Below are 45,817 nucleotides of genomic sequence, written 5' to 3'. Positions count from 1 at the left end.
ATCCAGCGCGGTGTTCGGGTTGGCCACGACAATGCCGTCGGCCTGCGCCCACATCGGTTGCCAGAACATGACGTTCGCCAGCAGGAACGCCAGCCCGCGCTTGGGCATGCCCAGAAACGACTCACGGTTTTTTACGGCCGCAGAAGGCTGGCCTGCAAGGAAGGCGAACTGACGAACATCCATGTCGATGGTCTCGAAGAATTTGAATTAGATGAAAAAGTCGAGGCGGAAATAGATCGGCGCTTCGCGCTCGGTCAGCACGTCCGGGCGCTCGAGGGAGTGCGCAAAGGTCAGGCTGGCGGCCACATGTTGACCACGGGCGAACAGTTCCAGCGAGTTGCTCGACATGCGTCCGTGCTGATCACCGTTGTAACGGTCGCCGCGAATCACGCCCTGGTCGTAACCGAGGCTGGTGCCGTATTCAGCGAACACCGGACGCAGCCATTCGACGTTGATCGGACGGCTCCAGCGCAGATCGTTGCGCCAGTAGCCGCCGCTGTCGCCGGACAACGATTGATCCTTGTAGCCACGGATCGACGACAGCCCGCCGAGGCTGGTGCGTTGTGAACTGAACAGCACGTCTTCGCTGCGCTGGCCAGTCATCAGGCTACTGAAGGTGAAGGATTCGCCCCACACTTTGAACGGTTGCAGGTAGCTCAGGGTCGCGGTGTATTTGCGGTAGCGTGCGTCGGGCTCGCCGGGGCCCGGATCGTGGCTGCCCTGCGCGTCGAACGCGCCGATGCCTTCCTGCATGCCGGCGTCGAAGTTGACGAAGGCGCTGCCGATGCGGCGACCGTGGTTGAAGCCGAACTGCGCTTCGCTGATGCGGTTGCTGCTCAGCTTGAGCTTGCTGTCTTCGATGTAGTTGTTGGTGCGCAGGTAGGACAGCCCGGCGCTGAGCGAAGTCTTGCTCACCGAGTCGCGATGGATCACTCGCTCGGCGCGCAATTGATGGTTTTCGCTGTCGCCGGTCTGCTTGAAGTTGTAGCCGTTGGCGGCGATCTGCGAGCGGTAGTCGCTCTGGCTGTAGGTGTAGCTGAAGTTCCACCAGCCCCACGGCAGGTTGTAATTGAGCATGGCGTTGCTGGAGGTGTGCTGGTGATCGGTCATTGCATCGTGACCGCCGCGCAGGCTCAACTGATCGGCCAGGCCCAGCGGGCTGTCCCAATCGAAAGTGGTGCCCCACTGCTGTTCACCGGTGCTGCGCTGGCCGTCGTTGCTGCGCGACAGTCCGGCACGCCATGGCTTCTGCGGCGTATTGGTGACCAGCACCTCACTGCCGCCAACGTTCTTGCCCGGCGCCAGTTCCATCTTGGCCTGATTGGACGGCAGGCGATTGAGCTGATCGACCATCTGCTCGATCTCGCGCAGGTTGACCAGTTCGCCGGACTTGCCGGGAAAGGCCATCGCCAGTTCACGCTCCGAAAGCTTGCTGTTCTCGGCGCCTTTCATGCCTTCCAGTTTGCCCTCGACCACCAGCACTTTCAGGTGCCCGCCAGACAGATCCTGCTGCGGCAGGTAGGCGCGGCTGGTGACCAAGCCTTTCTCGATGTAATGGTCGGTGATGACTTTCAGCAGCTCGTTGAGTTGCGGCACCCCGAGGCACTGGTCGATGTAGGGCTTGAGCAAGCGGGTTTTGTCGCTGTCGGACAGACTGTCGGCGCCCTTGAGCTCGATGTCCTTGATCGGGAAACAGCGGGTGTCGGTGGGCGCCGCTGGTTGCGCCGGACCGGCCTCTTTGCCGGGCAGATTTTTCAGGTCTTCAAGACGCCGCTGCTGCTCTTCGAGCAAGCGATTCTGGCGATCGCGGATCAGGTCGGTTTCACCGGGAGTGGGTGCAGCGAAGGCAATCTGAAGTGGAGACAGGCACAGCAAAGCTGCGCACAACCTCGCCGCGAGGGCGGGTGGGTACATGTTCGATCCCTCGATACGGAATGACATCAAAATAGTGGCGCGATATTAGATGGCCATCATTTTGACGTCAAACAATCGTTTCAACCTTTTGTCGGGTTTGTATCAAGGAATTAACAAAGGAAGCAGGAGCCGCTAAGCCATGAAAAAAGGGGCGCATCCATTGGCCAGAATGGATGCACCCCTTTCTTGCGCAGACCGACTCAACCGCGAATACGGTGCTCGGTGAACTCGTAGTCTTCCTGGCAATCGCCCGAAGGGTCCTTCGCCACACTGACGTAATGCACCGTGTCGGCATCGATCAGTTTGTAGGTATAGATATCGGGCAGCGGCACGCCGGCGGTGCGCAACTCGTTCTTGCCATTGGCCGCCTTCCAGATACCGTGTTCGGTCTGGATCGGCTGGGTCTGCTGGGCATCCCGGAAGAAAGTAATGTTGAAGGTGCCGTCAGGCTTGAAGTTGTTTTTCCAGGACAGGAACTGGCACTTGCCGTTTTCCGACCGCACACCTTTCCATGAACCGATCAGGGATGGATCGTTGCCCGGTTTGTTGGCGGCACAGCCACCCAGTGTTGCAGCCAGGACGATGAGTGCCAGGCAGAGATTGCGTTTCACTTGGTATTTCCTTTCTTCAACTGAATTCGATGCATCGCGTATGCAAGATCAACCTGCTACAGGAATGCGCTGCGGGGGTTGGGTAACGTCGTAGACGTGTTGCTCGCAGAGATCACCGGAGAACTGGAATTCCACCTGGTACACCTTGCCCTGCTGCGGAGTGAAGGTGTTTTTCAGCGGCCCACAGGTATAAATGCCGGCGGTCACCCGGCTGCTCGAATACCCTGACACCTCAAACGGCTTGCCGGCATCGGCCTGTGCTTCCAGTTGCGGAAAGCGTTTGACCGTGGCGCTGTTGGCCACTTCGTTGAGTTTGGCGATCCAGCCGAACACCTTGCCACGACCGGAATCCACAACGGTGCCGAGCACTTCCATGCGGCGGTCGGGATCATCGGCGCGGCGAATGGAAAACTCCACCGGATAGGTGCCCCCAGATGATTTCATGATGACCTTGGCGTGCTGGGCGTCCACCACCACTTGGTCCTGATGCAACTGGATGCCGTCTTTCAGCAGGCTGGGGGAAGAGTTACGCACATTGGAATGGCAGCCTGGCAGCGCGAGCAGCAGGGTCAACATCACGAGCACACGTTTATTCACGCGGAAATCTCTATTGAACAAGCAGGACGGGGAATGACATCAAAACAACGCCGCGATATTAGATGGCCATCATTTTGACGTCAAACCTATGTTGCGCTCGCCTGTCAGTGTTCAACGTCTGTCTCCGTCGCCACCTCATGCGGTGCAAGCAAGCGGCCATCAGCCGACATCAATTGCAGTTTGCGAATTGGCTGACGATCCTTTGCATCAACCATCACCGAACCCGGCTCACCCGGCGCATACAGGTGCTCCCCGCCCCACTGCGACAGCGCAACGATCACCGTCTGCAAGGCCGTGCCGCGTTCGGTCAGCACGTATTCCTTATAGGCACCGCCATCGGCGGCCGGCACCGTTTGCAGGATCCCCTGCTCGACCAAGGCCTTGAGCCGGGCGCTGAGCATGTTCTTGGCGATGTCCAGATTCTTCTGAAAATCACTGAAGCGGCGGATGCCCTCCAGCGCATCGCGGATGATCAGCAGCGACCACCAGTCACCGATCAAATCCAGCGTACGGGCGACCGGGCAGGCGTTGCCGTGCAGGCTTTTGCGCTTCACAGGGTGTTTCTCCATCAAATCCAGCGTGTGGTTGCATCTTACAACTGTGGCGCTGGAAAAGAACCACGCCACCCGCCATGGCAATTGAGCACTTGCGTACAAGTGACAGCCGCGATTTGCGCCGATAGTGATGGGCGGCCATTGCGGCATCCGGCCTTCCGAACGATCGCCCACAGCAAGGAGTTCCCATGAGCACATTCACTACCGATGACGGCACACAGATCTATTTCAAGGACTGGGGCAGCGGCAAACCCGTGTTGTTCAGCCATGGCTGGCCGCTGGATGCCGACATGTGGGAATACCAGATGGAATACCTGAGCAGTCGCGGCTACCGCACGATTGCCTTCGACCGCCGTGGTTTCGGGCGCTCCGATCAACCGTGGACCGGCTACGACTACGACACCTTTGCCGATGACATCGCGCAACTGATCAACCACCTCGACCTGCGCGATGTCACGCTGGTGGGCTTCTCCATGGGTGGCGGCGACGTCAGCCGTTACATCGCCCGCCACGGCAGCGAGCGCGTTGCCGGGCTGGTACTGCTCGGTGCGGTGACGCCGCTGTTCGGCAAGAAGGCCGACTACCCGCAGGGCGTCGACACCTCGGTGTTCGACGGGATCAAGGCCGGTCTGCTCAAGGATCGCGCGCAATTCATCGCTGATTTCGCCGCGCCGTTCTACGGCACCAATCAGGGCCAGAAAGTCTCCGACGGCGTGCTCACGCAAACCCTGAACGTCGCCCTGCTCGCCTCGCTGAAAGGCACCGTGGATTGCGTTACCGCGTTCTCCGAAACCGACTTCCGTCCGGACATGGCGAAGATCGACGTACCAACCTTGGTGATCCACGGCGACGGCGATCAGATCGTGCCGTTCGAAACCACCGGCAAACAGGCGGCGGCGCTGATCAAGGGCGCCGAACTGAAAGTCTACGCCGGCGCGCCCCATGGTTTTGCCGTGACCCACGCCCAGGCGCTGAACGAAGACCTGCTGGGCTTTCTGAACCGCTAAAACGTCGCGCTGACCGAGTATTCACCCGGTCAGCGCACATTGCGATACAGCATCAGCCGCGCGCTCTCGTGCAGGCCCCGCGTCAGTTCCACCAGGCGCTGGAATTCCTCGGGGTTTTGCCCGGCGACGTTATCCAGCGGGGTCTTCGACGCCAGGTCATGCAGGGTCGGCGAGCTGCCGTCATGCTGCATTTGCAGGAGGAAATTCTTGGTCACCCCGCCAATCAACGGGAACGTCCCCTCGCGCAGCACCAGCGGCACTACGCGCTCACCTTCCGGCGCCGGTTGCTGGAAATCGCGGCCCATTGCGCCATTGCGGAACGGCACGCCGGCCATCCCGGCCACCGTCGGCAGCAGATCCGTCAGCCCCACCGCCTCCTCGATGACCTTCGGCGCAAGCATGCCCGGGGCGTGAATCAGCATCGGCACATGATTGCTTTCCAGGCCCAGTTGCTCGAACGCCGGCGGCATGTGCGGGATCTGGCTGATACGCGTGTTGTGGTCGCCGAAGAACACAAAAATCGTGTTGTCGTAATAGCCGCCAGCCTTGGCCAATTCCATCAATTTGCCGATATTGAAATCCAGCAGGCCCACCGCGTTGTACTGCTCGACGCTGCGCGAACCGGCGGCCTGCACCTGCTCCAGCGACAGGTTGCTGACCTCGAAACCGTCGTTGTCCTTGGGGATGGTGAATGGCCGATGGTTGCCCGAGGTTTGCACGTAGGCGAAGAACGGTCGGTCCTTCGGCAAGTCGCGCAGGATGCGGTCGCTCTCCTTGAACAGATCCAGATCGGAAATGCCCCACACGTCCACCAGCGGCGAACGCCAGTCACTTTCCTGATACAGGCGCACGCCGTCGATGCTCTGTTGGATCAGCGCATTGATATTGGCCCAGCCGGCGTTGCCGCCGATCATGTAGAGCTTCTGGTAATCGGTGAACGCGTTGATCAGCGTGTGCTGACGGGTGATCAGCGGATGACGGGTGGCTGTCTCGCGGCGCGTCACGTCGGGAACGCCGGTGATGCTCGCCCACACGGTTTTCGCAGTGCCGGTGACTGGCACATAGAAGTGTTTGAAGAACCAGCTTTGGGCCGCCAATTGATCGAGGTTTGGCGTCGGGTTCAACGGATTGCCGTAGGCGCCAACGGCGCTGGTGCCCAGCGATTCGAGCATGACGAACATCACGTTCGGCGTGCCCGGCAGCCGATACGGCTGCACGCCTTGCTGACGCTCGAAGTTGAGCGATTGCGGATCCGGTCGATCCACGCCCAGATAACGGGCAATCAGCGGATAGTGCTCGCGCACCTGCGCCTCATCGAATTGCGCCTGCCCGGTTTTCAGCGTGTCGTACAGGAACAGCACCGGGTTCAGACCGACCGCGGCGATCTGCGCGTTACCGGAAAAGAACGCATCGCTCCAGCGCAGCGGCACCGGGTTTTCCAGGTTGAGATTGTCGACCCGACCGAGCAACGCCAGCAGGACCGCAACCACGCCCAGCCCGGTGCCGAATGCCAGCGACGGACGCCGGATAACCTCGGGTTCACGGGCCAGCGTCAGCCGTTCCAGCTGCAAAAGTCCGTAGAACCAGACGCCCAGCACCGCCAGCCAGCCGAGGGCAATCCACAGCACCGGGTAGGTTTCCCAGACCATCTGCTGCGAAATCTGCGCATCCTCCAGATAACGCAGCACCGTGGCGTTGATCCGCACGCCGAGGTAGGCGTAATGACCGAAATCGATGATGTACAGAAGGCCGATAACGCCGAGCGCCAGCAGCCAGTAAATCCGCGCGACCCAGCGCAACCACGGCAACCGCGTGAGGTTCCAGCGCGGCACCCAGGCCAGCAGCGCCAATGGCAGGATCAGCAACACGGCGAGGCGCAGGTCGAAGCGCAAACCGATACCGAGGGTTTCGCGCAGCGCCGGGTTGTCGACGAACTCGCTGGGCGCGATCCCGGAAAACCCCAGCACGAACACCAGCCGGAGCACGGCAAACAACAAAAACGCCAAACCTGCCGCGCCCACGCCATAGCGCAGGCGTCGCGATTGCAACCAGCCCATCATTGACCTCAGTGTCGTTGGTTCAAATAGAAGATGTCGCGCCGGCCGGTGCGGCTCGCAGCAGACGCCTGACCTCACGGATGCACAGCGCTGCAGCGGCGATCAGGCAGTAACCCAGCAGCAGCGGATCGATCAGGTAATCCCAATAGTTTTCCGAGGCCTTGAGACGCAAGGCGAACGCCAGCGTGCCCAGCGCAAGCATCGACACTGCCAGCGTATTGCGCAGCCACAACAGCGCCAGTGCCAGCAGGCCGATACAGACGATCATCGGCCGTGGGTTGAAGCCCCAACGGTACGGATCGAAATACGTCAGGCCCATCGTCGCCGGGTACAGCAGCGCGGCCAGCACGGTGAACAGCACCAGCACCTGCACCCGTGCCGGCAATGTCTGCCGCTCGACCACGCCCAGTCGGACCAGACTGGCCCAGCCGAGCAACACCAGCGTGGTGATCGCCAGATCATCGGTGAAGCTACGCACGTACGCCGCCAAAGGCAGTTCGTTGATTGGCACGAAGCTGACCAGCGCCAGCAGCGGCAACAGCCACGGGCGCCAGCGTCGCGTGCATTGCAACGAGCCGAGCAGGACAAAACCCAGCAGGATGAATGTCAAATGGGCTTGCCAGAGCAACAGCATCACAGGCGCTCCTCGAGCCACGCTTCATTGAAGCTGACATGTTTGATGAAGGTGTTATTCCACGAATACACCAGGTGATAGAGGCCATCGCTGCCGCGACTGAAGTACGGATACTCGTACTCGAAATCACAGCCCTGCGGCTTGCACACCCGGTAATCCAGATTGCTCAGAAAGCGTTGCTCCAGCGGCAAGCGCCGGGCACCACTGGAAGCGCGAAAGCCTTCGCCGATGATCGCCTTGTAGGCTTCGGGGGCGAACGGCTGGCCGAGCGGATCGGGCGACTGATCGAGTTCGATCACGTTGCGCCAGTGGTTCAGATTGGCATCGGTGCCATACAGGCTGAGCTTGAAGCGCCCGTCCTGCAGATCATTGAGCGCCACCAGCAGACCGTTGTCGCCGGTGCCGACTGCCGCGAGCGATGAATTGGGGTTGGCCGGTTCCAGCGGATACGGCTCGCTCCACGTCTGCCCGGCGTCCTCGGTGCGGCTGGCCAGCACTCGATGATGCGTGTCGCCGGCATAACGCAGCATGGCCACGGCACGTTTTCCGTCCAGCGGCACAATGGTCGGCTGCAACGAATGTTTGCCACGGCTGATGCGGAATTTATCGATCACCGCGCCGTCTGCGCTCAGGTACAGGTACTCGGCGAATTTGCCCATGAACTCGTGATACACCGGCAAACCGATCGAGCCGTCGGCATGGAACACCGGCGCGGCGCGCACCAGCGTACTGATGTTGAAAAACGGTGAAGTGATCAGCTGTCGCGGCGCCGACCAGTTGCGCCCGACATCATCCGAGACCATCACGTTGATCGCACTGGTGGCCCAGCCGCCCACGGATACCGAGACATAAAACATCCACAACCGTTGATCCGGCGCGAGGGCGATCACCGGATTGCCCAGTTTGCGGATGTAGCGGCGGGTGCCGTCGCGGGTCGATTCGCGGGTGGCCAACACCTGCTCGGCGCCCCACTCCGCGCTGTCGGCGTCATAGCGGGCGGTACGGATCTGCACGTCGGCGGCGCCTTCGCGGGAACCGGCGAACCACACCGCCATCAGGTCGCCGCCCGGCAGCGCGGTCACCGACGACGAGTGCACGAAATCATTCAGTTGCGAGGAGACGAAGCGACTGCTGTACAGCGGCTCCGGTGCCTGCAGCGAAGCATCGACGGGCGGCGCGGCCACGGCAAATGGCGCCAGCACATGAGCCGGATGACTGCGCCAGGCACCAAAGAAAACCAGGCTCACGGCCAGTCCGCCGAGGATAAGTTTCAAGCGATCGGGAAGCGCACGCATAGTGGACTCACGGCAAAAACAGGATGGAGGGCAATTGGCAAAACATCCCTGTCAGCGCGGCGGATCGTCCGGCAAGCGCCGTCGGCGTCCGGTGAGCATCGACAACGGCAAGTTGTCGCGCAGCAGAAAACTTTCGAACAGCGCGGCGGCGATGTGCAGGCAGACCAGCACCAGCAAGATGTCGGTAGCGGTTTCGTGCACCTGCAACGGCCAGTCGGCGCCCCACAAGGCATCGACCTCTTCCATGGCCCAGCCGCTCAAACCGGCGATGAACATCGCCAGCAACATCAACAGCATCACCAGCGCCCCCATCGGCGAATGCCCAAGACGATGCTCGGGCCGACCGGCAATCAACGAGCGCGCATGGGCGAACAGTCGCGTCGGCGTCGGCCAGAAATCCGCCCAGCGCGCACTGCGCGGCCCGACGAAGCCCCATACCAGCCGCACCAGCAGCCAGCCCATGGCGTAATAGCCGAGCCAGACGTGCCAGGCGTCACCGGCTTCATTGAAGAAGTAATTGGCGACGAAGACGCCCGCGATGGACAGATGAAACAGCCGCACCACGGGGTCCCACAGGCGCACGGACGTGCTCGGCATCAGCCCTTGATCTCGGTTTTCACCGCTTTGCCGCTGACCGGGTCGTGGTAGATCTCGACCTTGCGCTTGTCCTTGTCGAAACCGTAGATCTCGTAGCAGTTGCCGTCGGTGACCTTGAACTTGCTGATCTCGTAGCCCTGAGCCTTGAGCTGCTCCTGAAAGGCTTTCTGGTCTTGCCATTGCGAGCGTTCGGCGGTGGTGCATTGCGGGCCGGCGACGGCCAACGGACTGGCAACGATGAGGGACAACAGCAGAAGTTTGCGCATGGAAACACTCTCGCTCGATGAGGAAGGCCTCACTGTGCAAAAGCAACCTTAGTCGAAGCTTAGTTGGCAACGAGTCGTTACATCTTTCCCGTCGGGTCAGCTGCCACAGCTGGCTGCACAGCGGCATGATGCCGCCGGTCAACCGCCGTGTTTCCTCAAGAGAATCCGTTATGCGCCTACTGCTGGTCGAAGATGATCGCGCCCTCGGTCAAGGCATTCGCGTTGCCCTCGGCAGCGAAGGCTACACCCTCGACTGGTTGCAGGATGGGGTCAGCGCCCTGCACGCCCTGCGCAGTGAGAGCTTCGACTTGCTGCTGCTCGACCTCGGCCTGCCACGGCTCGACGGCCTCGCGCTGTTGCAACGCTTGCGTGGTGAACAACAGGACTTGCCGGTGCTGATCCTCACCGCCCGCGACGGCACTGCCGAACGCATTGCCGGACTGGATGCCGGCGCCGACGACTACCTGATCAAACCGTTCGACGTCGATGAACTGAAAGCGCGGATTCGCGCATTGCTGCGCCGCAGTCAGGGCCGTGCGCAACCGGTACTTGAACATGCCGGCGTGTGCCTTGATCCGGTCACGCAGCAGGTCACCTGGCACGGCACCGACGTGGTGGTGACGCCGATGGAATATCAACTGCTGCACCAACTGATGGCCCGCCCGGGCAAGGTCGTCACCCGCGAGCGCCTGTCGCGAGCGCTCTATGGCTGGCAGGATCGGGTCGAGAGCAACACCCTCGAAGTGCTGATCCATAACCTGCGCAAAAAACTCTCGAGCGAGTTGATCCGCACCGTGCGCGGTGTCGGCTATGTGATGGAGCTCAAACCATGATTTCCATACGCGCGCGGATTCTGGTGCCGGTGCTGATTCTGGTATTGATCGGCGACCTGCTGATCAGTTGGCTGGTGCTGCGCGACAGTCACCATGAAATCGAAGAAGTCTACGATGCCCAACTGGCGCAAAGCGCGCGCCTGCTGCAAGGCGTGCTGGCCCAGCGCGCGCCCGGCGACAACGACTGGAGCCGGCTCTATCAGGCCTTCGATGAAGCGATGAGCCGGGTCGGCGACGGCGAGGCCGCGCACCCTTACGAAACCCGTCTGACCTTTCAGGTGTGGCGCAGCGACGGCCAATTGCTGGTGCGCTCGGCCGAAGCGCCGGAGCTTGCCGCACCGCCCACCACCCTCGGCTCGCATGACCTGATAGAGAACGGCCGCGACTGGTGTGCGTTCCTGCTCAAGGATCCGCAACAAGGGCTGCTGATCTGGGTCGGCGAGCGCGACGACATCCGCCAGGATCTGATCGAGCGCATCGTCGGCCACACCGTCTGGCCGAGCCTGATTGGCGTACCGCTACTGGCTGCGTTGATCTGGCTGACCATCGGCTGGGGCCTGCAACCGTTGCGCGCCATGGCGCAGAGCATTCGCGGCCGTGACACCGAAACCCTGAAACCGCTGCACCTCAGCCCCCTGCCCCACGATCTGGAACCAATGCAGACCGCGCTCAATCGCCTGTTGCAGCAGATCGACAATCTGCTGGCGCGTGAGCGGCGCTTCATTGCCGACGCCGCGCACGAGTTGCGCACGCCGCTGGCGATCCTGCGGATCCACGCGCAAAACGCGCAACTGGCGGCGAACCCGCAACAACGCGAAGAGGCGCTGGAATATCTGCTCAGCGCGGTGGATCGGGCGACGCGTATCGCCAGTCAATTGTTGACCATGGCGCGCATCGAACCGCACCTGGCCAATCCCGAAACCCGCAGCGTGGAACTGACCGAACTGGTGCGCGAAGAGCTCGCCGAACTGGCACCGCTGGCCCTGGAAAAAGACGTCGAACTGATCCTCGACAGCGACCACCACTGCCCGGTCGACACCGACCCGGTGGCCCTCGCCATCGCCTTGCAGAACCTGGTGACCAACGCCCTGAACTTCGCCCCGCCGGGCAGCGAGGTACGGGTTCAGGTGCAACCGCAGGCGGGCGGCGCGGTGTACATCAGCGTCGAGGACAGCGGGCCCGGGATCAACGAGCAGGAATACGCGCGGCTGTTCGAGCGTTTCTACAGCCACGGCCACGGCAATGGCGCCGGACTGGGGCTGGCGATCGTGCAGATGATCGTCAGCAAGATCGGCAGCACGTTGCAGCTGTACAACCGACCGCAGGGCGGGTTGTGTGCGGAGTTGCGGATCAATGAGCTCTCGAGTCAATAACATCGCCCGAACCCTGCACAAGCATTGTGGCGAGGGAGCTTGCTCCCGCTGGACTGCGCAGCAGGCCTTCTGCTGTTCGGCAAAGAAAGGGCCGCTGCGCGACCCGGCGGGACGGTGCGACGATTCGACAAGTTCCCTCGCCACAGAGTCTGGTGTTGATCGATCGCCTCAATGCTTTTGACAAAATTTTCATGTTTGCCCCCATAAGATCCGCAGCCTCGTTGGGGAGTAGCCTGTTTCCGAGTCCCTCGGAAGCGTTCGTATCAACATTCTCGGCAACCTGCCGTGGTACGAACACCTTTTGGTTGGTGAGACCGACGACACATCCATGCCTGAAGTCGGGCGTGTGGTTGTGTCGTTGACTCATAGCCCGACTGGAAGTGTGCCCCCGTGAATCCTGTTTCCCTCATATTTCTCGCTCTGGCCATGTCCACGGACGCGTTCGCCGCAGCCATCGGCAAAGGCTCCAGCCTGCACAAACCCCGTCTGACCGAAGCGCTGCGCACCGGTCTGATCTTCGGCGTGATCGAGGCCATCACCCCGATCATCGGCTGGCTGATCGGCCAGGCTGCCACCCGCTGGGTCGCCGAATGGGACCACTGGATCGCCTTCACCCTGCTGCTGATCCTTGGCCTGCACATGATCTATAACGGCCTGAAGCACGAAGACGAGGAAGAAGAAAAACCCGGCCAGCATTCGTTCCTGATTCTCGCGGTTACCGCGTTCGCCACCAGCATTGACGCCCTCGCAGTCGGCGTCGGCCTGGCGTTTGTCGACGTGAATATCTGGGTGGCGGCAGCGGCCATCGGCGTGGCAACCATGACCATGGTGACCATCGGCGTGATGCTTGGCCGAGTGCTCGGAGCGGTCGTCGGCAAGCGTGCGGAAATCGTCGGTGGCGTGGTGCTGATGATCGTCGGCGCGACCATTCTGTACGAGCACTTGTCAGCCTGATTCAGGCCCGGATCAGCGCCGCCAGTGTCATCGCGTTGCCCAACGCGGCGCCACTGGCGGTGTTGTCGAAGATGCACCAGACGCTGGCGCCTTCAGCAGCGCAGAGCTGCATATTCTGCGCAAGCTGCTGCAGATAAGGCAACTCGTAAGCACTGTGATAAATCCGTGGTGCGCCATGCAGTCGCCAATAGCGCACACCCGCCCAGCGGTGCGCCGAACCGTCGGTACTGATCCGCGACGGATCGACCACGACCTGGGAAATCCGATACGCCTGCAACATCGGCGCCGCCACCACCCACGACTCATGCCGTGGCTCAAGCACCACGTCACCGGCGAAGCGTTGGCACAACGCCACGAAAAACGCCTCTGCGCGTGCCGGCTCAAAGGCCAGCGACGGCGGCAGTTGCACCAGCAAACACCCCAGCCTATCGGCCAGGCCTTCGCACTGCCCGAGAAACTCATCCAGCGCTTGCTCACAGTTTTGCAGACGCAACTCATGAGTAATCTGCTTTGGCACCTTCACCGAAAAACGAAAACCCGGCGGCACCGAATCCGCCCAGCGCGCATAGGTCTGACGCCGATGCGGGCGATAGAACGAGCTGTTGATTTCCACGCAGTCGAACCGCGCGGCATAACGCTGCAGATGCGTGCCCTCGGCCGGAAACTGCGGCCAATACTCACGCCCCAGACTCCAGCCCGCGCAACCGATGAACATCAAAAAAGCCCCTTCGCCGCTTCACGCATGAAAATCTCCACGGTCTCGTTCACAGATTTCAGGCACAACGGAATACCTGTGGGAGCCGGCTTGCCAGCGAAGGCGTCGATACATCCACAATCGCTGTGCCTGACACAACGCTTTCGCGAGCAAGCTCGCTCCCACAGGGTTCAGCGGCGCTCACAGATTTGGAGCGCGACGAAATACCTGTGGGAGCTGGCTTGCCAGCTAAGGCATCGATACATCCACAAACGCTGTGCCTGACACAACGCTTTCGCGAGCAAGCTCGCTCCCACAGGGTTCTGCGGCGCTCACAGATTTGGAGCGCGACGAAATACCTGTGGGAGCTGGCTTGCCAGCGAAGGTGTCGATACATCCACAAACGCTGCGCCTGACACAACGCTTTCGCGAGCAAGCCCGCTCCCACAGGGTTCAGCGGCGCTCACAGATTTGGAGCACGACGAAATACCTGTGGGAGCTGGCTTGCCAGCGAAGGTGTCGATACATCCACAAACGCTGCGCCTGACACAACGCTTTCGCGAGCAAGCCCGCTCCCACAGGGTTCAGCGGCGCTCACAGATTTGGAGCACGACGAAATACCTGTGGGAGCTGGCTTGCCAGCTAAGGCATCGATACATCCACAAACGCTGTGCCTGACACAACGCCTTCGCGAGCAAGCTCGCTCCCACAGGGTTCTGCGGCGCTCACAGATTTGGAGCACGACGAAATACCTGTGGGAGCTGGCTTGCCAGCGAAGGCGTCGACACATCCACAATCGCTGTGCCTGACACACCGCTTTCGCGAGCAAGCCCGCTCCCACAGGGTTCTGCGGCGCTCACAGATTTGGAGCACGACGAAATACCTGTGGGAGCTGGCTTGCCAGCGAAGGCGTCGATACATCCACAAACGCTGTGCCTGACACAACGCTTTCGCGAGCAAGCTCGCTCCCACAGGGTTCTGCGGCGCTCACAGATTTGGAGCGCGACGAAATACCTGTGGGAGCTGGCTTGCCAGCGAAGGCGTCGATACATCCACAATCGCTGTGCCTGACACAACGCTTTCGCGAGCAAGCTCGCTCCCACAGGTTTCAGCGGCGCTCACAGATTTGGAGCGCGACGAAGCGCCTACACGATTATTTTTTGCCGGGGAGGACGCTGGCCAGTACTTGCTTGGCGGCTTGCACGATCACGCCCGCCTCGTCCGGGTCGCCTTTGAGCAAGGTCGTGGCAAATTTCTTCGCCTGTTCGAGCTTGATGTGCGGCGGCAATGGCGGCACGTTGGGGTCGGTCTTGAACTCGATCAGCACCGGTACGTCCGAGGCCAGTGCCTGCTCCCAGGCGGCGGCGACGTCTTCTTCGCGGTCGACGAAAATTCCTTTCAGGCCGATGGAAATGGCAAACAGGTGATACGGCACGTCGGGAATGCTTTGCGAGGCTTCAAACTTCGGATCGCCCTCCATCACCCGCTGCTCCCAGGTGACCTGATTCAGATCCTCGTTGTTGAACACCGCACAGATCCACTTCGGACTGTCCCACTGGCGCCAGTATTTGGCGACGGTGATCAGCTCCGCCATGTTGTTCATCTGCATCGCGCCGTCACCCACCAGCGCAATCACCGCGCGCTCGGGATGGGCGAACTTGGCGGCGATCGCGTACGGCACGGCAGCGCCCATCGAGGCCAGGCCACCGGACAACGAACATTGCATGCCGCGACGAATTTTCAGGTCACGGGCGTACCAGTTGGCACAGGAACCCGAGTCGCTGGTGATGATCGCCTGATCCGGCAGACGCGGTGACAGCTCGTACACCACCCGTTGTGGATTGATCGGATCGGCTTTGGACATCGCGCGTTTTTCCAGGGTCTTTTCCCAGGTGCTGCGCCAGCCTTCGATTTTCTTGCGCCACTTGTGCGAAGTTTTCTGTTCGAGCAACGGCAGCAGTGCAGCAAGGGTTTCGGCGGAGTCGCCGACCAGATTGACCTCCATCGGATAACGCAGGCTGAGCATGTCTGGCTGCAGATCGATCTGCACGCCACGCGCCTGACCTTCCTTGGGCAGGAACTCGGCATAGGGGAAACCCGAGCCAATCATCAGCAAGGTGTCGCACTCGTGCATCATCTTGTAGCTCGGTTCGGTGCCCAGCAGGCCGATGCTACCGGTGACCCACGGCAAATCGTCCGGCAGCGCAGCCTTGCCGAGTAACGCCTTGGCGACGCCAGCACCGAGTTTTTCCGCGATGGCGATCACTTCATCCGTCGCCTGCAACGCGCCGGCGCCGACCAGAATCGCGACTTTTTCGCCACTGTTCAAAACGTCGGCGGCGCGTTGCAGATCGGCCTCGTAGGGCAGCACTTTCGGCTTGGTGTAACCGACGCCGGAATGCGCGGTGCCGTGTGCCCGCGCCGGTGGCTCATACTCAAGATCCTGCAGATCATTGGGCAGGATGATCGCCGTCACCCGCCGCTCGCCAACCGCCGTGCGCACGGCGCGATCAAGCAAATGCCGCACTTGCGACGGTGCCGAGGCCTGCTGTACAAAAGCCCCGGCCACATCCTTGAACATCGAGACCAGGTCCAGCTCCTGCTGGTAATGACTGCCGAGCGCCGTCCGAGCCTGCTGGCCGACAATCGCCAGCACCGGTTGATGATCCATGCGTGCGTCGTATAAGCCGGTGATCAGGTGCGAGGCACCCGGTCCCGAAGTGGCGATGCACACACCCAACTCGCCCGTGAACTTGGCGTGGGCCGAGGCCATGAAAGCGGCCATTTCTTCGTGCCGCGCCTGAACGAATTCGATCTTGCCATTGGCTCGGGCGAGCGCGCCGAACACGCCATTGATGCCGTCCCCCGGATAACCAAAAATCCGCGTGACGCCCCATTGGCTGAGCCGCTCAACCAGAAAATCTCCCACTGTCGTCGTCATCTCGTTCCTCGCCTGTCACCGATGCATGAAGCCTGCCCGGCGAGATATCCGCCGGGCGGTACATGGGTCTGGACAGTCGGGTCGCCCGCGAAGTTTCGATTGTTTTTACCCGACGGCGTTGCCGAGCCGATCCCTGCAGGAGCTGCCGCAGGCTGCGATCTTTTGCTGTTGTTTTTGAAGATCAAAGATCGGGGCTCATCAACGATGCGGATGCACCGTCATCGCCACCAGTTTGATCACGATCGGCCGCACCACGAGGATGCAAAGGAAAGCCACCGGCATCGCCAGCTTGTAGGCGTGCAGCGCATTACTCAGGTAGTCGTTATCAATCCCGGAGTTGGCCGCAGTGATCACCAGCGACATCAGGAACGCCATGATCGTCGCCATGTACAACGCAAACACATACGGCGTCGCCCGTGCAGAAAGCTTGCGTCGACCGAGATACAAGGCATCGGTAGTGGTTCTTTGATTCATATGGCTTTTCCATCCATTGACAGGGAGCCGGCACCTTAGCAAAGCCCCCTGCCCTCAACTAGACGGCCCGCCACAGGTACTTTATAAAGCACAACTTACGAATCAAACCCACGCGGCGGGACACGGATGAATCTGTTGGCGGCGATTGCCAGTTTTATCAAAGTGGTCGAAGCAGGCTCCATCGTCGGCGCCGCCAAGACCCTGGGCGTCAGTGCGGCCGCGGTCAGCCAGACCCTCAATCGCTTGGAAACGCACCTCGGCGTTCGCCTGCTGCAACGCACCACCCGCAGCATGGCCCTCACCGAAAATGGTGCGCTGTATTACGAAAAGGTCCGACGCATCGCGGCTGATCTGGAGTCGGCGCAAAGTGCAATCGTCGGCGATGAAAGCGAACTGCAAGGGCGTTTGAGCATCGCCTCCACCAGCGCGTTCGGCCGCCACGTCCTGGCGCCGTTACTCGCCAGTTTCGCCGCGCTGCATCCGCGCCTGCTGGTCGAGCTGTCGACCACCAACGGCAAGATCAATCACATCCAGGACGGCATCGACCTGAGCCTGCGGATCAAGCCGCAACTGGAAGACGGCATCGTCGCGCGCCGGATTGTTTCCCTGCCGTTCATCTTCTGCGCCGCTCCCGCCTACCTTGCGCGCGCCGGGGTGCCGCAATCACCGCAAGAGCTGCAACACCACGCCTGCCTCGCGTTTCGCTATCCACTGGATGGACGCTTTCTGCGCTGGGGCCTCATCCGCGACGGCCAACGCTACGACGCCCCGATCAACGCCACCGCCATCAGCGACGACATCGATGCCTTGGCGCAAATGGCAGTCAACGGCGCAGGTGTCACGCGCCTGGCCGAATTCGTCGCTGCGCCCTATCTCGAGAGCGGTCAACTGGTGCAACTGTTCGAAGATCTCCCGGGTGAAACCCACGGGCATGTCGAACCGATGGACATCTATGCATGCGTGCAGGAACGAGCAGCGATGACGCCGAAGGTTAGAGCCTTCATGGATTATTTGACGGAGCACTTGAATAGGCGCTGGCCAGTGCAAGCTGGTTGATCCACAGCGGCTCTTGCACTTTCAAGGCTGCAGATCACCCCCGAGCCATTGGCTGCACGCACTCATCTGCTGGGTAATCCACACGCGAAAAAGCATGGCATTGGCGCTCTGTTCGAAGGGTCGCGGTGACAGCAGGCAATAACTCGAACCGTCGCGAACGAAGCCGAACGGCGCGATCAACTGGCCGGATTTGAGTTCGTCCTGCACCATCAGAAACGACGCCATACCGACGCCCAGCCCGGCCAACGCGGCCTGAATGCACAGGTAGAAATGCTCGTAATCGACCCGACTGACACCCGACGCATTCATGCCAACCAGTCGCACCCAGTTGTCCCACGCCTGCGGGCGGGTCTTGCTGTGCAGCAGGCAGGCGCCGCGCAAATGATCGCCGTCAGGACGACTGGACGGCACGCAGACCGGGCCGATCCACTCCTCGCAAATGGTCACGCCGTGCACGGTCTCGTCCCAATGGAAATCATCGCGGCGGATCGCCAGATCCACGCCTGAACGAGCGAAGTCGATCGGCCCGCCGGCCGTCAGCAATTGCACCTGCAACTGTGGATGCGCGCTGTGAAAGTCGGGCAAACGCGGGATCAACCACTTCATGGCGATGGTTGGCTCGCAGGACACCACCAGCACATCGTCGTGGACTTCACGCTGCAGGCGATAAACCGTGCTCTGCAACTGTTCGAACATCGGCGCGGTGACATTGAACAGCAGGCGCCCGGCATGGTTGAGAAAGATCGCGCGGTTGCGCCGTTCGAACAGCTCGACGCCGATCGCCTCCTCCAGCAAGCGCACCTGGCGGCCGACCGCGCCGTGGGTGACGTGCAGCAGCTCGGCGGCCTTGACGAAACTCTGGGTCTGGGCGGCGGTGTTGAAGAAGCGAAAGGCAGCCAGCGGAGGCAGGTTCATATAGACGATGATTTCTCACAGATTTTCGCGACTATAAATCGTTTTTTTTGCCAAAGACACTTCTCCATCATGTCGCCGCTCAGGGCCTGTTAATTCCATCCACGCTGTTGGCGGCGATGCTGCAGGCGCTGTATCTGTGAATTCAAGTAGCGCAAATAACGCGATGGAGCGTATGGATGAATGAATTGTTTCTGGTAATCGCCATCACTGTTCTGGCGGTGATCAGCCCCGGCCCGGACTTTGCCATGGTCACTCGCAACAGTTATGCCTACGGGCGGCGCAGTGGTTTGCTGGCTGCGCTGGGCATCGCCTGTGGCGTGCAGGTTCATGTGTTCTACACGGTGTTCGGGGTGGCGCTGATCATCACTCAGTCACCAATGTTGTTCTGGATGATGAAGCTGCTGGGTGCCGGCTACCTGGTCTATCTGGGCATCAAGTCCTTTACCAATAAATCTGTTCTGACATTTGCCGATGCGAGCGCTTCGGCACCCCGTGCCTGGAAGGTGTACTGCTCAGGTTTTCTGACCAATGCACTGAATCCGAAAACCATGTTGTTCGTGGTAGCGGCGTACAGTCAGGTGGTGGAGCCAGGCAGTTCGCTGACGTTGAACTTCGCCTATGGCCTGTTCATGTCGGTCATTCATTGGCTGTGGTTCAGCCTGGTCGCGCTGTTTTTCTCCACAGAACGGTTACGCCGGCGCCTGCTGGAAAAACAGCGGCTCCTCGACAAGCTCATCGGGATCGCGTTGATGGGTCTGGCGGCGTGTTTGATCATTCCGGGGGTTGCGCAGTCTTGAGCTAGAGCGTTTATGCTGTCTGGTCTGATACCCGTCAGGTCATTCTCGGCAAGTTCACCATGAGGCCCATTTCATGAGTAAAGCGCCCTACGTACCGCCCAAAGTCTGGAAACACGAAGCCCCGTCCGGCGGCCATTTCGCCAGCATCAACCGCCCGATTGCCGGGCCGACGCATGAAAAGACCCTGCCCGTGGGCAAACACCCGCTGCAGTTGTATTCACTGGCGACGCCCAATGGCGTCAAGGTGACCATCCTGCTGGAAGAATTGCTCGCACTGGGGCACACCGAGGCCGAGTACGACGCGTGGCTGATCCGCATCAACGAGGGCGATCAGTTCTCCAGCGGTTTTGTCGAGATCAATCCGAACTCGAAGATTCCGGCGCTGCTCGACCACAGCGTACAGCCGCCGATTCGGGTATTCGAATCCGGTTCGATCCTGCTGTATCTGGCAGAGAAATTCGGCGCCTTCCTGCCGAAAGATCCCGCCGGCCGCACGGAAACCCTGAACTGGCTGTTCTGGCAGATGGGCGCCGCACCTTATCTGGGCGGCGGTTTCGGGCACTTCTACGCGTATGCGCCGGAGAAGCTCGAATACCCGATCAACCGCTTCACCATGGAGGCCAAGCGTCAGCTCGACGTGCTCGACCGACGCCTCAAGGAAAGCCGCTACCTGGCCGGCGACAGCTACACCATCGCCGACATCGCGGTCTGGCCGTGGTACGGCCAACTGGTGCGCAACAACGTGTATGCGGCCGCCGAATTTCTAGCGGCCCACGAATACACCCACGTGCAGCGCTGGGCAGAAGAAATCGCCGAGCGCCCGGCAGTCAAGCGTGGCCAGCGGGTCAATCGCACCTGGGGTGACGAGGCGAGCCAGGTTGCGGAGCGACATCAGGCCAGCGATCTAGACTGACGCCACATACCCACAAAGATTTGTGTTGGACATGGGCATCCGCAATCACCAGCAAACTTTGTGGGATCTGTGCTGGACAGGGACATCCCGGTTCACAGCAACCTTTGTGGGAGCGGGCTTGCTCGCGAAGGCGCCAAGTCAGTCAACACTGACATAACAGACCTACCGCTTTCGCGAGTAAGCTCGCTCCCTCAGGGAATTCGGGTTGGACATGAGGATTTGTGAACCTCAGCAATTACATTGAGACCACACCACCACTGTCGTCAAAGGATCTGCAATGCCCCCTGGAAAACGTGAACTGGCGCGGATCGAGCGGCGCTTGATTGCCACGCTCACCGACGCATGTGAAGCCGCAAAAGCTGAAATCCAGGGCTTCACCTGGCTGACTCACACCGCTGACCTGAACGCATTGGCGGCGACCCTGAATGTCATTTGGGTGTTCGACACCGAAGCCGACAAAAACCTCGCCCTGACTGACGCCAAGGCACGCCTCTTCGAACTGACGGCCACTGCGCTGAGGGAAGCCGATATCGACCTGTCCCCTTCAGAGCGCAACGTGCGTTTCGACTCCGAGGAGGCGTGCCAGCGTAATCACGGTGGCAACTGGCGTGAGCGTCTGGCGCAAAATACGCGAGGGCAACGGTGACACCCTGCTTTCGATCAGGTTGGCTATCATCGCTCGCAGCAGGCTTCTCTCAGAGACAGTGAAACCATGGAACAGCCCAGACCAGATCCAGATTCCGATTGGGTAGTGCGCAGCACTCAACCGGGGCGGATAGAACGTATCGAAGCCCGGTTTGGCGGCCATGGCTACCACCCACATCGGCACGATACTTACTCGATCGGTCGCACACTCTCTGGCGTGCAAAGCTTTCACTACAAGGGCAGCCTGCGCCACGGCTTACCGGGAAATACCTTGCTCCTGCATCCTGATGAACTGCACGATGGCATGGCCGGGACCGAAGCGGGGTTTCGCTATCGAATGGCCTATATCGATCCGGCTTTGATTCAGCAGGTGTTGAAGGGTGAACCGCTACCCTTCATCGCCGGCGGTCTGTCCAGCGACCCACGCCTGTATCGCGCCAGCGAAGCGTTCGTCCAGGCGATGGATTACTCACTTGATCCGCTGGAAGAACAGGACGCCCTGTTTGATCTGGCAATGGCCCTGCGCACCGTGGCCGGCAAACCTCGCGGGCGCAAACTGCTCGATTACCCGGCAGCCGAGCGCGCAAGGGAATTCATCATGGCTCACCTGCACCAGAGCATTACGCTGGAAATGCTGGAGCGCGCCAGCGGCCGTGAAAGATGGAGCCTCTCTCGGGACTTCAGAGTGCTGTTTGGCACCAGCCCCTATCGCTTCGTGACCCTGCGTCGCCTGGATATATTGCGCACGTTGCTGCTTGACCGATTCTCGCTGGTGGATGCCGCACTGGCTGCGGGTTTTCACGACCAAAGTCATATGACCCGGCACTTCACCCGCACTTATGGGGTATCTCCGTCGCGTTGGCTGGAACGCGTCCTGGGGCAAAGGCAACTTGCAGGATCGTACAAGCATCGCCAATAGCGCCTTCGCTAGGCTGACGACTTCTATCTGATAGAGGATTTGTCATGCCACATACCAGCAAAGTACCAGCACTGCACGCCATCAATCTGGCGCAGAAATCCGCGCTGATCGATCAGCAGTGGAGCCCCCGTGTGGTCGCCGAAATGAATGACTACCAGTTCAAAGTGGTTCGCATCGAAGGTGAATTCATCTGGCACTCCCACCCGGAAACCGATGAGGCCTTTATTGTGATCGAGGGCACGCTGCGGATCGACCTGCCCCATGGCCGCGTATACGTCGAACCGGGTGAGCTGTACGTCGTGCCGTGCGGGATCGAACATCGGACGGCAGCGGAAGGAGAAGCGCGCCTGATGATGATCGAGCCTCGGGGGGTGCGTAACACCGGGCACGAAGGTGGCGAGCGCACGGCTGACAACGACGTCTGGATCTGAGCAGGAGGCGCCGTCAATCTGCGATTTGACGGCGCCTTTTTTGAGTGGCGGGCCGTTGGTTGGCCGCTGATCGACGGGCGATTTTGTACTGGGTTTACTGAGCGAGCACCGCCTCAGACCACCTCCTCGTCAACCGGCAACGAAGCCAGCATTTCAGCGCGGCACACCTCAAGAATCTCGTCAGCCAGCGCGGAATCATCCGGACAGGCACGCGACAGCACAATCGCGCCGACAGCCCGCGACAGCAGGTCGATCATTTTCTTTCTCCCCTCGCCCACCACGGCGTCCGGCCCGGTTGGATATTTGTCTCCGAGGGTCTGCAGGGTGCGCTCGATCCCTTCGGCAAACGTCGTTTTCACCTCATCCGATTGACGCGCCGCGTCGCCACACAGCGCGGCCATGGTGCAACCGCTGCCACGTCCATCGCGATGTTCTCTCGTCACATAGACATCGATGAAGCCTGGCACGTCGAGCGCTTCGGCACCTGCCAGCGACTTGGCAAGACTGCAGGACGCGGCTTCAGCCATCAGGTCGGCCTTGGAGCCGAAATGCTTGTAAAAACCACCGTGGGTGAAACCGGCAGCCGCCATGAGATCCGCCACACCGACGCCGTCAAAGCCACGCTCACGGAACAGCTCGGAAGCGGTCTCGACGATGTGTTCTCGATTGGCCTGCGCCTGGGCCTTGGTCACTCGCACGTGCAGTACCTCGTGTTCATTGGGAATGATTGTGCCAATCATACATAGATGCTGGTCATAATCAAAACCGTTGACAGTTTAGATTTCGATCATCATCCTAATTGCACGCACACCGATCTCCACCAACGGGCACGGAAGAAATACCAGATGAGCAACCAGACTCTGTTCACCCCTTACACACTTGGCGACCTGACGCTGTCGAACCGCGTCGTCCTCGCACCGCTGACTCGCAACCGTGCAGGCGCAGGCTTCGTACCCAGCGAGTTCGCCGCCACCTATTACAGCCAACGGGCCAGCGCAGGCTTGCTGATCAGTGAAGCCACGCAGATTTCCCGACAAGGTCAGGGCTATCAGGACACCCCGGGAATCTACACGCCAGCACAGATCGACGGCTGGCGCCAGGTGACCGATGCAGTCCATGCCAAGGGCGGAAAAATCTTCCTGCAACTGTGGCATGTCGGCCGCGTGTCGCAGGTTGATCTGCAAGAAAACGGCGCCGCCCCCGTGGCCCCTTCTGCGCTACGCGCCGCCACCAAAGTGTTCGTCAACAATCGCTTTGAAGATGTCTCGGCGCCGCGCGCGCTGGAGACCAGTGAACTGCCGGGGATCGTCTCGGATTTTCGCCAGGCTGCGGCAAACGCGATTGCCGCCGGGTTTGATGGTGTGGAAATTCATGGCGCGAACGGCTATTTGCTCGATCAATTCCTCAGGGACAGCGCCAATCTGCGAACCGACGCCTATGGCGGCTCGATTGAAAACCGGGCGCGTCTGTTGCTTGAAGTGACGGCGGCCGTCGTTGATGAAATCGGCGCCAATCGCACCGGTGTGCGCCTGTCTCCGGTGTCGCCGGCCAACGGCGTCTCCAGCAGCGATCCGCAGGCGCAATTCGATTACGTCGCCGAGCAACTCGATGCCCTCGGCGTGGTTTATCTGCACGTGGTCGAAGGCGCGACCGGTGGCCCGCGCGACGTGGCGCCCTTCGACTTCGGCGCACTGCGCCAGCGCTTCAAAAACACCTACATCGCCAACAACGGCTATGACTTGGACCTGGCGACTTCGCAGCTCGCCGAAGACCACGCCGACCTGATCGCCTTCGGTCGTCCGTTCATTGGCAACCCGGATCTGGTGGAGCGCCTCAAGCAGGGCGCGCCATTGTCCGCGTTCGATCCCGCCACCCTCTATGGCGGCGGTGCGGCAGGCTACATCGACTACCCGACGCTGGCTGAATCAAGCGTCAGCGCCAACTGAGCGCGTTCTGTTTCTCACACCCTGAAAGAGAGATCCCCCATGAGCACTCGCCCTACTGTTCTGATCACTGGCGCCTCCACCGGCATTGGCGCGGTCTACGCCGAGCGCTTCGCGCAACGCGGCCATGATCTGGTTCTGGTCGCCCGCGACCAGGCACGCCTGGACGCACTTGCAGCTCGTTTGCGCAGCGAACACGATGTCACCGTCGATGTGATCCCGGCGGACCTGACCCAACTCGCTGATCTGAGCACCGTTGAAAACCGCCTGCGCGACGACGCCCGTATCGGCATCCTCGTCAATAACGCCGGCGCCGCCCTCTCCGGTAACTTCATCGACCAAAGCACCGACAGCGTTGCGCAACTGGTCGCCCTCAACACCACCGCACTGGTGCGCCTGGCCAGCGCCATCGCTCCACGTCTGGTCAAGGCCGGTGACGGCGCGATCATCAACATCGGTTCGGTGGTGGGTCTGGCGCCGGAGTTCGGCATGACCGTCTACGGTGCGACCAAGGCCTTCGTCCTGTTCCTGTCCCAGGGACTGAGCCTGGAACTGTCACCTCAGGGCGTCTACGTGCAAGCCGTACTCCCCGCCGCCACCCGTACGGAGATCTGGGATCGCTCCGGCATCGACATCAACACCTTGAGCGACATCATGGAAGTGGGCGATCTGGTGGATGCCGCTCTGGTCGGCTTCGATCGTCGCGAACCGGTGACCATCCCGCCGCTGCACGAAGCGCAACGCTGGGATGATCTGCAAGGCGCCCGTCAGGGCCTGATCGGGCAAATCCGTCAGTCTGCGGTTGCCCAGCGCTACCTGGACCCACAGTGATTGTCTGGTAGCGAACACGCGCGGCGGATTCGATACATACGCAAGTCACTGCATCGAATCCGGCCCGCGATCCGGAGCAGAAATGAATCAAACCCTGGCAAATAACCACACTGGCGTGTCGACGCCATTCAGCAACGCGGCGAACCAGTCGATCACGGTCAACGGCGTGCGCTTCGCTTACCGCGACATCGGCCCCGCGATCGGCGTGCCGCTGGTGCTGTTCAACCATTGGGGCGCCGTGCTGGACAACTTCGATCCCGCGATCATTGATGGCCTGGCACGAACCCGACGCGTCATTACCACTGACTATCGCGGTATTGGCGGCTCTGGTGGAACCGCGCCACTGACTGTCGGTGAAATGGCAGACGATGCCATTCAGTTGATCCGGGCGCTGGGCTTGGAAACCGTTGATGTACTGGGATTCTCGCTCGGCGGCTTCGTTGCTCAGGACATCGCCCTGAAGGCGCCTGATCGGGTGCGTCGCTTGATTCTGACCGGTACCGGTCCGGCCGGTGGCGACGGCATCGACAGAGTCGGTGCGGTCACCTGGCCATTGATCCTCAAAGGCTTGCTGACCTTGCGCGATCCCAAGGTCTACCTGTTCTTCACCTCGACAGCCAATGGCCGTCGATCTGCGTCGCAGTATCTGCAACGCCTGAAAGCACGCAAAAACAATCGCGACAAAGGCCCGACACCGAGCGCTTTTCTGCGCCAGTTGAAAGCGATCACCGCGTGGGGCCAACAGCCGCCGCAAGACCTCGGACGCTTGCGCATACCCACGCTTATCGTTAACGGCGACAGCGACATCATGGTGCCCAGCGTCAACTCGATGGCGCTGGCCAAGCGTATTCCCAACGCACAACTGGTGATTTATGAGGATGCCGGCCACGGCGGGATTTTCCAGCACTGCGTTGATTTTGTCGCCAAGGCCCAGGCATTCCTCGACGCCTGACGACACGGCGCAGCAACACCGCAACGCGCCAGCTACCCTCCTCACAACCGCCAAGAGCCGCACTACGATGAAAGCATTTCTGATTGATCGCTATGGAAACAAGCCTGGGCGCATTGGCGAAGCGCCTGCCCCTGTGGTGGGTGCCCGTGATGTCTTGATCGAGGTACACGCCAGCAGCGTCAATGTGCTGGATTCGAAGATCAGCAGTGGCGAGTTCAAGCTGATTCTGCCCTATGCATTACCGCTGATACTGGGCAATGATCTGGCGGGTGTGGTGGTTGAGGTTGGCTCACAGGTGACGCAGTTCAAACCGGGAGACGAGGTTTACACTCGCCCGCCGGAAACGCGGATCGGAACGTTCGCCGAATGGATCGCCGTGGACGAAAACGCGGTCGCCCGAAAACCTGCCAATACCAGCATGGCACAAGCCGCGTCCCTGCCTTTGGTCGCGTTGACGGCGTGGCAAGTACTGATCGAAACCGCACAACTGAAAAAGGGTCAGAAAGTACTGATTCACGCGGGATCCGGTGGGGTTGGCAGCATTGCCATCCAGTTGGCCAGACACCTCGGCGCCTTCGTCGCCACGACCACCAGCACCGCGAACGTCGAATGGGTCAAGGCACTGGGGGCCGATCTGGTCATCGACTACAAACAGCAAGACTTCGAAAGCGTCCTGCACGACTACGACGTGGTGTTGAACAGCCTTGGCCCGGACGTTTTGCAAAAATCACTCAAGGTCCTGAAGCCCGGCGGCCAGCTCATTTCCATCTCGGGCCCGCCCACTGCACAGTTCGCCCAAGAACAAGGCTTGTCCTGGCCATTGCAACAGGTCATGCGCCTGTTGAGCTTCGGTATCCGGCGCAAGGCGCGCAAGCAGGCGGTCAACTACACGTTCGTCTTCATGCGGGCCAATGGTGCACAACTGCAAAAAATCGCCACGCTGGTCGAGGAGGCAATCATCCGACCGGTGATTGACCGCAGCTTCTCGTTTGCCTCGACGGCAGAGGCGTTGAAGTACGTCGAGCAGGGGCGCGCCAAGGGCAAGGTCGTCGTTACGCTCAAATGACAACGTGCCCCCCGGCGGCCGGCTGAACTCGTCAGCCGGCCGCGTTCGACTCGACCAGATGAACTTCAGTCGCACTGCGACCGGCGCACCAGGCGAGCACCGACGCAATCACCAACACCGCCGCGCTCAGCTCGAAGGTGGCTTTATAACCGCTCAGATCAAACGCCAGGCCACCGACGATGGCCCCTCCGGCGATGGCCAGTTGCACGATGGCCACGAGCAAGCCTCCGCCGGCTTCGGCATCCTCCGGCAGCGTCTGCGCCAGCCATGTCCACCAGCCCACGGGGGCCGCCGTGGCGACCAGCCCCCAGAGTCCGAGCAGCAACGCAGTCAGCAACGGCGAAGCACCGAAGTTGACCAGCGCCAATGCAATGACCGCCATTATCAGCGGGATAACTGTCAGCGTGCGGTACAGGCCGGTGCCGAGGAATCTTTCGATCACAAAGGTCCCGATAAAACCGGCAAGCCCCAGCCCCAGCAGCATCAAGGACAGGGTTGCAACGCTGACCCCGGTGACCCCCTCCAGAAAGGGCCGCAGGTAGGTGAACAGCATGAACTGCCCCATGAAAAATACGCTGACGGCGACCATTCCCAAGGCGACCGGCCATTGCTTCATCAGCCGCAGGGCGTTGCCGCTACCGGCCTGACGCTCAAGCTTGAAGGACGGCAGACTGATCAGCAGCCACACGGCCGCCAGCGCGGCGACCGGAACCACACAGAAGAACGCGCCGCGCCAGCCTATCAACGCGCCGAGGAAACTCCCCGCCGGAGCGGCGATTACCGTCGCCAGCGCGTTTCCGCCGTTGACGATCGCCAGTGCCCGGGACACTTGGTCAGGCGGCACCAGACGCATCGCGGTTGCCGCCGACAACGACCAGAAACCGCCAATGGCGATGCCGATCAGGGCCCGCCCGAACATGAACGACGGATAGCCCGGCGCGAATGCGACCACCGTCCCCGAGACGATCATCAGCAAGGTCAGACCCAGCAACAGCTTCTTGCGCTCGACGCGAGCAGCGACCGCTGCAATCAACAGGCTGGTCATCAGGGCGAATGCACCGGACACGGAAATCCCCTGCCCGGCCTGGCCCTCGGTGATGTGCAGTTCGGCGGCAATCGGCGTCAGCAAACTGACCGGCATGAACTCTGAAGCGACCAGCGCGAAGGCGGCCAACGACATGGCCAGCACGGCGCTCCAGCCGCGTTGTTCTGTAGAAAGAGAAGTCATGGGAACTACCTGTATTGCGAGAGGCGTCCGGGCGATTGCCCGGACCCACTGTTTTTCACGGTGCGAGGATCGCGTTGTCGAATCGCGGCTCTCCTGTAATGGTTTGACACATTCTCCCGGTCGATTCACCTCTGCCCTAGTGCATTCCTCTTGAATGCTTGCCTGATCCTCTGAGGATGCAGGGTGGTGTATAGGAATCGCCTGTGCAGCGGATTAGAGTTCGTACAACAGGAGTTGCCCGACATGATCCCTACCCCGCTGCGCCACCAATCACCTTTGGCGTTGAACATTGACTCGCGCGTGAGCGTAGCGGGCGACTTCGCCACGTCGATAGCCGGCCTGTCGCTGTTTCGTCGCGATCAGCCGGCGCCACCGACCGTGTGCATGATCGAGCCGAGCCTGATTCTGGTGGGCCGTGGGGAAAAGCGTTTGTGGGTCGGCGGTGAAGGTTACCGCTACGACCCTTCGCGGTTTCTGGTCACCTCGCTGGATCTGCCCGCCAATTCCGAAGTGATGCTCGCCAGCCCCGAACAGCCCTGTGTCGGGCTGGTGCTGAGACTGGATGTCGGCATGCTCGCCGAGATCCTCAGCAAAGGTGGCTTGCCTGCGAAACGGCAGCCGTCGATGAACACCGGCGCTGGCATTGGCAACCTGTCGTGCGCGCTGGAAGGCGCGCTCGAACGCCTGCTGGCATTGCTCGACGAGCCTGAGGCGATCCCGGTGTTGGCGCCGCTGGTGCTGCGGGAAATCCACTATCGGCTGCTCCATACCGATCAAGGCGCGCGGCTGCGGCAGATCACGGCCGTCGATGGCCAGGGTTATCGCATCGCCAAAGCCATCGACTGGCTCAAGGTCAACTACACCGAGGCGCTGCGCATCGATGAACTGGCGGCGCGGGTGCAGATGAGCGCACCGACCTTTCACCATCACTTCCGCCAACTCACCGGCATGAGCCCGCTGCAGTACCAGAAGTGGCTGCGACTGAACGAGGCGCGCCGGCTGATGTTGATGGAGCGTCTGGACGTTTCGCGAGCGGCATTTGCGGTCGGTTATGAAAGTCCCTCGCAGTTCAGCCGCGAATACGCACGCCTGTACGGCACCGCACCCAGTCGGGACATCGCGCTGCTGCGTGGCGAGCCCTTCGCCGCAGAAACGCTGGGCAACGCGGCCAGTTGAACAAAGAACACGCTTTACCGGTGAGGTGCCACGCAGCGTTTCACCGCTTATAAAAATGCACGTCAACCGATGATCGAGCGGGTGAACCATGGAACTACGAATCAACCAGAAAACCTATCAGGTCGATGCCGACGCCGATACGCCCCTGCTGTGGGTGATCCGCGATGATCTGGGCATGACCGGCACCAAGTACGGCTGTGGACTGGCGCAGTGCGGGGCCTGTTCCGTGCTGGTGGACGGCAACGTGGTGCGCTCGTGCGTCACGCCGGTGGCGGGCGTGGTCGGCCGCGAGGTCACCACCATTGAGGCGATCGAGGCCGATGATGTCGGTAAACGGGTGGTCTCGACCTGGGTTGATCTGCAGGTCGCCCAGTGTGGCTACTGCCAGTCCGGGCAGGTGATGGCGGCCACGGCGCTGCTCAAGCAAAACCCCAAGCCAAGTGACGCGCAGATCGAGGCGGCGATGGTCAACCTGTGCCGCTGCGGCACGTACAACGCCATTCATGCCGCCGTGCATGAGCTGGCCGGCAAGGGAGATGCCTGATGAACGTGCGTATCGATCCGTCCCAGGAAGCATCAGCACTGGCTCTGCATGAACCGATCAATGTGTCGCGCAGACGTTTTCTGACCGGCACCGCCGTCGGCGCACTGGTGCTCGGTTTCGGCCTGCCGCTGGGCACGACTCGCGTGCAAGCGGCAGTGGCGGCCGCGACTGCCGAGCGTGGCACGCAGGTACCGGCGTTTCTGGAAATTCGCCCGGACAACCGCGTGCGCCTGCTCTGCCCGTTCATGGAAGGCGGACAAGGTACGTTCACCGCGATGGCGCAGATCGTCGGTGAAGAACTGGATGCCGACCCGTCGACATTCCTGGTCGAAGCCGCGCCGCCCGGCGAAGCCTATGTGGTGATGGAAAACGGTATGCGCATCACCGGCGGCAGCATGTCGGTGCGCATGAGTTACCCGGTGATGCGCCGCCTCGGCGCCCTCGCCCGCGCCATGCTGCTGCAGGCCGGTGCGCAGAAACTTGGGGTGCCGGTGGGTGAACTGAGCACCGAACCCGGCAAAGTCGTGCACGCCAAGTCCGGGCGTTCGGTGGCCTACGGCGAACTGGCCGAGCACGCCATGGATCTGCCGGTGCCCGATCCGGCCTCGGTGCAGCTGCGTGATCCGAGCCAGTTCCGCTGGATCGGCAAACCGGTGAAGCGCGTCGATGCCTACGACAAGTCCACGGGCAAGGCGCTGTACAGCATCGACCTGAAGGTCGACGACATGCTGCATGCTGCCGTTCAACATGCCCCGCGTTTGGGCATGACCGTGGGTAACCTGCGCAACGAAGAGCAGGTCAAGGCAATGAAAGGCGTGCATTCCGTGCATCGCCTGCCGGGGGCCGTGGCGGTGGTCGCCGAGCGCTGGTGGCACGCCAAACGTGCAGTGGAAGCGATTCAGGTCGACTGGCAGGAACCCACGGCCGACAGCAAAGTACGGCCGATGCCCGCAGATTTTTCCAGTGATGCCTGGCTCAAGCGCCTGGCTGAAGACAAAGGCCCGGCCAGGGATGATGAAAATGAGGGCGACGTGGCTGCAGCTCTGGCGAACGCCAAAACGCGGATTGACGCCACTTACAACAACCAGTACCTGAACCACGGTCAGTTGGAGCCGCCGTCGGCGCTGGCCCGATTCAATCCCGACGGTTCGCTGGAAGTCTGGCTGCCGAATCAGGCGCCGGACATGTTCCGTGCCGACATCGCCAAACGCACCGGGCTGGATCCGTCGCGCATCACCTTGCATTCGCCATTGCTCGGGGGCTTCTTCGGTCGGCATTTCCTCTACGACGCCGCCAGTCCCTACCCTCAGGCGATCGAGTTATCGAAAGCGGTTGGTCGCCCGGTCAAACTGATCTGGAGCCGCGAAGAAGAGTTCCTGCGCGATGTGCTGCGTCCGGTGGCAGCGGTGAATTTCCGTGCGGCGCTGGATAATGACGGCTGGCCGCTGGCGATCGAAGCAATCAGTGCCACCGAAGGCCCGACCGAGGCGCTGGCCGGCAAACAGGGTGAAAAACTCGACCCGACGGCACTTGAAGGCTTGTCGGGCAAGTCCTATGCAATCCCCAACAAGCGCATCGCGCAGATCTACGCCAAAGGCCCGGCGATGCTCGGTTACTGGCGTTCGGTGGGCAATTCGCTCAACGACTTCTTCTACGAATCGTTCCTTGACGAACTGGCCGACAAGGGTGGCAAGGACCCGTTCGAATTGCGCCTGCATCTGCTGCGCGACAACCCACGACTGACCACGCTGCTGCAAGCCGTGGGCGAGCTGTCGGGTGGCTGGAAGCGTGGGCCGTTCACCGCGGCGGACGGCAGCAAACGTGCGCGAGGCGTGGCGATGGCTTCGCCGTTCGGTACCCAGACGGCGGTGATCGCCGAGGTCTCCATCGAGCACGGTCAGGTCAAGGTGCACGACATCTGGCAGGCGATCGACCCCGGTAGCATCGTCAATCCGGCGATTGTCGAAGCACAGGTCAATGGCGCGGTGGCGCTGGGCCTGTCGCAGACCCTGGTGGAGGAAGCCGTGTGGATTGATGGCAAACCGCGCGCGCGCAACTACGACCTGTATCCGATCCTGCCGCCTGCGCGGATGGCCCGGGTCCACGTGCGTGTTGTCGAGAGCGGGGAAAAAATGGGCGGCATCGGCGAACCACCGTTGCCCGCTGTCGCGCCCGCCGTCGCCAATGCGGTGGCAACGCTGACCGGGCAACGGGTGCGCAGCCTGCCCATGAGCCGCCACACCTTCACTTGATCAGCGCCGGAGCGTCCATGAACAACAGCCGATTCGCAAGAACCGCAGGCTGGCTGGCAGTGCCGTGCCTGGTCGCGGCAGGCCTGCTGGCCTGGTATGTCACCCGCGAGCCTGTCTCGCGCCTTGAAAACACCCAAACTGCCGTGGCCGATATCGACCCGGCGCTGGTCGCGCGTGGCGAATACGTCGCCCGACTCAGCGACTGCGTGGCGTGCCACAGCGTGCCGGGCGGTGCGCCGTTCGCTGGCGGCCTGGAAATGGCCACACCACTGGGCGCGATCCACGCGACCAACATCACCCCGGAGCCGGAAACCGGCATCGGCCGCTACAGCCTGGCGGACTTCGACCGTGCGGTGCGCCACGGCGTGGCACCCGACAGCCGCCGTCTGTATCCGGCGATGCCCTACCCGTCCTACGCCAAGCTCAGTGACGACGACGTGCGGGCGCTGTACGCGTTTTTCATGAAAGGCGTGGCACCGGTCAAGCAGGCGAATATCCCGAGTGCGATTCCTTTTCCGTTGAACCTGCGCTGGCCGATTGCGTTGTGGAACGGTGTGTTTGCCGATACCGAACCTTACGTGGCCAAACCGTCGCAGGATGCCGTGTGGAATCGCGGCGCTTATCTCGTTCAAGGCGCAGGACACTGCGGCAGTTGCCATACGCCGCGCGGTCTGGCGTTCAACGAGAAGGCACTGGATGAATCCGCCACGCCGTACCTCGCTGGCGCCTTGCTCGATGGCTGGTACGCGCCGAGCCTGCGTAATGATCACAACACCGGCCTGGGCCGCTGGAGCGAACCGGAAATCGTGCAGTTCCTCAAGACCGGGCGCAACAAACACGCGGTGGTTTACGGCTCGATGACCGAGGCGTTCAACAACTCCACGCAGTTCATGAGCGATGACGATCTGACCGCGATTGCCCGTTATCTCAAGTCATTGCCGGGGGATCCTCAGCGCGACGGCCAGCCATGGCAGTACCAAACGGTTTCGGCGACGGAACGTCTGGACGCGCCCGGTGCCCATACCTACGTCACGCGCTGTGCTTCGTGCCACGGTTTGGACGGCAAGGGCCAGTCGGAATGGATGCCGCCGCTGGCCGGCGCCACGTCGGCACTGGCCAAGGAAAGCGCCTCGGCGATCAACATCACCCTCAACGGTTCGCAACGGGTGGTGGCCGCCGGAGTACCGGACGCCTATCGCATGCCGGCATTCCGTGAACAGTTGTCGGATCAACAGATCGCCGAAGTGCTGACCTTCATGCGCAGCACCTGGGGCAATCAGGGCAGTGCCGTTGAAGCGCAGGCCGTCAACAAGCTGCGTGAACGTACGGATCCGGCCAGCAGCAGCCCGATCATCCTGCAAATGCGTTAGAGGAACGTTTGATGGAAAGCATCGACTTGCTGGTCCTGCGCACCGCGCGGGACTGGCTCGCCGCCGGCGAGCAAGTGTTGCTCGCCACGGTGGCGCGCACATGGGGCTCTTCGCCGCGCCCGACAGGGTCGATGATGGCCTTGCGTAACGACGGTCGCGTGATCGGCAGCGTGTCCGGCGGCTGCATCGAGGACGACCTGATCCATCGCTACACCACCGCGCATGGCGGCAGCGGCCTCAAGGACAGTGCGCCCGAGGTGGTGCGCTACGGCGTCAGCGCCGACGAGGCGCATCGTTTCGGTTTGCCCTGTGGCGGCACGCTTGAGCTGATTCTGGAGTTCAACCCGTCCTGGCAGGTGCTCGACGAACTGCTGGTGCAACTGGATGCCGGGCAACTGGTACGCCGCTGCCTGGCACTGGATAACGGTCGCGTCACGCTGGAAACCACGGCAACTCCTGAGCAATTCAGTTTCGACGGCCACCGGATGCTCAATACCCTCGGGCCGGGGTATCGGCTGCTGATGATCGGCGCCGGCGCGCTGGCCGAATATCTGGCGACCATGGCCCTGTTCAACGGCTTCAAGGTCGCGGTTTGCGACCCACGTGCCGAATACATCGAAACCTGGGCGGTGAACGGTGTGGAGCGGATCATCGGCATGCCGGATGACGTGGTGCGCGACTTCGCGGTTGATCTGCGCACCTGCATCGTCGCCTTGAGCCATGATCCGCGACTCGACGATCTGGCGCTGCTCGAAGCTCTTCACAGCCCGGCGTTTTACATCGGCGCCATCGGTTCGCGGCGCAATAGCCAACTGCGCCGCGAACGTCTGATCGAGCATTTCGGTGAGACCCAGGCGTCACTCGAGCGCCTGCACGGGCCAATCGGCATCTACATTGGCAGCAAGACACCGGCGGAAATCGCGGTCAGCGTGATGGCCGAGATCCTGGCCGCGAAGAATGGCGCCAATTTGCCGAAGGCGTTTTCGATTGCCAGAGCCAAGGCGCAACAGGGTCTGGCGCAATCGCATTGAGCCCCGTTGCTTGGCCCTGTGCCTATATCAGGCGACTTTGATCACCACTTTGCCAAACGCGCCCTTCGCCAGATGCTCGTACGCCTCGCGCGCTTTCTCGAACGGATACACCTGATCGATCACCGGGCGAATCTTGTGCTGGTTGAGGAGGACGTTCATCCGGTCGAAGGATGAGCGCGGTGCCACGGCGATACCGCGAATGGTGGTCTGGCGGAAAATCAGCGGCATCAGATTGAGTGCAACGGTCTGCCCGGTCAAAAAACCGATCTGTGCAATGCGCCCGGAAGCCTTGGTCGCTGCAACCGACTGATTGATGCCGTTGCCACCGGCCACGTCGAGCAGCAGATCCACGCCTTTGCCGTCAGTCAGCCGCAACACTTCATCGGCCCAGTTCGGTGTCGTTCTGTAGTTCACGCCCGCGACCGCTCCCAGTTCCTTCACGGCTTGCAGATTGTGCTCGCTACTCGATGTGGCGATCACTTTGGCGCCCAGCGCCGTGGCGATCTGCACGGCAAAAATCGACACCCCGCCCGTGCCTTGAACCAGCACGGTCTGGCCGGGCTGGATCTGTCCAAAGTCGACCAGTGAGTACCACGCCGTGAGCGCAGCGATCGGCAGCGTCGCCGCCTCTTCGTCGCTCATGTTGTCCGGCGCGGCAACGGCGCTGTCTTCATGGATGATCATGTATTCGGCCAATCCGCCGGGCAACGGCGAACCAAAGCAGTAGTCCGGTTCATTCGGCCCCGGCTCGCCATCCAGCCAGCGGGAATACAGATGCGAGTTGACCCGATCGCCGACCTTGAAGCGGCTGACGCCGTCACCCACCGCGACCACGGTGCCCGCTGCGTCGCTCACCGGAATCAACGGTTTGGGCACCATGTGCGGCTCGTAGATGCCGTCAACAATCGCCTTGTCGCGAAAATTGAGGGACACGGCGCCGACCTTTACCAGCAATTCGCCGGACTGTGGCTGCGGGGTCGCTGTCTCTTCCAGGTGCAGATTGTCGAGGCCGAAATCTTTCAGTAACCAGGCTTTCATTGCGAATCTCCAAAAACGGATCAATGGCTGCAAACCACCAAGGGTTTGCCTGGGCACATCTTTCGCTGTTGGCCTCGCGCAATAAATACGCAAAAAGGCACATGATTATTCTATCCTCAAGCAACAATTGAATTCCGTCAGGTCCCGATCATGGAATTGCTGCAATCGATGCGACTGTTCGCTCGGCTTGCCGAGCTCGGCAGCTTCACCAAAGCCGCCGAATCGCTGGACATCGGGCGCCCCCAGGTCACCCGTTACATCCAGGAGCTGGAAACATCCCTGGGTGTGCGTCTGTTTCAGCGCACCACCAGAAAAGTCGCGCTCACCACCGAAGGCCAACTGTTCTATGAGCGAGTGCAGGAAATTCTCGCGGATATCTCGGCCGCCACTTCGATGTTCGACCGCAGCGGAGCAACGCTCGAAGGCCGGCTTCGGGTCGATATCCCGACCGCGTTCGCGCAACTGGACTTCATCAAAAACCTGAAAGCCTTCACCAGCGCCTTCCCCGGGATCGACATGGTGCTGGGCGTGACTGATCGGGCGGTCGACCTGATCGGTGAAGGTATCGACTGCGCGTTACGAATTGGCGAGTTACCGGACTCGACCTTGATCGCTCGCCCGATCGCCATGGCGACCATGGTCACGTGCGCAGCCCCCGAGTATCTGCAGGAACACGGCGAACCGCGGACACTCGACGATCTGAATGCCCATCGCGGGGTGAATTTTCTTTCCGGCCAAAACAACAGGACATTGCCCTGGCACTTCTCGGTCAAAGGCAAAGACCGCGCGTTCATCAGCAACGCCGGCATCACCGTCACCGAGTCGAATGCCTACGTGCAGTGCGGCGTAGCGGGCTTTGGAATCATTCAGGCGCCAGGCATCACCGTGGCCGAATATCTGGCCAGCGGCACCCTGGTGGAAATCCTCAGCGCCTATCGGCCCACCCCGCGCCCGGTATCACTGCTGTACCCCAGCCGCACGCACCTGGCTGCGCAAGTTCAGGTATTTGTCGAATGGCTGCAGCAGCACTTTGTGCAGATCTATCCTGACTGGCTGGAACAATAACGATCAACAGCGCCGTTCGCGGCTTGCGCGTAATCAAGGAGCACCGCACGACATGGAACAAATCACTTACCGCACCGCGACGGGCGCAGACGCGTTGAGCATGTGTGAGCTGGGGCAATTGCTTAACGACGTGCATCACACTGCCCGCCCCGACATCTATGCCCCGCCCACCGCGGATTTTTCCCGCGACCTGCCCCACTGGTCAGGCCTTTTCGAAAAACCCGGTCACGTTGTGTTCATCGCCCATGTCGACGATCAACCTGCGGCGTTTATCACGGCCAGCCTGTCGGCCAGTTCAGGGCCGTTGATGCAACCGCAGAATGTCGTTCGCATCGGCTCGGTGTGTGTCGCCGAACAGTTTTCGGGACAAGGCCTCGGCCGTGGGCTGATGAATCTGGTGAAAAACTGGGCGATCGAACAGGATGCCCAGGATCTGCGGTTGACCGTCTGGCCATTCAATCGCCGTGCCGCGCGGATGTATGCGGAGTTCGGCTTTGAGACTCGGGCTGTCGAAATGGGCATGCGTTTGTAGCGGTTTGCCCTCGTCCAGACTTTTCCGGGACTGCGCGCAGCGATCTGGAAATCACGGCTTTCGCCAACCGGCTGGCAAACGTGTTCAGCGCCTGCGTGATGACGCTGAATCAACCTTCAACGTGAGGCGGCTGCACGGGTGAACTGCTGCTCCGTCACCACGCTGCCCCACTGACTGCCCGGCTCTTCCATGGTCAATTCGAACCCGGCCGCTTCGTACAGTCGGCGCGCGGCGTCGAGGCCCTTGAAGGTCCAGAGCTGAATCGCGTCAAACCCCCGCTGATCGCAAAACTCCACCGCCGCGCTCAGCAGTTGCCGGCCGACGCCACTGCCGCGGCAGCCGTCGTCGAGGATGAACCAGCGCAAATGCGCCTGATTGCTGCCCAGATCCTGGCCGTCGATTGCGATCGAGCCAACGATGCGCTCATCAAGCGTCGCCACCCAGATCTGGTTGCAGGGCTGATCGAGGCGCCCGACAAACTCCGCCACTCCACTGGCGACGCGGCTTTCAAAGATCGCGCCGAAACCGGAATGTCGCGAATAATAATCCGCATGCATTTGCGCCACGCGGCCGATCAGGCCGGGGCGATAGCCGGCGCTGATGTGCAGATTCGGCGCGAGCGGCCGGTCAGCACCCAGGCGGATGGTCTTGAGCGCATGCGCGTAGGTTGAAAGGCCCTGCGCCACGCTCTGTTGCTGCGACGGATTGAGCGTGTCCAGTGCCTTGCTGACCTGGGCCTGGCCGTAGGCATGAATGTCGGCGACGGTCTGCCGGCCCTGCGCCGTCAGGTGCAGATGCTTGACCCGGGCGTCCTCGGCGGCGCGCTCTTCGATCTCCCCGGCCTTGATCAGTTTGCCGACCATACGGCTGACACTGGACTTTTCAAGGCCAAGGCTTTGCGCCAGTTGCGCAGCGCTGACGCCGTCCCCGGCTTCGATTTCCAGCAATGCGTGCACGCCGGAGGCGGAATAGTCGGTCGCCGCCAGTGTGGCGCGCATGAAGCCCAACTCCCGCACCATCGTGCGTGACGCCGTGCGGATATCTTCGATCAAGGCTGGAGGAATAGTCATGACAAGCCACCACTGAGAACATAGTTGTACGATACAACCATATTCCGCAATCTCTGTGCAATGCGCCGACTACGCTGGGTAACGGCGAACAGTATCCAGTCGACAAACCTCCCGGCAGGTTCCACCATGGCCCCTTTCCCTGAAATGACAGCGAGGCGTCGTAATGAGCCAATCCACCATCCGCGCGTTGATCCTTGATGACTACGCTGAAAACAGCTTTCGCGAGGCGCAGATCGAACGCCCGGTGCCGCAGGACAACCAGGTTTTGGTGCGCATCATCGCCAGTGGTGTGAACCCCATCGACTACAAGATCCGCACCGGCAACGCGCCCTACGCCATGCCGGAACTGCCGGCGATTCTCGGTACTGACATGGCCGGCGTGATCGAAGCGGTGGGCGCCAACGTTACCCATCTGGCAGTGGGCGATGAGGTGTTTGGCATGGTCGGTGGCGTGCGCGGTTTGCCGGGGTCGCTGGCCGAGTACCTGGCCGTGGATGCGGATCTGGTGGCACGCAAGCCGAAAAATCTCGGCTTCCGTGAAGCTGCTGCGGTGCCGCTGGTGTTCCTGACCGCGTGGGAAGGTCTGGTCGACCGCGCACACGTCAAGGCCGGTCAGAAGGTGCTGGTGCATGGCGGCGCGGGCGGTGTCGGCCACATGGCAGTGCAAATTGCCGCCGCGCTGGGCGCTGAAGTGTTCGCCACGGTCTCGCCGGGCAAACGTTCGATTGTCGAAGGCTACGGCGCCACGGCCATCGACTACCAGAGCGTGCCAGTCGAGCAGTACGTGAATCAGTTCACCGACGGCCAGGGTTTTGACGTGATCTACGATACCGTCGGCGGCAAGAGTCTGGATGATTCGTTCGCGGCAATCCGCCTCTACGGTCACGTCACCAGTTGCGCAGCGTTCGGCACCCACAATCTGGCCACCGGCTCGCTGCGCAGTTCCACGCTGTCGGGGATTTTCGTGTTACTGCCGATGCTCACCGGCGTCGGGCGCAAGCACCACGCAGAAATCCTCGGCTACGCCACGCGGTTGATCGAAGAAGGCAAGGTCAAGCCGTTGATGCATGCTGAACGCTTCAGCCTCAGCCAGGCGCGAGAGGCGCATGACGCGGTGCAACAGGGCAAGGCAATTGGCAAGGTGGTGATCGACGTCGCCTGAACCACACAAACTCCGGCAAAAAAAAACCCCACAACCGAATGAGGTGCGGGGCAAAGTATTGGTTGGTTGCGGCCAACCAAAGGAGCTCGGTTAAAACGGTTTGCGCAGCCGGGTCAGATGCAGTCCTGGGCGGCGCGTTCAAAACTGGAAGGCAGGAAGTTCGAAGCCAGCAAGTGGCGCTCGTAGATGAACACCTTGCCGCCGTTGCCGGCCTTATAGGCTTCCAGCACGTTGTCTGCCGACACCTTGCTTGGCACCACGATCCGGTAGCTGCGCTGGGTCTGCGAAACGGTCGGGTTCAGCGCACTGCCCTGCAGCTTCGGCACCACGCAATCGGCGTATTGCGCCGGAGTCTTGTTGGTCTGCAAGGTCAGCGTCGGGTCGTTCGGTGCGGAGGCGCAACCGGCGAGCAGCAAGGAAGCAACGGCCAGGGTCGGGGCAATCAAAGCACGCATCGGGGTCATCCTGAAAATAAAGGTTCGGTTCATCTGGCAGCGATTCAGCGTCACGGCGCCGCCGCTGCCCTTTTGGTTTTGAGTGTTCAGCTGGAAGCCACCAGCGCCTTGAGCGAGGCGTCGAACTGCTTCAAGGCATTGAGTTGCAGGTCACGTTGCTGCTCGATCTGCGCGGCAATCTCGTGCGCCGCTTTGTCGTGTACCCAGACCGACGAAATCTGTTTCTCCACCGAGCCCTCGGCTTTGCCGATGTACTGCAGGTCGGCATCGTAGAAACGCGCGATGAAATGCGCCTCGTACAGGCTGTTCTGCTGAGTCAGCAAGCGGTTGAAGGTGTCGAGTTTCACCACGATGTCCGGATGCGCCAGAATCAGTGCATCGAGGTTGTCGTAAACGGTCACCGACAGAAACTGGCGTTGCAACGAGCTGAGCAACCAATCGATCGCCAGTTCCGGGTCGGAGCTGCTGACAAAGGCTGCGCGAATTCGCGGATCCAGTGCATCCTTGGCCCCGTGCAGCGCCATATCGTGGTAGCGCGTCAGGTATTGCAGGTTTTCCCGGGTGTTTTCGCTGTACAACACACCCACGGTCTGTGAATGCTGCAAAGTCGCGCTGCTGCCGGCGATTGGCTGAAGATGACACGCACAGGCGTCGTCGGCGTAAGACGGTGCCGTGGCTACCATGCCGCTCATCAGCAGAGCGGTCAGCGCCAGTCGGGTCAGTGTCTTCATCGCGCAATTTCCTTGAGCTGCGTTTTCAATGAGGGCAATTTTCCGCCTATTGCCAGCAAAGCTGAACTTGCGTTTCGTGATGGTCACTATTACTTCTAGCGATAGTTGCGCACGATAAAGACGGGTACACACTCATCCCCAATGACTAAAACAACAGTGAGGAAGCCGATTTGAGAACCTTTGACCTGATCCGCGACGCGGTTCTGCCCGACTTTCGCGAGCGGGTGGCGGAATACCTGGTGCAGTACGAAAACGTGTTGCTGGACAAGGACATCACCGATGCGCAGCTCAAGCGCGATACCGCCAATCAGTTGCGTGGCTATTTGCGCGGGTTGAACACCACCCGGGTGCTGGGCATGGCGTACTGGGAAGAACTGGATCGGCGGGTCGTCGACACCTGGCTCACGCCTCACGAATGAGCGTGGACGCCGGTCGGTGATGATCGTATGCGGCGCCTGCCAAAACGGCCCCGAACGCTTACAATCGGCGGCCTTACCGACCTTCTGACAGGCTCCCCCGGAAATGCCGCTCGACCCACCAACGATGCTGACCATCTCGATCGCTCTCGCAGCCGCTGCCGCGCTGTACCTGGCGGTCGAGTGGCGCAGCATTCGTGAGCCTTCGCTGCTGTTCTGGAGCGCCGGTTTCGCCACCATCACCGTCGGTTCTACCCTGGCCCTGCTGCGTAGCAACGGCTTTTTGCTGATCGGTATCTGGTTCGCCAACGGCTTGCTGGTGACCGCGCATTTTCTGTTTCTGCTGGGAGTGGCGCGCTTTACGCAGATCCGCCTGTCACGCGCCTGGTACCTGATTTTCGTCACCTGGCTGGTTTTGCTGTTGCTGCCGGACGGGCCGTTGTGGTCGAAAGTCATGCTGGCTGCCAACTCGCTGCTGGTTGCCGCCTCGACGCTCAAGGCCAGTTTGCTGCTGCGCCCGCATGGCAAATCGCTGAGTGTCGGTGCGGTGCAATTGCGCTATGTGCTGCTCGGTCACGGCATCTTCTATGTGGCCAAGGCCCTGACCGTGGTGATCCCCGGCACGCTGATCGACCTGGCTGCATTCCGTGGCGTCATCATCCAGATCTCGCTGGTCGAGGGCGCGATGGCGATCATGCTCATTGCACTGTCGATGACCGGCACCGAACGCTACCGGCGCGAGGAGCAGATCGCCCGACTGGCCGCCCGCGATCCACTGACCGCGCTCTACAACCGCCGCGCCCTCGACATGCGCGCGCCGGGCCTGCTGCGGGGCGTGTCTGCGGCGCATCCCGGCGCCCTGCTATTGATCGATATCGACAACTTCAAATCGGTCAACGATCAGTACGGCCACAGCGCCGGCGACCGTTTGCTGGTGGCGTTGAGCGAAATGATCCGCGCCGAGACCACCGATGAGGCGCTGGCCGCCCGTTTGGGCGGCGACGAGTTCGTGATTTTGCTGAGCAACGCGCCCAGTGATCACATCGTCAGACTGGGCGATGCCCTGCGCGATCAATTTCAGCGCAGCGCCGCCCAGACCTTCCCCACCGCCGAACCGGTGACGCTGAGCATCGGCGCCACCCTGTTCAACCAGCCACCGGCCAGCCTCGCGGCATTGATCGAACAAGGCGACGCCGCGCTCTACGAATCCAAGCGCGGTGGGCGCAACCGCCTGCGCCTGACCGGGCTCACCACTTCAGGATGATCAGACCCATGACCCGCTCCGAAACGCCTCTGCAAGACCTCGCCGCCCCCGAAGGCGTCTGCTACGGCTGCGGCGGCCGCAACCCTCACGGGCTGCACGTCAAAAGCTACTGGCACGAGGACGGCGTGCACGTCATGGCCGAACAGCTGCCGGACGACAAATACTGTGGCTGGCCGGACCTGGTGTACGGCGGGTTGCTGGCGATGCTGGTCGACTGCCATTCCAACTGGACGGCCATGGCCTACCACTACCGCCACGAACATCGCGAGCCGGGCAGCCTGCCGCGCATCGACTGCGTCACTGGCAACCTCGGACTCAAGTTCATCAAACCCACACCGATGGGCGTCACCCTGACCTTGCGCGCCAGGGTCGAAGGCGACGTCGGGCGCAAAACTCGGGTGATCTGCGAGGTGTACGCCGGAGAAGTGCTGACGGCGGTGGGCGATTCGGTGTTCGTGCGGGTCGATACCGGGCAACTGGCGGACGCGGCGCACGGCCGCTGACTCCACACGCGCCCCTGTAGGAATGACACTTGAGCAAACCCGGCTAGGCGTGCCGACCCGGAAATCGACGAGGCTATAGCAGACCGCACTTCCAGGAGCTTCCAACCCGTGTCCGACCTGCCGACCCACCGCGCCTATACCCGGCGCTTCAACAGCGTGCTCGCCTACATCGATGCCCATCTCGAAGGTGACCTGTCGGTGAATACGTTGAGTCAGTTGGCGAACTTTTCGGTGTTTCACTTCCATCGGCAATTCAGCGCGTTCGTTGGCGTGCCGGTCTCGCGCTACGTGCAACTGATGCGTTTGCGCCGGGCTGCACATCGGCTGGCCGCGCAGCCGCAACACTCGATACTGGACGCCGCGTCTGACGCCGGTTTCGAGAGTCCGGAAGCATTCAGCCGCGCCTTTCGGCGCGACTTCGGCATGACGCCAAGTGCCTTCAGGAAGCAACCGAACTGGCAGACCTGGAATGCGGTATTCGCCATCCCCCACTTTTCCAGGAGCGTCATCATGCAAACCAGAATCATCAATTTTCCAACCCTACGGGTCGCTGCGTTTGAACATCGCGGCGCGCCGGGGGAGGTGCAGCAAAGCGTGCAGAAATTCATCGCCTGGCGCATGCACAGCGGGCAGTCACCGGTGGCCTCGAGTCGCACCTTCGGCATTCCCTACAACAACCCCGACACCACTGCGGCGCAGGATTTTCGCTTCGCCATCTGTGGCGAGATTGAAGAGCCGGTAGCTCCCAACACGTTCGGCGTGGGGGAACTCGTCATTCCCGGTGGACGTTGCGTGGTGGTGCGGCACGTCGGTTCGCCGGATCATATCGGCGAAACCATCTATCCGGTCTACCGTGACTGGTTGCCTGCCAGCGGTGAGGAATTGCGCGATCATCCGCTGTTTTTCCATTACCTGAGCGTGTATCCCGAGACCCCGCAGGAGCAATGGCAGACGGACATCTATGTGCCTTTGCAATCGTAAGATTCACTTACATGTTTTTCCGCTTGTGGTGCGTAATGACAACCCTTTATAAGAGCGGCTCACTCGCGAATTGAAGGATGTAAACATGAGCAATGCCTGGAACGAAGGGTATTTCACCGACGAGGGCTACACCTACTCGTATAGCCGGGAAATCAACCCGGTGTTCCAGCGTTATTGTTTGTTGTTGCGCGGTTTTGCCACCCTCGAAGACACCGGCGGTTACCACTGCGAACTGGGCTTCGGCCAGGGTGTTTCAATCAACATCCACGCCGCCGCCAACCCGGGCAACTACGTCGGCACCGACTTCACACCGTCCCAGGCCGCGCATGCCATTGCGCTGGCGAATGACTGGAACAGCCAGGCACGACTGTATGACGACAGCTTCGAGCAGTTGCTGGCCCGTGATGACCTGCCGGCCTTCGACAGCATCAGCCTGCATGGCATCTGGACCTGGGTCAGCCGTGACAACCAGAAACTGATCGTCGAATTCGCCCGGCGCCACCTCAAGCCAGGGGGCATGTTGTACGTCAGCTACAACTGCTTCCCGGGCTGGTCACCTTCGGCGCCACTGCGCAATCTGTTCAGCCTGCACAACCGCTTTGCCAGCCAGGCCTCGACCAGCCCGGCCAAGCGCATCGATGCCGCGATGCAGTTTTCCGAAGCGCTGTTGGCGGCCAATCCGAAGTACGCCAGAGCGGCGCCGGCCCTGGGTGCCCAGTTGCAGAGCATCAAGGGCCAGAACCGTCAGTACGTGGCCCACGAGTATTTCAATCGCAACTGGGACTGCATGTATTTCATCGACGTGGTCGATGCCATGACCGCAGCCAAACTCGACTACGCCACCACGGCCGTACCGCTGGACACCGTGGCTGCGCTGAATCTGAGTGCAGAAGGCATGGACTTTCTGGAAGGTATCGAGCACCCGATCATGCGCGAACAGGCGCGCGACTACTTCATCAATCAGAACTTCCGCCGGGATCTGTACGTACGTGGCGCCAATCGGCTGTCTGCCGCCGAGCAACGCGATGGCCTGCTGAGAAGCCGTTTTGTCCTGCTGCAAGCGATTGAGAGCATTCCCGGCACGGTCACTGGTCCCGCCGGCGAGGCTGCGCTGCAAACAGAGATTTACAGCCCGGTGCTCGAAGCGCTCGCCGCCAGTGCCTACGCACCGAAAACCCTGCAGCAGTTGTCGATGGCTGTCGGCTCCGTGTCTTACGACGACCTGGTGCAGGCTGTCACCGTGCTGATCGGCATGGGCGTCGCCGCCCCGTGCCAGAGCGAAGCCGCCGAAAGGCAGGTGCAGGAACGTTGCGACACTCTCAACCTGCAACTGTGCAAACGCGCGCTGTTCAACAACAACATTCAGGTGCTGGCCAGTCCGGTCACCGGCGGTGGCGTACCGATCAGCCGCGTGCAGCAGCTGTTCCTGATTTCGATCAAGCAAGGCATGACCGACCCGCAAGACTGGGCGCAGTTGGCGTGGGCCGTCATCGGTGAGCAGGGCGAAGTGCTGCACAAGGGTGACCAGCCGCTGCTGACGGCCGAAGAAAACCTTGCCGATATGACCGAACAGGCCCGGGCATTTGCCCAGACACCGCTGGACATTCTCATGGCGCTGAAAATTGCTTGAACCAGATACACGCCGGACGACTGGCCGCGATAGAACGCGGCCAGTCGTCTGCGTGTATGGCCCTGACTGCCGCCTCCTGAGCCATCCTGCCCCCGCCTGC

At 61.3% G+C, this 45,817-nt stretch carries 46 protein-coding genes, 1 pseudogene and 1 riboswitch; of the genes and pseudogenes, 27 read left to right on the top strand and 20 right to left on the bottom strand.

The features are described 5' to 3' along the window. From QMX91_RS07265 to QMX91_RS07245, 5 genes and pseudogenes are all read right to left on the bottom strand, one after another. Window positions 1-183, bottom strand: a pseudogene (locus QMX91_RS07265) (ShlA/HecA/FhaA protein); the annotation flags it as partial. A gap of 24 nt (window positions 184-207) precedes the next feature. Next, entirely contained in the window at window positions 208-1,914 is a 1,707-nt protein-coding gene (locus QMX91_RS07260; protein WP_282412474.1) for a ShlB/FhaC/HecB family hemolysin secretion/activation protein, read from the bottom strand. A 200-nt stretch (window positions 1,915-2,114) separates the two neighbouring features. Beyond that, window positions 2,115-2,525, bottom strand: a complete 411-nt coding sequence (locus QMX91_RS07255; RefSeq protein ID WP_282412473.1) for a hypothetical protein — start codon at window positions 2,523-2,525, stop codon at window positions 2,115-2,117. A 48-nt stretch (window positions 2,526-2,573) separates the two neighbouring features. Then, window positions 2,574-3,122, bottom strand: coding sequence for a hypothetical protein (locus QMX91_RS07250; protein ID WP_134786627.1), 549 nt, complete (start codon window positions 3,120-3,122; stop codon window positions 2,574-2,576). A 104-nt stretch (window positions 3,123-3,226) separates the two neighbouring features. Continuing rightward, a complete protein-coding gene (locus QMX91_RS07245; protein WP_282412472.1) occupies window positions 3,227-3,676 on the bottom strand; it encodes a helix-turn-helix domain-containing protein in 450 nt (149 codons plus the stop codon). A gap of 188 nt (window positions 3,677-3,864) precedes the next feature. Here QMX91_RS07245 and QMX91_RS07240 point away from each other — a divergent pair, with 188 nt between their 5' ends. After that, window positions 3,865-4,683 (top strand): alpha/beta hydrolase, encoded by an 819-nt coding sequence (locus QMX91_RS07240; protein ID WP_095136427.1) that lies wholly within the window; start codon window positions 3,865-3,867, stop codon window positions 4,681-4,683. Between the two features lie 29 nt (window positions 4,684-4,712). On the opposite strand, the gene QMX91_RS07235 is transcribed toward QMX91_RS07240, so the two are convergent. Genes QMX91_RS07235 through QMX91_RS07215 form a run of 5 tightly spaced genes read right to left on the bottom strand, consistent with a single transcriptional unit; the run spans window position 4,713 to window position 9,532 of the window. Next, the gene (locus QMX91_RS07235) at window positions 4,713-6,740 is read right to left on the bottom strand and encodes an LTA synthase family protein (RefSeq protein WP_282412471.1); all 2,028 of its coding nucleotides are present in this window, start codon (window positions 6,738-6,740) and stop codon (window positions 4,713-4,715) included. A 22-nt stretch (window positions 6,741-6,762) separates the two neighbouring features. After that, entirely contained in the window at window positions 6,763-7,374 is a 612-nt protein-coding gene (locus tag QMX91_RS07230; protein ID WP_098964315.1) for a hypothetical protein, read from the bottom strand. Next, window positions 7,374-8,669 (bottom strand): sialidase family protein, encoded by a 1,296-nt coding sequence (locus QMX91_RS07225; protein ID WP_135296015.1) that lies wholly within the window; start codon window positions 8,667-8,669, stop codon window positions 7,374-7,376. The genes QMX91_RS07230 and QMX91_RS07225 overlap by 1 nt, the downstream gene beginning before the upstream one ends. Window positions 8,670-8,720: 51 nt before the next feature. Continuing rightward, window positions 8,721-9,266: a cytochrome b/b6 domain-containing protein gene (locus QMX91_RS07220; protein ID WP_282412470.1), complete on the bottom strand. Its 546-nt coding sequence runs from the start codon at window positions 9,264-9,266 to the stop codon at window positions 8,721-8,723. After that, window positions 9,266-9,532: a PepSY domain-containing protein gene (locus QMX91_RS07215; RefSeq protein WP_007960465.1), complete on the bottom strand. Its 267-nt coding sequence runs from the start codon at window positions 9,530-9,532 to the stop codon at window positions 9,266-9,268. The genes QMX91_RS07220 and QMX91_RS07215 overlap by 1 nt, the downstream gene beginning before the upstream one ends. A gap of 170 nt (window positions 9,533-9,702) precedes the next feature. Between QMX91_RS07215 and QMX91_RS07210 the strand changes: the two genes are divergently transcribed. From QMX91_RS07210 to mntP, 3 genes are all read left to right on the top strand, one after another. Then, the gene (locus tag QMX91_RS07210) at window positions 9,703-10,365 is read left to right on the top strand and encodes a response regulator (RefSeq protein WP_282412469.1); all 663 of its coding nucleotides are present in this window, start codon (window positions 9,703-9,705) and stop codon (window positions 10,363-10,365) included. Further along, window positions 10,362-11,738, top strand: coding sequence for an ATP-binding protein (locus tag QMX91_RS07205; RefSeq protein WP_282412468.1), 1,377 nt, complete (start codon window positions 10,362-10,364; stop codon window positions 11,736-11,738). Before QMX91_RS07210 ends, QMX91_RS07205 begins: the two co-directional genes overlap by 4 nt. 211 nt (window positions 11,739-11,949) lie before the next feature. Continuing rightward, a riboswitch (yybP-ykoY riboswitch) is annotated at window positions 11,950-12,122 on the top strand. A gap of 6 nt (window positions 12,123-12,128) precedes the next feature. Continuing rightward, window positions 12,129-12,692, top strand: a complete 564-nt coding sequence (gene mntP / locus QMX91_RS07200) for a manganese efflux pump MntP (protein ID WP_045122500.1) — start codon at window positions 12,129-12,131, stop codon at window positions 12,690-12,692. A 1-nt stretch (window position 12,693) separates the two neighbouring features. Here mntP and QMX91_RS07195 read toward each other — a convergent pair whose 3' ends face one another. The 3 genes from QMX91_RS07195 to QMX91_RS07180 all read right to left on the bottom strand — a co-directional run bounded on the left by QMX91_RS07195 (window position 12,694) and on the right by QMX91_RS07180 (window position 16,801). Then, window positions 12,694-13,407, bottom strand: coding sequence for a DUF72 domain-containing protein (locus QMX91_RS07195; protein ID WP_282412467.1), 714 nt, complete (start codon window positions 13,405-13,407; stop codon window positions 12,694-12,696). 1,132 nt (window positions 13,408-14,539) lie between these two features. Beyond that, window positions 14,540-16,327, bottom strand: coding sequence for a thiamine pyrophosphate-requiring protein (locus tag QMX91_RS07185; protein ID WP_282412466.1), 1,788 nt, complete (start codon window positions 16,325-16,327; stop codon window positions 14,540-14,542). Between the two features lie 198 nt (window positions 16,328-16,525). Next, window positions 16,526-16,801, bottom strand: coding sequence for a DUF2798 domain-containing protein (locus tag QMX91_RS07180; RefSeq protein ID WP_134786637.1), 276 nt, complete (start codon window positions 16,799-16,801; stop codon window positions 16,526-16,528). 126 nt (window positions 16,802-16,927) lie between these two features. On the opposite strand from QMX91_RS07180, the gene QMX91_RS07175 reads away from it, so the two are divergent. Further along, window positions 16,928-17,857: a LysR family transcriptional regulator gene (locus QMX91_RS07175; RefSeq protein ID WP_282412465.1), complete on the top strand. Its 930-nt coding sequence runs from the start codon at window positions 16,928-16,930 to the stop codon at window positions 17,855-17,857. Window positions 17,858-17,878: 21 nt separating this feature from the next. On the opposite strand, the gene QMX91_RS07170 is transcribed toward QMX91_RS07175, so the two are convergent. Further along, window positions 17,879-18,772 carry a LysR substrate-binding domain-containing protein gene (locus QMX91_RS07170; RefSeq protein ID WP_282412464.1) on the bottom strand — a complete coding sequence of 298 codons (894 nt, stop codon included), beginning with the start codon at window positions 18,770-18,772 and terminating at the stop codon, window positions 17,879-17,881. Between the two features lie 176 nt (window positions 18,773-18,948). Between QMX91_RS07170 and QMX91_RS07165 the strand changes: the two genes are divergently transcribed. The 5 genes from QMX91_RS07165 (at window position 18,949) to QMX91_RS07145 (ending at window position 22,477) form a co-directional block, all read left to right on the top strand. Beyond that, window positions 18,949-19,569, top strand: coding sequence for a LysE family transporter (locus QMX91_RS07165; RefSeq protein WP_135296019.1), 621 nt, complete (start codon window positions 18,949-18,951; stop codon window positions 19,567-19,569). A gap of 73 nt (window positions 19,570-19,642) precedes the next feature. Continuing rightward, a complete protein-coding gene (yghU, locus tag QMX91_RS07160) occupies window positions 19,643-20,482 on the top strand; it encodes a glutathione-dependent disulfide-bond oxidoreductase (RefSeq protein ID WP_134786641.1) in 840 nt (279 codons plus the stop codon). 277 nt (window positions 20,483-20,759) lie between these two features. Next, complete coding sequence (locus QMX91_RS07155) at window positions 20,760-21,128, top strand: hypothetical protein (protein WP_223008703.1); 369 nt, start codon at window positions 20,760-20,762, stop codon at window positions 21,126-21,128. A 66-nt stretch (window positions 21,129-21,194) separates the two neighbouring features. Beyond that, on the top strand, window positions 21,195-22,046 hold the full coding sequence (locus QMX91_RS07150; protein ID WP_135296022.1) for an AraC family transcriptional regulator: 852 nt from the start codon (window positions 21,195-21,197) through the stop codon (window positions 22,044-22,046). Window positions 22,047-22,090: 44 nt separating this feature from the next. Next, entirely contained in the window at window positions 22,091-22,477 is a 387-nt protein-coding gene (locus tag QMX91_RS07145) for a cupin domain-containing protein (RefSeq protein ID WP_098964329.1), read from the top strand. Between the two features lie 113 nt (window positions 22,478-22,590). Here the strand turns inward: QMX91_RS07145 and QMX91_RS07140 are convergent, their stop codons facing one another. After that, window positions 22,591-23,217, bottom strand: a complete 627-nt coding sequence (locus tag QMX91_RS07140) for a TetR family transcriptional regulator (RefSeq protein WP_135296023.1) — start codon at window positions 23,215-23,217, stop codon at window positions 22,591-22,593. Between the two features lie 105 nt (window positions 23,218-23,322). Between QMX91_RS07140 and QMX91_RS07135 the strand changes: the two genes are divergently transcribed. From QMX91_RS07135 to QMX91_RS07120, 4 genes are all read left to right on the top strand, one after another. Then, complete coding sequence (locus QMX91_RS07135; protein WP_282412463.1) at window positions 23,323-24,423, top strand: alkene reductase; 1,101 nt, start codon at window positions 23,323-23,325, stop codon at window positions 24,421-24,423. Window positions 24,424-24,462: 39 nt separating this feature from the next. Then, entirely contained in the window at window positions 24,463-25,251 is a 789-nt protein-coding gene (locus tag QMX91_RS07130; protein WP_223008707.1) for an SDR family oxidoreductase, read from the top strand. Between the two features lie 82 nt (window positions 25,252-25,333). Next, window positions 25,334-26,203 (top strand): alpha/beta hydrolase, encoded by an 870-nt coding sequence (locus QMX91_RS07125; protein WP_282412462.1) that lies wholly within the window; start codon window positions 25,334-25,336, stop codon window positions 26,201-26,203. A 67-nt stretch (window positions 26,204-26,270) separates the two neighbouring features. After that, a complete protein-coding gene (locus QMX91_RS07120) occupies window positions 26,271-27,269 on the top strand; it encodes an NADP-dependent oxidoreductase (RefSeq protein ID WP_282412475.1) in 999 nt (332 codons plus the stop codon). Window positions 27,270-27,300: 31 nt separating this feature from the next. Here the strand turns inward: QMX91_RS07120 and QMX91_RS07115 are convergent, their stop codons facing one another. Continuing rightward, a complete protein-coding gene (locus QMX91_RS07115) occupies window positions 27,301-28,497 on the bottom strand; it encodes an MFS transporter (protein WP_282412461.1) in 1,197 nt (398 codons plus the stop codon). A gap of 243 nt (window positions 28,498-28,740) precedes the next feature. Here QMX91_RS07115 and QMX91_RS07110 point away from each other — a divergent pair, with 243 nt between their 5' ends. From QMX91_RS07110 to QMX91_RS07090, 5 genes are all read left to right on the top strand, one after another. After that, a complete protein-coding gene (locus QMX91_RS07110; RefSeq protein WP_282412460.1) occupies window positions 28,741-29,673 on the top strand; it encodes an AraC family transcriptional regulator in 933 nt (310 codons plus the stop codon). 88 nt (window positions 29,674-29,761) lie between these two features. Continuing rightward, window positions 29,762-30,217, top strand: coding sequence for a (2Fe-2S)-binding protein (locus QMX91_RS07105; RefSeq protein ID WP_027613020.1), 456 nt, complete (start codon window positions 29,762-29,764; stop codon window positions 30,215-30,217). Further along, window positions 30,217-32,469: a molybdopterin cofactor-binding domain-containing protein gene (locus QMX91_RS07100; RefSeq protein WP_282412459.1), complete on the top strand. Its 2,253-nt coding sequence runs from the start codon at window positions 30,217-30,219 to the stop codon at window positions 32,467-32,469. Before QMX91_RS07105 ends, QMX91_RS07100 begins: the two co-directional genes overlap by 1 nt. A 17-nt stretch (window positions 32,470-32,486) precedes the next feature. Continuing rightward, window positions 32,487-33,839, top strand: coding sequence for a cytochrome c (locus QMX91_RS07095; RefSeq protein ID WP_282412458.1), 1,353 nt, complete (start codon window positions 32,487-32,489; stop codon window positions 33,837-33,839). An 11-nt stretch (window positions 33,840-33,850) separates the two neighbouring features. Further along, window positions 33,851-34,870, top strand: coding sequence for an XdhC family protein (locus QMX91_RS07090; protein WP_282412457.1), 1,020 nt, complete (start codon window positions 33,851-33,853; stop codon window positions 34,868-34,870). Window positions 34,871-34,897: 27 nt separating this feature from the next. Here QMX91_RS07090 and QMX91_RS07085 read toward each other — a convergent pair whose 3' ends face one another. Further along, window positions 34,898-35,908 carry an NAD(P)-dependent alcohol dehydrogenase gene (locus QMX91_RS07085; RefSeq protein ID WP_282412456.1) on the bottom strand — a complete coding sequence of 337 codons (1,011 nt, stop codon included), beginning with the start codon at window positions 35,906-35,908 and terminating at the stop codon, window positions 34,898-34,900. A 168-nt stretch (window positions 35,909-36,076) separates the two neighbouring features. Between QMX91_RS07085 and QMX91_RS07080 the strand changes: the two genes are divergently transcribed. Together QMX91_RS07080 and QMX91_RS07075 are read left to right on the top strand one after the other, a co-directional pair. Continuing rightward, the gene (locus QMX91_RS07080) at window positions 36,077-36,973 is read left to right on the top strand and encodes a LysR family transcriptional regulator (protein ID WP_178083245.1); all 897 of its coding nucleotides are present in this window, start codon (window positions 36,077-36,079) and stop codon (window positions 36,971-36,973) included. 52 nt (window positions 36,974-37,025) lie between these two features. Then, window positions 37,026-37,505: a GNAT family N-acetyltransferase gene (locus tag QMX91_RS07075; RefSeq protein ID WP_282412455.1), complete on the top strand. Its 480-nt coding sequence runs from the start codon at window positions 37,026-37,028 to the stop codon at window positions 37,503-37,505. Between the two features lie 116 nt (window positions 37,506-37,621). Here the strand turns inward: QMX91_RS07075 and QMX91_RS07070 are convergent, their stop codons facing one another. Continuing rightward, a complete protein-coding gene (locus QMX91_RS07070; RefSeq protein ID WP_135296035.1) occupies window positions 37,622-38,575 on the bottom strand; it encodes a helix-turn-helix domain-containing GNAT family N-acetyltransferase in 954 nt (317 codons plus the stop codon). Window positions 38,576-38,738: 163 nt separating this feature from the next. Between QMX91_RS07070 and QMX91_RS07065 the strand changes: the two genes are divergently transcribed. After that, the gene (locus tag QMX91_RS07065; protein WP_282412454.1) at window positions 38,739-39,737 is read left to right on the top strand and encodes a zinc-dependent alcohol dehydrogenase family protein; all 999 of its coding nucleotides are present in this window, start codon (window positions 38,739-38,741) and stop codon (window positions 39,735-39,737) included. Window positions 39,738-39,850: 113 nt separating this feature from the next. Here QMX91_RS07065 and QMX91_RS07060 read toward each other — a convergent pair whose 3' ends face one another. Next, entirely contained in the window at window positions 39,851-40,192 is a 342-nt protein-coding gene (locus QMX91_RS07060; protein ID WP_098964344.1) for a hypothetical protein, read from the bottom strand. 86 nt (window positions 40,193-40,278) lie between these two features. Next, window positions 40,279-40,923, bottom strand: coding sequence for an ATPase (locus QMX91_RS07055; RefSeq protein ID WP_097090339.1), 645 nt, complete (start codon window positions 40,921-40,923; stop codon window positions 40,279-40,281). Window positions 40,924-41,093: 170 nt separating this feature from the next. Here QMX91_RS07055 and QMX91_RS07050 point away from each other — a divergent pair, with 170 nt between their 5' ends. The 5 genes from QMX91_RS07050 (at window position 41,094) to QMX91_RS07030 (ending at window position 45,717) form a co-directional block, all read left to right on the top strand. Next, window positions 41,094-41,342: a hypothetical protein gene (locus tag QMX91_RS07050; RefSeq protein ID WP_027613011.1), complete on the top strand. Its 249-nt coding sequence runs from the start codon at window positions 41,094-41,096 to the stop codon at window positions 41,340-41,342. A 103-nt stretch (window positions 41,343-41,445) separates the two neighbouring features. Next, complete coding sequence (locus tag QMX91_RS07045) at window positions 41,446-42,603, top strand: GGDEF domain-containing protein (RefSeq protein WP_098964345.1); 1,158 nt, start codon at window positions 41,446-41,448, stop codon at window positions 42,601-42,603. An 8-nt stretch (window positions 42,604-42,611) separates the two neighbouring features. Continuing rightward, window positions 42,612-43,106, top strand: a complete 495-nt coding sequence (locus tag QMX91_RS07040; RefSeq protein ID WP_282412453.1) for a PaaI family thioesterase — start codon at window positions 42,612-42,614, stop codon at window positions 43,104-43,106. A gap of 108 nt (window positions 43,107-43,214) precedes the next feature. Beyond that, on the top strand, window positions 43,215-44,087 hold the full coding sequence (locus tag QMX91_RS07035) for an AraC family transcriptional regulator (RefSeq protein WP_282412452.1): 873 nt from the start codon (window positions 43,215-43,217) through the stop codon (window positions 44,085-44,087). Window positions 44,088-44,172: 85 nt separating this feature from the next. After that, a complete protein-coding gene (locus tag QMX91_RS07030) occupies window positions 44,173-45,717 on the top strand; it encodes a class I SAM-dependent methyltransferase (RefSeq protein ID WP_282412451.1) in 1,545 nt (514 codons plus the stop codon). The last annotated feature ends 100 nt before the right edge of the window (window positions 45,718-45,817 follow it).

It is taken from the genome of Pseudomonas sp. PS01299, assembly GCF_029960145.1.
Classification (GTDB): Bacteria; Pseudomonadota; Gammaproteobacteria; order Pseudomonadales; family Pseudomonadaceae; genus Aquipseudomonas; species Aquipseudomonas putida_A.
The sequence above is the reverse complement of the archived record's forward strand: the minus strand, read 5'-3'. Positions and strand labels throughout refer to the sequence as shown.

Bases quoted from the DNA above. Each gene is read 5' to 3' on its own strand.
- QMX91_RS07260 (WP_282412474.1), bottom strand. From the start codon at position 1,914: ATGTACCCACCCGCCCTCGCGGCGAGGTTGTGCGCAGCTTTGCTGTGC.
- QMX91_RS07240 (WP_095136427.1), top strand. From the start codon at position 3,865: ATGAGCACATTCACTACCGATGACGGCACACAGATCTATTTCAAGGAC.
- QMX91_RS07235 (WP_282412471.1), bottom strand. From the start codon at position 6,740: ATGGGCTGGTTGCAATCGCGACGCCTGCGCTATGGCGTGGGCGCGGCA.
- QMX91_RS07230 (WP_098964315.1), bottom strand. From the start codon at position 7,374: ATGCTGTTGCTCTGGCAAGCCCATTTGACATTCATCCTGCTGGGTTTT.
- QMX91_RS07225 (WP_135296015.1), bottom strand. From the start codon at position 8,669: ATGCGTGCGCTTCCCGATCGCTTGAAACTTATCCTCGGCGGACTGGCC.
- QMX91_RS07220 (WP_282412470.1), bottom strand. From the start codon at position 9,266: ATGCCGAGCACGTCCGTGCGCCTGTGGGACCCCGTGGTGCGGCTGTTT.
- QMX91_RS07215 (WP_007960465.1), bottom strand. From the start codon at position 9,532: ATGCGCAAACTTCTGCTGTTGTCCCTCATCGTTGCCAGTCCGTTGGCC.
- QMX91_RS07210 (WP_282412469.1), top strand. From the start codon at position 9,703: ATGCGCCTACTGCTGGTCGAAGATGATCGCGCCCTCGGTCAAGGCATT.
- QMX91_RS07205 (WP_282412468.1), top strand. From the start codon at position 10,362: ATGATTTCCATACGCGCGCGGATTCTGGTGCCGGTGCTGATTCTGGTA.
- QMX91_RS07195 (WP_282412467.1), bottom strand. From the start codon at position 13,407: ATGTTCATCGGTTGCGCGGGCTGGAGTCTGGGGCGTGAGTATTGGCCG.
- QMX91_RS07185 (WP_282412466.1), bottom strand. From the start codon at position 16,327: ATGACGACGACAGTGGGAGATTTTCTGGTTGAGCGGCTCAGCCAATGG.
- QMX91_RS07180 (WP_134786637.1), bottom strand. From the start codon at position 16,801: ATGAATCAAAGAACCACTACCGATGCCTTGTATCTCGGTCGACGCAAG.
- QMX91_RS07175 (WP_282412465.1), top strand. From the start codon at position 16,928: ATGAATCTGTTGGCGGCGATTGCCAGTTTTATCAAAGTGGTCGAAGCA.
- QMX91_RS07170 (WP_282412464.1), bottom strand. From the start codon at position 18,772: ATGAACCTGCCTCCGCTGGCTGCCTTTCGCTTCTTCAACACCGCCGCC.
- QMX91_RS07165 (WP_135296019.1), top strand. From the start codon at position 18,949: ATGAATGAATTGTTTCTGGTAATCGCCATCACTGTTCTGGCGGTGATC.
- yghU (WP_134786641.1), top strand. From the start codon at position 19,643: ATGAGTAAAGCGCCCTACGTACCGCCCAAAGTCTGGAAACACGAAGCC.
- QMX91_RS07155 (WP_223008703.1), top strand. From the start codon at position 20,760: ATGCCCCCTGGAAAACGTGAACTGGCGCGGATCGAGCGGCGCTTGATT.
- QMX91_RS07150 (WP_135296022.1), top strand. From the start codon at position 21,195: ATGGAACAGCCCAGACCAGATCCAGATTCCGATTGGGTAGTGCGCAGC.
- QMX91_RS07145 (WP_098964329.1), top strand. From the start codon at position 22,091: ATGCCACATACCAGCAAAGTACCAGCACTGCACGCCATCAATCTGGCG.
- QMX91_RS07140 (WP_135296023.1), bottom strand. From the start codon at position 23,217: ATGATTGGCACAATCATTCCCAATGAACACGAGGTACTGCACGTGCGA.
- QMX91_RS07135 (WP_282412463.1), top strand. From the start codon at position 23,323: ATGAGCAACCAGACTCTGTTCACCCCTTACACACTTGGCGACCTGACG.
- QMX91_RS07130 (WP_223008707.1), top strand. From the start codon at position 24,463: ATGAGCACTCGCCCTACTGTTCTGATCACTGGCGCCTCCACCGGCATT.
- QMX91_RS07125 (WP_282412462.1), top strand. From the start codon at position 25,334: ATGAATCAAACCCTGGCAAATAACCACACTGGCGTGTCGACGCCATTC.
- QMX91_RS07120 (WP_282412475.1), top strand. From the start codon at position 26,271: ATGAAAGCATTTCTGATTGATCGCTATGGAAACAAGCCTGGGCGCATT.
- QMX91_RS07115 (WP_282412461.1), bottom strand. From the start codon at position 28,497: ATGACTTCTCTTTCTACAGAACAACGCGGCTGGAGCGCCGTGCTGGCC.
- QMX91_RS07110 (WP_282412460.1), top strand. From the start codon at position 28,741: ATGATCCCTACCCCGCTGCGCCACCAATCACCTTTGGCGTTGAACATT.
- QMX91_RS07105 (WP_027613020.1), top strand. From the start codon at position 29,762: ATGGAACTACGAATCAACCAGAAAACCTATCAGGTCGATGCCGACGCC.
- QMX91_RS07100 (WP_282412459.1), top strand. From the start codon at position 30,217: ATGAACGTGCGTATCGATCCGTCCCAGGAAGCATCAGCACTGGCTCTG.
- QMX91_RS07095 (WP_282412458.1), top strand. From the start codon at position 32,487: ATGAACAACAGCCGATTCGCAAGAACCGCAGGCTGGCTGGCAGTGCCG.
- QMX91_RS07090 (WP_282412457.1), top strand. From the start codon at position 33,851: ATGGAAAGCATCGACTTGCTGGTCCTGCGCACCGCGCGGGACTGGCTC.
- QMX91_RS07085 (WP_282412456.1), bottom strand. From the start codon at position 35,908: ATGAAAGCCTGGTTACTGAAAGATTTCGGCCTCGACAATCTGCACCTG.
- QMX91_RS07080 (WP_178083245.1), top strand. From the start codon at position 36,077: ATGCGACTGTTCGCTCGGCTTGCCGAGCTCGGCAGCTTCACCAAAGCC.
- QMX91_RS07075 (WP_282412455.1), top strand. From the start codon at position 37,026: ATGGAACAAATCACTTACCGCACCGCGACGGGCGCAGACGCGTTGAGC.
- QMX91_RS07070 (WP_135296035.1), bottom strand. From the start codon at position 38,575: ATGACTATTCCTCCAGCCTTGATCGAAGATATCCGCACGGCGTCACGC.
- QMX91_RS07065 (WP_282412454.1), top strand. From the start codon at position 38,739: ATGAGCCAATCCACCATCCGCGCGTTGATCCTTGATGACTACGCTGAA.
- QMX91_RS07060 (WP_098964344.1), bottom strand. From the start codon at position 40,192: ATGCGTGCTTTGATTGCCCCGACCCTGGCCGTTGCTTCCTTGCTGCTC.
- QMX91_RS07055 (WP_097090339.1), bottom strand. From the start codon at position 40,923: ATGAAGACACTGACCCGACTGGCGCTGACCGCTCTGCTGATGAGCGGC.
- QMX91_RS07045 (WP_098964345.1), top strand. From the start codon at position 41,446: ATGCCGCTCGACCCACCAACGATGCTGACCATCTCGATCGCTCTCGCA.
- QMX91_RS07040 (WP_282412453.1), top strand. From the start codon at position 42,612: ATGACCCGCTCCGAAACGCCTCTGCAAGACCTCGCCGCCCCCGAAGGC.
- QMX91_RS07030 (WP_282412451.1), top strand. From the start codon at position 44,173: ATGAGCAATGCCTGGAACGAAGGGTATTTCACCGACGAGGGCTACACC.